Here is a 43415-nt window from a genome sequence, read left to right on the forward strand (position 1 = left end):
GCGGTTACGGTACCACTTAGCCAAAATCAGTTTGATGCGCTGGTATCACTTGCCTACAACATTGGGACCAATGCATTTAGCAAATCAACTTTGGTGAAAAAGCTGAATGCCAATGATAATCGTGCTGCTGCGGATCAGTTTGATGTGTGGGTGAATGCGGGTGGTAAGCGTATGCAGGGGCTTGTGAATCGTCGTGCTAAAGAAAAGGCTTTGTTTCTATCATGATCAAAGCATTCATGCTGTGCATCCTCTTATCAGGTTGCACAGCTCATTCAATTACGACGAATGTGAATGTGGGGATTTGTGTGAAGGCTCTTTGATGGGCCTTTATTTACACCTATATATAGTCATTAAAAAATGTAGACTGATTTGTAGACTGTTGAATTATATTTGTAGACTGCTAGTGGTTGTTAGTGCGAAGTGTTGCATATATACAATACATTTAAAAACAACGATCTACAGTTATTTACAGCTAATTAGATTAAACGCAAAACAATGTTCTTATAACTGGAAGTTCTAAAGCTACTCTTCTGCTAAATAAAGCCTACATCATGTAGGCTTTATTTTTAGGTGTTAAAAAAGCTTAATTCGCCATTTGATAAAAATTTTTATTTGGTAGATGAAGAAAACCTATGAATAACAGACACTAGATACTTAAAATCAATTAAACCATAATGAAAGTAGGTGTATAGTAAATGGACTTACTAAATTTAGAGTGATGATCCCTATGCCGATCAAATTTGTAATACGCTTTGCAGCGATTTTATTTTCAGTTTTAATTTTAGTGGCGCTTGCTATTCAGTTTTTCTTTGATCCGCACTATACCGTGGTCTTTTGGATCTTTGCTATGCCGTTCATTTTAGGTACTCCAATTCTAGCATCTGTAGTTTTAGCGAAAAATGAAGAACTTGATATTCACTCAGTCAATTAAAAAATGACCTGAAAATATAGCCTTTCAGCATACAAAAGTCCGTCAAATGATGGGCTTTTTATGCAATCTTAAATTTTGCAAAACTCGCACAATTTTTTTCAAACATATTTGCTATGTTGATATTTTATTTAAAGAAATATTTTTTATGAAAAAAATCGTAATGCTTGGATTAATGGTTGCAGCTATTTCGGGTTGTAGTACTGCGCAAAAAAATGAAACTGAAAAGCCAACTTTAGGTATGGCTAATCCTGCCAGTACATACTGTGTTGAACAGGGTGGTAAATTAGAGATTCGAAAAGAGGCCAATGGTGAAGTAGGCTATTGCCATTTGCCGAATGGTCAAGTCATTGATGAATGGACGCTTTTCCGTGCTAGTCAAAGCAAATGTGTTGCCGAGCAAGCAACAGCTTTGATTGGTCAGTCAAATTTAACTGAAGCACAGATTAAGCAAAAAACCAGTGCGAAGATGGTACGCTTAGTACAACCAGGGCAGCCTGTGACAATGGATTATCGCGAAGACCGTGTGACAGTAACAGTTGATCCGAAAACCAATAAAGTCGTTCAAGCAAGCTGCGGTTAATTTTTCTAAGTATAAAAGCCCAAATTTGGGCTTTTATACTATTTAAAGTGGGTAATGGTTCTTCATTTGAAAAAGTTTGATTATGATAGGGCGAATAGGAGAGTTGTAATGAAAAAGTTATTCGCTTTGGCTGCTGTGATTGCACTGGTGGGTTGTGCTGAAAAAAAACCGTTAACACCACAAGAGCAATGGCATGGCTATTGTAAAAGTATTGGTAATGCAGCACGTTCAATTATGTTAGATCGTCAAAATGCCATTGAAAAAGATAAAGCGATTGAGCATGCCAATAAAGTTGAAGATGAAATGACTAAGTCATTTGCATTAGAAATTATTGAAGATGTTTATGCTTTACCTGAGGCTGAAATTAAATCTGATATTGAAGGTGCACGTGAAAAAATTCGTGTGAAATATACTGAAAAATGTATCGCAACACCGCATACTGAAATGCCAAATTACAAACCGTTCTAAGGAACGGTTTTTTTATTTTTGGATGGAACTTTTTGTGACAAAACTCTAAATCATATATATAGCAAAGCATATAAAAATAAAGAATAATGAACATAAAATAAAAAACGAGAGGAGCAGAAAATGGAAGTTGTTGGCTATTTAAATCATGCAGATTTACTCTTGGAAGATGAAAATGGTGTGGCCGTAATTGGCGGTGGTCATTATGTCCTTAGCTTGGGTGACCATGTATACTTGAAACACGCGCTTGACCACGAATCTACGCGTATTTCAGTGCAAATTTCTTTTGCAAGCTCCGCACATCAAAATTTGCATGAGGATGAAATTCAGATGAAATTTGAAGGCTGTCGTGAAAGTTTCAAACAATATATCCAAGCGACAACAGTACACTAAGGTTGAATATTTATATTGAGTAAAAAGAGGCAACATAGGTTGCCTTTTTTGTTTTTAAATGGCAGTTCAAAGTTAATGTGAAATAATTCCAAAGGATCTGACTATATTGCTGTTTTTGTGTGCAATTGATATGAACATCATTTAGTTAGAAAATAATGGGCATCACGAAGAAACACTTGTAGCGCATTAACTTTTAACTGGAATTTTAGTAAAATTAAGCAGTCCATATTATTTACGTAGCTTTCTTTAAAGCAGGAATACGTAAATAATTTTTTAAAAAAGAGGAATAACACTGTGCTAGAAGCTTACCGCCAACACGTTGCAGAACGTGCCGCACTCGGAGTCCCACCGAAGCCACTTGACGATGCTCAAACAGCTGCATTAGTTGAATTATTAAAAAACCCACCAGCTGGCGAAGAAGCATTTTTAGTTGATTTACTAGAAAACCGTGTTCCAGCGGGTGTTGACCAAGCTGCATATGTTAAAGCTGCATTCTTAGCTGCTTTGGCTAAAGGCGAGGCGACTTCACCATTAGTTTCTAAAGAACGTGCGGTTTACTTACTAGGCACTATGCTTGGTGGTTATAACGTTGCTCCTTTAGTTGCTCTTCTTGATGACGCTGAATTAGGTGAACTTGCTGCTGAAGCGCTGAAGAAAACGCTTCTCGTATTTGACGCGTTCCATGACGTTGCAGACAAAGCAAAAGCGGGTAACGCGAATGCACAAGCGGTTATGCAGTCTTGGGCTGACGCTGAATGGTTCACCAGCCGCAAAGACGTTCCGACTGAAATTAAACTGACAGTTTTCAAAGTTACTGGTGAAACCAACACTGATGACTTGTCTCCAGCTCAAGACGCTTGGAGTCGTCCAGACATCCCATTACACGCAAATGCAATGTTGAAAAACGTGCGTGACGGTATTAACCCAGAAGTTCCTGGTGAAGTTGGTCCGTTAAACCAAATTAAAGAACTTGTTGCTAAAGGTAACCAAGTTGCTTACGTCGGTGACGTTGTAGGTACAGGCTCTTCTCGTAAATCTGCAACTAACTCTGTACTTTGGTTCTTCGGTGACGAAATTGCTCATATCCCGAACAAAAAAGAAGGCGGTTACTGCTTAGGTTCTAAAATTGCTCCGATTTTCTTCAACACTATGGAAGACGCTGGTGCGTTACCAGTTGAAATTGACGTAGCAAACATGAACATGGGTGATGAAATCACTCTTAAAATCGACAAGGCTACTGCTAAAGTAACTGCGTTCAAAGACGGCGCTCAAATCGCTGAAGCTGACCTTAAAACTCCAGTACTTCTAGACGAAGTTCGTGCGGGTGGTCGTATTAACCTGATCATTGGTCGTGGTTTGACAACTAAAGCACGTGAAGAGCTTGGTCTTGAGCCATCAACTCTGTTCCGTACTCCAGTACAACCTGCTGACACTGGCAAAGGCTTCACCCTTGCTCAGAAGATGGTTGGTCGCGCTTGTGGTCTTCCTGAAGGTCAGGGTATCCGTCCAGGTACTTACTGTGAACCACGTATGACCACTGTTGGTTCTCAAGATACAACTGGTCCTATGACTCGTGACGAACTGAAAGACTTGGCTTGCCTAGGCTTCTCTGCTGACTTGGTAATGCAATCTTTCTGTCACACAGCTGCGTATCCAAAACCAGTTGACGTTCAAATGCAACACACGCTTCCTGATTTCATCATGAACCGTGGCGGTGTGTCTTTACGTCCAGGTGACGGTATTATCCACTCTTGGTTAAACCGTATGCTTCTTCCAGATACTGTTGGTACTGGTGGTGACTCACATACTCGTTTCCCAATCGGTATTTCATTCCCAGCGGGTTCTGGTCTTGTAGCATTCGCTGCAGCAACTGGTGTTATGCCACTTGATATGCCAGAGTCTGTTCTTGTGAAGTTCAAAGGTAAAATGCAGCCTGGTATCACTCTACGTGACCTAGTACATGCAATTCCTTACGTAGCGATCCAAGAAGGTGACCTGACTGTAGAGAAGAAAGGTAAGAAAAACATCTTTTCTGGCCGTATCCTTGAGATCGACCTGACAGAAATGGAAACTGACCTGACTGTTGAGCAAGCATTCGAACTTTCTGATGCTTCTGCTGAACGTTCTGCTGCTGGTTGTGCGATCACTCTTTCTGAAGAGAAAGTTGCTGAATACCTACGTTCTAATATCACTATGCTGAAGTGGATGATTTCACAAGGCTATGGCGATGCTCGTACTATGGCGCGCCGTGTTGAGAACATGGAAAAATGGTTGGCTAACCCATCACTTCTTAAAGCTGATGCTGATGCTGAATACACGAAAGTGTATGAAATCGACCTTTCTACAATCACAGAACCAGTTCTTTGCTGCCCGAACGACCCAGATGATGCGAAACTTCTTTCTGACGTTCAAGGCGTAAAAATTGATGAAGTATTCATCGGTTCTTGTATGACTAACATCGGTCACTTCCGTGCAGCTGGTAAACTTCTAGACAAAGTACCTGGTGGTTCTTTATCTACTCGTCTATGGTTGGCTCCTCCAACTCGTATGGACGAACACCAATTGATGGAAGAAGGTTTCTACAATACTTATGGTAAAGCGGGCGCTCGTACAGAAATGCCAGGCTGTTCATTATGTATGGGTAACCAAGCACGTGTAGCTCCGAACACTACTTGTGTATCGACTTCTACTCGTAACTTCCCGAACCGTCTAGGTCAAGGTGCGAACGTTTACCTGGCATCTGCTGAGCTTGCTTCTGTTGCTGCTGTATTGGGTAAATTACCTTCTCCAGAAGAATACCAACAGTACGCTGCTCAAATCGACAGTATGTCTGCTGACATCTACCAATACTTGAACTTCGACAAGATGAGCGAGTATACAGATGCTGCTAAAGACATCGATACTAAGAAAATTGCTGCTGCTCAATTGGCTTAATTTGTTGAAAAATAAATTAAATTGAGTTAGAAATAAGGGCTGAGTAATCAGCCCTTATTTTTTATGCAAAATTATTACGAAAATAAATTTGAATTTCTTGTAGCAGAGTTTGGTTTTGAAGTAGCAAAAGAAAAAATTGTCCAAAACCTCTTATATAAAAGTTCACAACCCAAGCTTGGTACATTTAAAAATAAATTTGATATGTTTTGGCAATCAAGTTTTATTAAATTTTTGACAGTTGATGATGCACAAAGTGAAAATTATATTCTCGCACTAAGCCAATATGTTCGCTTTAATTTGGTTGATAAAAGTATTTGTCTAAATTATTTAAAACTTGATGTTCAAAGCTTTATTTTAGCTGTGCGTTATTCTGGCATAATCCTTAATGCGGAACATCATTCCTGGTCTGTACTAAATGAAGTTAAACAAGAAGTTAATATAGAAAAACTGTCTATATTTTTTCAGACTGAAGAGTATTTACAATCACAATATAAGCATCGATTAGACATTTATGAAGATATTAAGAATAGGCTGAATATTGGTCAAATTACGGCTATGGCTTTTGGAAGTTTATATGCATATGAATATTTGATTCCAAATCAGGATTACTTTAATTATTTGCCTTATCAGTTTGATGAAAATGAAAATAATTCAGCAGAAACAGTTTGGAAAGCTTTTGATGAAATAGTTAAATTTTCTAAAAAAAATACTAAAAAACTGACGGATCAATCAATAGGATTAGCACTGAAAAATAAATTAATGCCTTTCTTAATCGGGGAAGGAATGACTCCGCTTCTTCAAGAGCAGTATGAATTGTATAAAAAGCTTGTGGCTATCAAAATTGAGATTATAAATTATAAAAGAAATGTACTAGAGTCGTTTAGTTTTGATAAGCAGGTAAATTACGAGCTGAAAAATTCAGAATTGATTTATACTAATACAAAAGATAAAAAAGATAATTGGTCAGAGAAAAATTCATTACTCATAAGTTATTGGTTGGGTATTGGTACTAAAAAACTGTTAAATTCCGATGTTATATATAGCATTATAAATACTGGTCATAACTTAGAAGCTAATGCAGTTGCTTTATCTAAGGCTTTTGCTGTTAAAGAACAATTAGAACAAGTTTATGGGATTTTAGACTTCAGTATTAATCAACAAAAATTAGATGCTTATGAAATCATGATTACTATGACTTTATCACAAGCTCATTATTTAAAAGATCATATAGAAAAATTTATAGGTTTTTTACCTCATGCTGAAAGTAATTTGCATGCTTTAACAGAACTAACTATGCATGGTTTTGTAATAGGTGAAAATAGAATGCCTTTCACATTTGCAAGGCAAGAAGATAAGATTAAAAGAATGTCATCATGGGTAAAAGGCAGTTCAAATACTGTCAAAAAAAATAAAATGGAACAAATTTTGAATTTTTGGACTTGTGATTTGTATAGTGAAGATCATCATTCAACATTTCAACAAAAGCCATTTTACAAAATCGATAATTTCGTTTTTCAATTTCCATGGCTAACTGCATTTCAAAATGTAAATACGATGATGATTAATTATGTGCGTAAGCTGCATAAAAATCGTTTAGAACTTAAAAGTGAAACAGATAATATTGAATTAAATTTAGCTGAGAAGTTTAAGAATGCTGGGTTTAATGTATTTTGCCAATATCAACCTGCAGATAGAGAAGTTGGTGAAATTGATCTTATTGCTATATGTGAAAATCATGTTATCGTCGTAGAGGTTAAATCGACTTATATTAAAAGTAGTATTCAAGAAATTTATGAATATCGAAATTTCACTCTGAATAAGGCTGCTTATCAACTTTCCAAAAAAGTTGAATTTGTGAAAAATGGTTTTTTAAATCAATTTTTTGAAAATTTAGATGATGTAAAAATTCACTCTTGGATTATAGATACAACCTTAGAGTTTGATCATCACTATTTTGATAATCATTTAAAAATATCAATGGATGAAATAATTATATCTTTAAATGGAAAAGTTGATTTTATGGATTCGATTGTAAATAGTTCATTCGATGAAGAAAGTGATGTGAAAAATATTGACCCTCTTAATTTTATAAAAAATATTGAGAAAGATGAATTTTGGGAACATCAAATAGGTAATTATGATAATTTTATGAATCGTATGATGAGTAAATTGAATGCCTAAACAATCTCGATTCCTCTGTATTGGTGGTTTCCTCAACGGAACTCAAGTTAAAGATCAAGGCGATAGCTTTATTTGTGTGGAAAATGGAAAACAAGTGACCTACCGAAAAATAGAGATTTTCCATCAAGACTCGTGGGATCATGACTATTATGTTTGTGAAACTACGACAGACCAACAAGCACGAAATTGGGTGTATGACATTGAGTAAGTCATCAATGGATTTATGAGTTAAAAATAGACCAAAATATACTTGGTCTATTTTTTGTTCTCATATTTATAATTATAAAAAAATTAGAGCATTATAAATAGCGATTGTTTGTTCTTTGCTCAGTCTTCTGTGAAGAGGAACGTATATCGGCAATACAAATATCTTAAATCTAAATTAAAGATGTATTTGCTAATGATAATTAGTATCACTTGCGTTATTTTTTGTTTATAATTTTTCGAAATGGATTGATATGTAATGACTCAAACCACTGAGATGTTCGAAAAGGATTTTATAAATCTTAGTACTTGTGATACTACAAACGTGCTTGTTTTACTTAAGCATAGTAGGCATGCGTGCACTTTAAAATTATCAATTCATTGTCTTATTTTTTCTCATTAGCTGTGAATGTCCCGATATGTTTAAACGTCCTCTGTCTACACAAAAGCCACTCTATTTGGCGATGCAAATTATTTTCCTATCTTCAACTGCCATGCTGTCTATAACACACGCAAACACCGTGGAAGAGGAGGAGGCGAATGCAAGGTCTCAGCCAAATGCACACTTGGCGACCATCACCCTTACAGCCCAAGATAAAACAGCAGTCACCGAAAATACAGGCAGCTATACGACGAGCAGCACAAATACCGCAACCAAGTTAAATTTATCACTGCGTGAAACGCCACAAACAGTCAAAGTCTATACCCGAGAATATTTAGATGACCGTAATATTGAGTCTTTCCAAGATTTGATGAGTAATATTACAGGTGTATCTACTCCGCGTACGGACGAACGTCAGCGACCTTATGCACGCGGTTTTGATGTAGATTATTTCCTCATCGATGGCAAGCCAACAACTGCAAACTTAGTGGCAGCTGACCTAGATTTAAGCATTTATGATCGTGTTGAAGTCGTAAAAGGTGCTAATGGTTTAATGACTGGAGCTGGAAGCCCAGCAATGGGTATTAATTTAATCCGTAAGCATGCAAATTCAAGGGAATTTGCTGGATCAGTAAGTGCATCGGCAGGTTCATGGAATAGTTATTCAAGCTTGGCAGATTTATCTGCACCTTTAAATAATGATGGCTCACTTCGTGGACGCATCTTCGTAAAAGATTCTGATGAAGATTCATTTATGGATTTTTATGAGAAAGAGCGAAATATTGTTTATGGTGCAATTGATTATGATATTAGCGATAAAACATTATTATCTTTCGCTGCATCTTATCAAGAGTTGAATCGCGATGGTGTACGTTGGGGAGGCTTACCCGCATTTTATACCGATGGTACCAGACCAATTTTGATCGATCACTGACAGTCAGTTCTGACTGGACGTATTGGGATGCCAAAACGACAATGCTTTTTGCTGACTTAAAGCATACTTTGTTTAATGATGTAAGTTTAAACGTTTCATATTTATATAGACAAGAAGATTCATCTTCAAACTTGTTGTACACAACAGGGCAAGTGAATAAAGAAACAAATAAACTTCCTGTCTATAATAAGACTACCAAAAAATATAATGTTTCTGTTTATGCAGATGATGAACTTACCGATGAAAATAATGTCGATGTTTATATCGCAGCACCTTTCACACTTGCCGGCCGTGTGCAAGAGGTTGTTATTGGAGGGGCATGGAATAAATCTGAATTAAAGAAAAATAACTTTGGAGGTTCTTATTATACGGGAGGGAATGTATTAAATGTAGATACATTAAACTTTAACGATATGAATACCCAAATTGTTGTACCTATAGAAAAAAATCAAAAAGGTGTACTCAATAACACGGTTCAAACAGCAGGTTACATTTCAGGTAAATTCCATATTTTAGATCCATTAAAAGCAGTTGCAGGTGTTCGTGTTTCAAATTGGGAATACGAAGCAGCAGATGGTAAAGGGAATAGAGAGTTTAAAAATGAGATTACACCTTACTTTGGCCTTATTTATGACGTTGCGCGAGATTATTCAGCATACGTGAGCTATACCAGTATTTTTAAACCACAAAACAGAAAAGATGTAAGTGGCAATTACCTTGATCCTATTGACGGTAAAAGCTATGAAATGGGTTTAAAAGGTGAATATTTGGATGGAAAGCTAAATGCCGCCTTATCTATCTTCCGGATTGAACAGGCTTTGTTGCATAAATATGTAAGCATCTGATTTAAATAAATTTAATTTTGGATCAAAAAATAATCAAAACTTTTAAAATCATATAGTTATGAAATCTTTGTGCAACAAAGCCTCTTGCAAATGCAATGCTGGGTTATAAGTTTGATCCAAATTTTAGTACACAACTTAATGTAAATAATTTATTTGATAAAAAATATTATGATGGAATAGGCTCAGACTCAATGATTTGGGGTGAACCAAGAAATGCAACATTAAGCTTTCATTATAAATTTTAATTTTAAAGTTACGCTGCTATAAAAATAAAAAGACCCAATTGGGTCTTTTTATTTTTTAAGATTATGTATTTTTAAAATACTGAGCTCAGTTTTAAAACATCATGTAATCTAAAGCATAGAAATTGTACATTGAGAAACTTTAGCCTGTTCATCACTGACTTATCTGTTTTAGAATTAATGCAATAAGCATCATTGGATATCTCATGAACTATCAATTCGATGCATTTATGACCATTGTTGCAGCAGTTGCTGTGCTATTGGTCGGTTATGTATTTGTGAATAAAGTCAGTATTTTAAAAAAATATAACATTCCCGAACCAGTTGCGGGTGGGTTGGTTGCAGCTGTTATCACTTATAGCTTATTTAAAAGTTCAAACATAACTGTCAACTTTGATACCAATATTCAGCAAATTTTTATGCTGATGTTCTTCACCTCTGTGGGGTTAAGTGCAAGCTTAGTTAAGCTCAAAGAAGGTGGGAAGTCGCTGCTTATATTTTTAGTCTGCGTTATTGTATTTGTCCTGCTGCAAAATGTGGTCGGTATTAGTCTTGCCAAAGTTTTAGGTCTAGACCCGCTGATTGGTTTAATTACAGGCTCGGTCACACTCACAGGTGGTCATGGGACAGCAGGTGCATGGGGCACGATATTTGAACAAGAACATGGTGTGCATGGTGCGATTGTGCTGGGTATGGCAAGTGCAACATTTGGTTTAATCATTGGTGGGGTAATAGGTGGACCTATCGCTAAATTTCTGATACGTCGCTACCAGTTGGCTGAAGAAATTCCAGCTGCAACAGGGCGTAATGAAGCGCCACCTTCAGCACAAACGGCTCCATTTGAATTTCCTGAAAAAACGCGTCTAATTACGGCAGATGATGCGGTCAAAACCATGGGGATGTTTGCCATTTGTATCAGCTTTGCATACTTCATGACAGCGGTAGCTAAAGGGCAGTGGTTTGAGCTACCAGGTTTTGTTTGGGCTCTAATGTGTGGTGTGGTTTTACGTAATATTTTAGAGCATGGGTTGAGAGTTCAGGTTTTTGACCGCTGTATCGATGTATTTGGCAATGCTTCACTGGCACTGTTTTTAGCCATGGCATTGATGTCCTTACAGCTTTGGTTGTTGGCAGATTTGGCTGGCCCACTGGTGATTATCCTGATTGTTCAAACACTGTTCTTAGCACTTTATTTGTACTTTGTGACTTTCCGTGTGATGGGGAAGAACTACGATGCTGCGGTACTTTGTGCAGGCCAATGTGGCGTCAACTTAGGCGCGACACCTACAGCAATTGCCAATATTCAAGCGGTAACTAATACCTATGGGCCATCCCATAAAGCCTTTTTGATCATTCCGCTGACGGGTGCATTTTTTGTCGATATTGTGAATGCTTTTGTGATTCAGCTCTCAATTGGTATTTTGGGTTAATATTTTTAGAGATGATATCGTTAATAAAAAAGCACCTTGGGGTGCTTTTTTATTGGTTACGGTTTTGTATTGGAATGATGTGCACTATCTAAAATATCAGTATTTTAAAACTTATAGACATTAAAAAGCCCCATGGTTAGGGGCTAGTCGTATGCACATCTAAGGCACATACTGTAAGAGGCTCATCTCATACTGCGTGTATTAAACCACATTTACACAATATTTGCAGTAATCACTCAATCATAATGAGGTCTGATTTATTTTCGAGTTTCAAAGGGCGTAAGGCAAAAATTGAGCGTGTATGACGTACACCTTTCATTGAGTATAAGTTTTTACGCAAAAAGCGCTCATAGTGTTCTGCATTTTTCACTGCAACTTTGAGTAAGTAGTCATAATCGCCAGTTACTAAATGGGCTTCAACCACTTCAGGCATGTAAGCCAGTGCTTCACTAAACTGCTCTAAGATTTCATCATCATGGCGCTCAAGCGTAATTTCAATAAAAAACAGCTCATTAATCCCAATAGCTTTTGAATTAATCTTTGCTGTATAGCCTTCAATGATGTTGAGATTTTCTAGGCGTTTTACACGTGTCCAGCAAGGAGAAGAGGACAGCCCAACTTTCTCAGCCAACTGGGTAACGGTCAGACGGCCGTCTTGGCGAAGTTCAGACAAAATACGACGGTCAATTTTATCTAAAACGTAGTGAGCGTCATTCATAACGTATTCCTGCGTATAATTTTCTTTATAAACTATTTTATGTGAAAATATTTCTCAATAAATACTCAAAATAAGCAAATAAAAGAGAAACACTCTGCATCGGTCATGACTACAATAAAGTGATTCAATCAAAGTCATTTGGGAAATTGGCTTTGATTTGCAACCAGCGCCCTTAAAGGGAAGGGTGCCTTTTATTGGCGCTGTTTGCTGACTTATTTATTGTATTTTTTGCGTTTTTGATCTTTGTTTAAACCAGTAAGTTAGAGTTAAGCAGCCAATCCAAAGTGGAATCAGCATTACTGCAATTCGCATATCAAGTGTGAGCCACATCACCACTAAAATACCAAGCATAAATACAATACAGATATAGTTGCTGATAGGGTAAATCAAAGTTGGAAACAAGGTTGATTTTTGCAATGCCAGCATACGTTGCTTGAATTTTAAGTGGGTCAACGCCAACATCATCCAGTTAATCACAATGGCTGAAACTACAAGACTCATTAGTAGTTTAAAGGCTTTTTCTGGGAAGATATAATTCAATACGACACACAGTAAGGTCACCAACGCAGAGCATAAAATGGCTGCATAAGGGATGCCGCGTTGGTTAATTTTCTTTAAAAATTGTGGGGCATTGCCTTGTTCTGCCAGACCTAGCAGCATACGACTCGTGCCATAACTGGTGCCGTTATACACTGATATAGCTGCGGTTAAGACCACAAAATTCAGCACAGTTGCAACGCCTTGACTACCTAAGGAGTCAAAAATCAAAACAAAAGGACTACCGCCTTCTGCGATTTGATTCCATGGAAACAACGAGAGCAGAACAATGATCGTAAGCACGTAAAACAGCAACACACGATAGACAATCTGATTGACCGCTTTAGGAATAGTTGTGGTCGGATTTTTGGTTTCCGCAGCAGCAATACCAACGAGTTCAATTCCGCCAAAGGAAAACATAATGATGGCCATCGCCATGATTAAGCCGGAAATCCCGTTGGGAAAGAAACCGCCTAGAGCCCAGAGGTTTGAGATAGAAGCGTGTGCACCACCGTGACCACTTGCCAGTAACCACGCTCCATATCCAATCATGCCAATGATTGCGAGAATTTTAATCATGGAGAATAAAAATTCTGTTTCACCAAAGACTTTGACATGCAGCAGGTTGATGGCATTGATCAGTACAAAGAAACCAAGCGCTGAAATCCATGTGGGAATTTCAGGCCACCAATACTGGACATAGAGGCCGATGGCACTGAGTTCCGCCATGCAGACCAAGACATTGAGCACCCAATAGTTCCAGCCCGACATAAAGCCGGCAAAAGGGCTCCAAAATTTATAGGCAAAATAACTAAAAGAGCCACTCACTGGTTCTTCAACCACCATTTCACCCAACTGGCGCATCATGAAAAATGCAATTAAGCCCGCCAGTGCGTAGCCTAAAATAACGGAAGGGCCAGCCAGTTTAATGGTTTGCGAAATGCCTAAAAATAGGCCTGTACCAATAGAGCCGCCTAAAGCAATCAGCTGAATATGGCGGTTGCTCAGCCCATGCTTAAGCTGGGGTTGCTGTTGTGCAGACATGATTCATCCATCTCTAGCACATGCGATAGACATCACATGAACTATGACTTAATAAAAATTCGTGGTGGAAATATAATATTTATTTATCGATTAATGAAATTAAATTTATCAATAGCGTTGGTTTTTATCTGAAAGCTGCAATTTTGCGGTGAAAATAAAGCCAGTCAAGCAAGTGCTGCTTGAACTGGCGACAGGCTTGGCTTGATATGTGCCACCTTAAGATGAAAGCTGTGCTGCAATTTCAGGCCATAAGTTTTGATGGGAACGCTTAAACATTGCCATATGACCAATGGCTTTGTGGCCATATGCCTGTGGTTTGAGTTCAATTTGATCTGTTTGTGCATTTGGGTAAAGGCTGAGTAGGCCTTTAACATTCACTTGCGTGGCAATTTCATCATCCGAGGCCCAAATGGCTGTGATTGGACAGCGAATATCATGGTGGAAGTCATCTTGTACTGTTATGCCTAAGGCATTAATTACATAACCCGGTTTGCTGCAAAACTGTGCCCAATCACGCGCCACATCTTTGGGTAGGTTTTCGCCCATGCCAATGGCATTGGTCGGTCCATAGCCTAAGGTATAACGTGCAATAGGGAAGATTAGTTTAAACATCACAGGAGCCAGGAGTTTAGTACGACCTTTCAAATCTTTTACGTGTCCGGTTGAGCCTGCAACGGCAACGACTTTTGCGACTTTTTCATAGTTTGGGTTAATACCTAAAAGTTGCCCACCTGCACTATGACCGAGCAAGATCACTTGTGTCGCTTGGGTTTTATTCAATAACACCTCCATCGCTGCTGGGATATCCAATTGCCCCCATTGCACGATGCTGGCTTTCGACTTTTTCAGTGGTTCATGCAGAGACTCACCAATACCGCGAAAGTCAAAAACCAAAACGGCATAGCCTTGTTCTGCAAGCCATGATGCAAAATGGTGGTAAAACTGCTGGGTAATACCTGTGGCAGGGCAGATTAAAACAGGTAGGGCTTGTTGTGTACCTTGGGCTGCATAAAAGCGCCCACTGAGTGAATAATGGTCAGAGCAGGTAATAGCTAAAGTTTCGTAATTTTGCATAATCGGTTAAGCATTGAATTTTTTTCTACTCTACCTAAGTTCCAAAAAGAAACTTGTCTAATCTATGACTTTGAAGTCAAGTAGATCTGTATAGAATAGGGTGAAAATAAAAAAGGAAAACACATGCAGTTTGTTGAATTAGATATGTCGGTAAAATTTGCACTTTTATTTAGTGGGATTTTTCTGTTTGTTGGGATGCTGACAGGGGTATGGAAATATGCACAAATACGCCATTCACCGCAGTTTCGCGCGCACTATTATGTTGATATCGCCCACCGCAGCAGTTTGTTATATGCACCTGCAAGTTTAATTATTGCGGTAATGGCCGCAATTTCAGTCTGGCCTGAACCTGTGAACATGCTGTTTGTGGGAATCAATTTATTCTTTTTTAGCTTCTCTATACTGAGCTATATTGTGCATGGGGTATTGCAAGACACGAATAACCAATTTCGTAGTCCGCATGTTCTAGGCAAATGGATTTTACCCAAATCAATCATGTTGATGGCAATGATGGCATTGGTTGTGGGGGAAATTGTGGCGACGTTGGGTTTGTTGTGGGGAATGTTTTTAGGTTTGTTTTAAGTTGTTCTTATAGTTTTTTAATTTTTATACTTTTACAAAGGTGGATGACTAATCATCCACCTGTTTGCTAGTCAATTGACTGTGTGGTCTTTCGGAATTTTTGATCGACGACTGCCCATAAATAAAAGGCAAATGATACGACGATAGCGTAAGCAAAATATTCAGCTTTAAGGTTACCTTGAATTAAGCCATGCATGATCATAATGACCATCAGGGCAATGGTGGTACTTAAATACGTCACCATATTCTTGTTTGCCTTCAGAGCGTTAATGAAGACTTGCTTGTTGAAATGTAATGATAACATCTCCATCCCTCCTTGAGTTTTTGACTAAAAACCAATGTGTTTAGTCGGATTAGTTCTTAATGTTGTACTGCTAAAACTTGCGTTGATCAAGAGCAAAAACAACTATTTTTCAGAGAAATTATGCTATACCAATCAGAAAATATGTATGTAGCATTTTTTTAGTGAATAAATAGTATTTCGTTACGGTATAAGATGACAAATAAATGATGCATGTAAGCTTATACATAGATTGTATAAAGCAATATTGATGCCATGAATGGCTTGCTAGGACAGGCTTTAAAGAATTTTATATTTTCTAATATTAAATTTATAAGAGATATGAAGGTCTTGATATACGACTTTAGCGGTGTATATGAAATGTGTCAGTATGTACAAAAACTGATGTAGAAAGAAATGAAACAATATGTGTCCATTTGGATAAAATGTGACAAATATTGATCATGCTTAAAATCAGGTTTGGGTAAAACCAGACTTTAACAACATCAGCTTTTGCTTATTTTTTCACTTTGTCGATTACAACAGCAATTACAAAAACCACCAATGATGGGATAAGCCATGCAAGGTTTTGTTCTGCAAGAGGTAAGTGAGTCAGCGCATAAGGTAGTTCAAAATTCGCAACTTTTAAACCGTCTAGAAGACCAAAGACCAAAGACACTGCTGTAACAGGTGCAATCACTCGGCGAGGATGATTAAAGAATTTCCAGCCAAAGCTCAGCATAATCACCACAATTGCAGGTGGATAAATTGCACTTAAAACAGGCACAGAAAAGGCGATGAGTTTGGTTAAACCTAAGTTTGAAATAATGAAAGAGAAACCAATCAGAATGAAGACCCAAACTTTATAGCCAATTTTAGTGATTGAACTGAAATATTCAGCACACGCACAGGTCAGGCCAATCGCAGTGACCATACACGCAATAAAAATCATGGCAGAAAGGAAGATAGAACCTAAGTCACCAAATGCATGTTGAACATATGCATGCAGGATCACTGCACCATTGCTCGCATTTGCTGCGACTTCATGGCTTCCAAGGCCAAGTTTAAATAAGCTGAGGTAAACTACAGTTAAACCAATACCAGAAATGATACTCGCAATAACTGCATAACGCGTAATCAGTTTAGGGTTGCTGACACCACGTGAACGAATGGCTTGAATAATCACAATACCAAAAACCAAAGCACCTAAAGTGTCCATGGTTAAGTAACCATTTACAAAACCTTCAGAAACAGGGCTGTCAACATAATTATTGATGGCTGGCGGAACGAAACCCGTTGGAATCATCATCGCCGCAATGCCAAGGATGGCCAAAGATAAAATCTTTAGTGGCGAGAGTACATAGCCAACCGTGTCTAAAATCTTGTTTGGATACAGTGAAATGAGGGTGACTACACTAAAGTAGATTGCACTGTAGATCAGCAAGCTGCTGCTTGATGTTCCAATATAAGATGAAAAACCAATTTCATAAGAAACGGTTGCAGTACGTGGTGTTGCAAAGAGTGGCCCGACAGTTAGGTAACACGTAATGGTTAAAATGAGGCTGGCTATTTTACCCAAAGGTGAACTTAAAATTTGAATCGAACCTTCGACACGTGACAGCGCAATAATGGTGATTACAGGTAAGCCCACAGCAGTGATTAAGAAACCAAAAGCTGCTAGCCATACATGCTCACCCGCTTGTTGAGCCACAATCGGTGGAAAGATAATGTTGCCCGCACCAATGAAGAGTGCGAAAGTCATAAAACCCAAAGCAACAATATCCCGAGTACGCAGACTTGTCATAAAAGGGAGATCGAGTTGAACAAAGGGGACGATTTTAGTGCATAAGTGTTTTTTTGGCTAATTTATTTCATGGGTGGTATTAAATTTTTTTATAAGATGAAAAGTGAATATATCAACTTGTAAAAAATAGGTTGATATATGTGATTGATTATCCATTTTAAAATATAAAAATTATAAATATGAAAAGCTTGAGTCGCTATTTTTCCTAAATTAAAAGTTGTAGTGCAAATGCTTTAAAATTACACAAATTATTTAGAGGTCAGTTGTTGAAGGCTAGCCTAAGATTTAAGTTTGAACAAAAATATTGAGAAAAGGTCTATACTTGCGACTTCATAATTGAGGATATTTCAATGCGTGGCTTAAATGTGAGCATAAAAACTGAACAAGATGTAGAAAAACTTCGTATATCTGGTCGTTTGGCTGCCGAAGTTTTAGCGATGATTGGTGAACATGTAAAGCCGGGTGTTACGACTGAATATCTGGATGATATTTGTCATGACTTCATTGTAAATACCTTAAAAGTGACGCCTGCCAATATTGGTTATCATGGCTATACCAAAACCACCTGTATTTCTCCAAATGAAGTGGTCTGTCACGGTATTCCATCGCCGAATGTTGTACTTAAAGATGGCGATATTATTAATATTGATGTGGCGATTATTAAAGATGGCTACTTTGGTGATACCAGTCGTATGTACTATGTGGGTACAGTGAAACCGGAAGCCAAAAAGCTAGTCGATACGACTTATGAGGCGATGGTTGCAGGTATTCATGCTGTGAAGCAAGGTGCGACGCTTGGTGATATTGGTTATGCCATTCAAACTGTTGCGCACCGTGAAGGTTATAGTGTGGTACGCGAGTATTGTGGTCATGGTATCGGCAAGGTTTATCACGAACAGCCAAGCGTATTGCACTATGGTCAACCAGGTAAGGGGATGCAGCTTAAAGCGGGCATGGTGTTCACAATTGAACCGATGATTAATATGGGCAAAGCGCATGTCAAAGAACTTAAGGATGGTTGGACAGTCGTGACTGCCGATAAGTCTTTAACTGCGCAGTGGGAGCATATGGTACTCGTGACTGAAACCGGTTTTGAGTTACTATCACCTTGGCCTGAAGGTACGGGCAGTTATCCAGAAATTTAAGTTGATGTTTTGTAGGTGATTAAATTTTAGACTTTGGTCTAGCTTTGTGGCCTAAAAGCTAAATTAAGTCTTAAAAGCAATCACTGATATTTCTGAAACCCTTTATTTGTCGTGTTTTTGATATTTTTTGATTAAAACTTATACATGTAAGCTATTGGTCTAGACTTTATTTTGTCACTAAAATTGTTTACAAGATACTCGCTGTAGTTTCTTATTTTGAAAGTTTATGAGCTTATCCACCTCGGTTAAGCTCTTTTTTTTGTCTCATGGATTGGCTCAATGTGATTGAGCATGTGTAGGGTTTAAAGTGATTTATTTGCGCTGAGGTGTTCAATTAAATAGTCAATAAACACACGGACAGCAGGCAGTAAACCACGACGTGAAGGATAGACCGCATGAAAAATACCGTGTGGTGCTTTCCAGTCGGGTAGTACGCGAACCAGTTCACCACTTTTCACCATATCTTGTACGATGCTGTCTGGAAGTAAGGCAATACCGCAGTTTTTACGCACCAGTTGAGCCAACATACTCAAATCAGAGCCCATCACCACAGGGTTTACACGTATTTTCTTTTGTTGCTGCGCATCATTATGCACGATGATATGTTGATCTAAATGCTCATCAACCATGCTTAGAATATGATGTTGGCTTAAATCTTCAGGTTGTTTCAGTTCGCCAAATTCATTTAAGTAGGCTTGGCTGGCAAATAAATGCTGCTCGATGTTTTCAAACTTGCGGATCACCAAACTTGGATCATCGTCTAGATTGGAGCGAACCCGCAGAGCGATATCAAAACCTTCATTAATAATATCCACACGGCGATTGGTCACCATCATTTGCACTTTAATTTCGGGATAGGTTTTTAAGAAGCTCGGTAAAATACGTGCAATTTCGTTTTGTGCAATCGATACAGGCAAGCTGAGTTTAATGACACCACGCGGTTGTAAACTGAGATGATCGACCAAGTCGTGTGCGGCTTGTGCAGCATTCATCATCACTTGCGCATGACGGTAAATGTTCATGCCAATATCGGTCACTGCGAAGTGTCGAGAGCTGCGTTGAATTAGGCGTACACCCAATCGTTCTTCGAGGTTATACACGCGTCGACTGAGCTTGGATTTAGGAATATCTGTTGCGCGTTCGGCTGCGCTAAAACCACCATGTTCAACCACTTGAGCAAAACAATAAAAATCATCTAAATCGCTTAACATTCACCATGTCCATTTGTGCAACGATAGGCTTAATTAAAAAGTGATCGTTGCAGTTTGTCAATTTTGAAATTGTAGAGATTTAATTGAAAATACTCAGTTATTTTAAGGGTTTCACTGAGTTTTCGCTTGTTTGAGTATTTCAAGCACCTCTTTATATTCTTCAAGTCGTGCAAAGTCGCGTGCTGTTGGGTTGTTTATGCGCGAAAGGTTCATATTATCGAGTACATCGACATATTTTACTTGGGTTGCAAGAGGGTTTAATGTAGTGCGCTTAGCCGCTTCCAAACGTGATTCACCTGTTTGTTTGGTCAGTGCTTGTATGGATTTAATGATCTCGGCACTAAAGCCAAGCGCTTCTAAGTCTTCAGCAGTCGTTGCGGTGTCTTCCAAAATGTCATGCAACACCGCAATGATTTGTAGGGTAGGATTGGAAAATTGCAACATGAGGCGTAATGGATGCAAGATGTAAGGTTGTCCGCCCTTATCGAGTTGCCCCGCATGTTGGGTTGCAGCCAGTGCAATGGCTTTTTCTAAAGTCGACATGATTATTCTAGGTACTTTATCCTATGCTAAACTTCGCAGCATCTTTGTTTAAAAACTAAATTATGACTTATCAATTGATCCCACTAGACTGTGAAGCGACAGATCCTGTAGCGTGCCCACATTGCCAACAACAGGTAATTGATTGGTCTCAGGAACAATACGTTCAGCCTTGCGAGCATACCTTATTTATTGCGATGGACATTGGCTTTGAATATATCACAGATGAATTTGAAGCGACCATGCAGCGCAGTGTTGATGATCTCCATGCACATGATGATCAAGTCATTATGTTTGAAGAGTTAACCCAAGCCAGTTACCCAAATTTTATCATGTTAAAAGCACCACTTGGTGTTGAAGGCTATTCACGCTATTTAGGCTTTACGGCTTAATAAATAAAAGCGCCATTGTGGCGCTTTTATTTGAATCTGCCTTAGTTTTCTAAAGCTTCTTCTTCACTTTCATCATCTGCGGTATCCATACCTAGCTCTTTGAGTTTACGCGTAAGGGTGTTACGCCCCCAACCGAGTAACTCAGCAGCATGCCGTTTACGGCCACGGGTTTGTTGCAGCGCAGCAATGATCAATGTGCGTTCGAACATTGGGGTTGCGATATCGAGAATTTTCATCTCGCCGTTTTTCAGCTTTTGCACAGCCCATTGACCCAATAACTCGTCCCAATGGTGGACTGCAATCCGATCTAAGTTCTGCGCGGCTTGTGCATCTTCACCTGAGCGGGTAATTGGAATTTGCTTCAGCTCTGATGGTAAGTCTTCAGGATAAACTTCACGTCCTGTAATCATGACCGTTAACCAGCGGCAAGTGTTCTCGAGCTGACGTACGTTTCCTTGCCAAGGCAGCTGTTGCATATATTCTTGCGTTTCAGGACGAAGGATTTTAGGGCTTACACCTAATTCTTTGCCTGCACGTGCCAAGAAGTGTTGCGCTAACATTGGGATGTCTTCGCTACGATGCGCCAGTTTTGGAATGTGAATGCGAATCACGTTCAGACGGTGATATAAGTCTTCACGGAAGCGACCATCATGTACCAATTTTTCTAAGTCTTGGTGCGTTGCCGCGACAATACGTACATCTACTTTTACTGGGATATGCCCACCAACACGGTAAAACTCGCCATCAGCCAAGACACGCAGTAAACGCGTTTGTGTTTCAAAAGGCATATCGCCAATTTCATCTAAAAACAGCGTTCCACCATTGGCCTGTTCAAAGCGACCTTGGCGCTGGGTGTTGGCGCCAGTAAATGCACCTTTCTCATGACCAAAAAGCTCTGTTTCAATTAGGTCTTTGGGAATCGCGGCCATGTTGAGTGCAATAAAAGGTTTGCTGCTCCGTGGTGAGTGGCGGTGTAGCGCATGCGCAACTAACTCTTTACCTGTACCAGATTCACCATTAATTAACACTGTAATGTGTGATTGAGACAAACGACCAATCGCGCGGAAGACTTCCTGCATAGCAGGAGACTCGCCAATGATTTCGGTCGATTGAATCGGTGGTACCGTTTTTGCCGATTCTTGCTGCTGCATTTTGGTGATGTGCAAAATCGCACGATTCACTAAAGCTAAGGCTTCATCAATATCAAAAGGCTTGGGTAAATACTCAAATGCGCCTGTTTGATAACTTGAAACAGCAGACTCTAGGTCAGAGTGAGCCGTCATAATAATGACAGGTAGATCAGGATAGTTGGCTTTAACTTTCGCTAAAAAAGTTAAGCCATCTATGCCGGGCATACGAATATCGGTCAAGATCACATCGGGTGCATCTAAACTGAGTTGGTCTAAAGCAGATTGAGCTTCTTCAAAACTTGTGACGTCAAAACCTTCTTCTTTGAACGTTTTTTCCAGCACCCAGCGCATGGCGCGATCGTCATCAATTACCCATATTTTATTTCGCGACATGGTTTAACTCCCAAGGTATATATAAGCTAAAAGTTGTTTTTCCGGGAACAGATTGGCATTCAATCATTCCGTTATGTTGATGCATAATATTTTGCGCAATACTTAAACCTAGTCCTGTGCCTTTAGCACGACCCGTGACCAGCGGGTAAAACACAGATTCTAAAATTTCTTCTGGAACGCCTGGACCATTGTCTTCGATATCAATCCGCACTACGGAGCGTTGCAGTACACCATTAATAGTCACTAAACGTTGAATACGGGTACGTAACATCAGCTCAGGTTGGTGGTCGACAAAGAACTCTTTATTTTCAGTCATGGCTTGCACTGCATTAACGCTAATGTTCAACATGACTTGTATCAGCTGATCACGATCGGCCATCACTTCTGGTAATGACAAATCATAATCACGGGTGATCTTAATTTTCTTTTTGGTTTGGTTGGTAATGAGTGAGCGGACACGCTCTAAAGGTTCATGTACATTGACCAACTCATAACTTGGGAGCTGACGAGAACCAAGCATGGTGTCTGCTAAATTACGTAAGCGATCGACTTCACTAATAATAATGTCGGTGAACTCGCTATATTGTGGATCATTGAGGCTACGCGCTAACAGTTGTGTAGCGCCGCGAATTCCGCCTAGCGGATTTTTAATTTCATGTGCAACACCGCGAATGAGTTGGCGTGCGACTTGATGTTGTTGTAAGAAATTTTCTTCCTTAGAAATTTTGAGCATCCGATCAATCGGATTGATCTCAATTAAAAGCAAAGGATGATAGGGCTTATTTGAATTCAACTGTGACACTGTATAGTCAACATGAATATCTTTAAAGTTGACCTTAATGATGGCTTCACGGCGGGTGTAGTGTTGTCCCGAGTTTAAAGTATTGAGAAGAGCTTCTTCTGTATTGAACTCATCATTGGGTGCATGGAGTAAATTAAGCGCAGGTTGGCCAGAGGCACGTAAAAGACTGATATCAAATAATGCTTCGCAAGAGGAATTTAAGTAAAAAATATTTAATTTACTGTCGACCAATAAAATCGCAGTGGTCAAATTGTCCACTAAAAGGCGATAGTCGATAGAAATAGGGTGATCCATTAGCGAATGTATCCTGTATTAAAATAGCGCAATGGCATCTTGATAAAGCATTAACCGTTCCAAATAGCGGACTGAATTGATGCAAATAAAGCAAAATGCACGCCAACTTTGATTTTGTATAGTGAAATGAGCACACTTTTTTTGCGGAATGCGCTGTAAATGAACGATTAGCTAAAGATATAGCGGATTCTAAAAATCAAGTAAACTGAAAGTGACTTAAAATGGTGCGTTATACTGATTCTACTACAGTGTTGGTTTTATTTTGGTGCATTAAACAAAGAGTGTGGAATCGATCTGTTTTTATAAACAGAAAAGACATACAATACGCGCATTCTAGTGGAGCGCAGATTCATGAAATCCCCCAAAGTCGGTTTTGTTTCTTTAGGTTGTCCTAAGGCATTGGTTGATTCCGAACGAATTTTAACTCAGTTGAAGACTGAAGGTTATGATGTAGCATCAGATTATGATGGTGCGGATTTGGTTGTTGTAAATACCTGTGGTTTTATTGAATCTGCAGTGCAAGAGTCTTTAGATGCCATTGGCGAAGCCATGAGTGCGAACGGACGTGTAATCGTTACGGGCTGCCTAGGTAAAGACGAAGACAAAATTCGCCAAATGCACCCAAATGTCTTAAAAGTGACAGGGGCGGCTGCATATCAAGAAGTGATGGAAGCCGTGCACCAATACGTGCCTGAGCCACCAAAACACAACCCATTTATTGACCTTGTTCCAGAACAAGGGATTCGTTTAACGCCGAAGCATTATGCGTACTTAAAAATCTCAGAAGGGTGCAACCATCGTTGTACCTTCTGCATTATTCCAAGTATGCGTGGTGACTTAGTGTCTCGCCCAGTCGGTTCTGTTTTAGAAGAAGCGGCTGCGCTTAAACGTGCCGGTGTAAAAGAAGTACTCGTTATCTCCCAAGATACTTCTGCTTACGGCCTCGATACCAAATACAAATTAGACTTTTGGAATGGTCAACCTGTTAAGACAAAGTTCTATGACATGTGTGAGGCCTTAGGTCAACTGGGTATTTGGGTGCGTTTACACTATGTATATCCATATCCACATGTGGATGCAGTGATTGACTTGATGGCACAAGGCAAAATTTTGCCTTATTTGGATATTCCATTCCAACATGCCAGCCCAAAAGTTCTAAAACTGATGAAACGACCTGCGCATAGTGAAAATACACTTGAGCGTTTAAAGCTGTGGCGTGAAAAATGTCCTGACTTGGTGATTCGTTCAACCTTCGTTGTGGGTTTCCCTGGTGAAACTGAAGAAGATTTTGAAATCTTGCTTGAGTGGCTAAAAGAAGCACAACTTGATCGCGTAGGCTGCTTTACCTATTCACCTGTTGAAGGTGCGACAGCAAACGACTTACCAGATCACGTGCCAGAAGAGATTAAGCAACAGCGTTATGAGCGCTTTATGGAAGTGCAACAGGCGATTTCTGCTGCAAAACTTCAAAAGCGTGTTGGTCAGAAAATGACGGTGCTGGTCGATGAGCTTGATGAAGAATTCCCAGTTGCGATTGCACGTTCATACGCAGATGCTCCTGAAATTGATGGCAATGTCTTTGTGGAAGATATTGATAAAAGCCAGATTAAATCAGGCGATTTGTTAGAAGTCGAAATTACCGATGCAGATGAATATGATCTGTATGCACAATTGATTTCGATTAAATCGAATTAAGACACAAATAAAATTTTAAAATTTAGATATTGGAGTTATTGCGATGTTGGATTCTAAAAAACCACGTTTTGAACGCATCTTACTGAAACTTTCTGGCGAAGCATTGGCTGGAAATAAAGATATGGGTATTGATGCTCAAGTACTTGATCAAATGTCTTTGGCAATTGCGCACTTAGTGGGTTTGGGTGTGCAGGTCGGGATTGTTGTGGGTGGTGGTAACTTATATCGCGGTAGTCAATTACAAAAAGATGGTTTGGTTGGTCGTGTAACCGGTGACCAAATGGGTATGCTTGCAACCGTGATGAATGGTTTGGCATTACGTGATGCTTTGGTACGCCGTAATATCAAAACTCGTTTGATGTCAGCATTGCCAATTGGTGCTGTAGTTGAATCATACTCAAGCCGTGATGCCATTCGTCATCTAACACAAGGTGAAGTTTGTGTGTTTGTCGCAGGTACAGGTAATCCGTTCTTTACCACAGATACAGCAGCATGCTTACGTGGTATCGAGATTGAAGCCAACCTGATCCTAAAAGCAACGAAAGTTGATGGTGTCTACAACAAAGACCCAAGCAAATACGATGATGCCGTTAAATATGACACCTTAACTTTTGACCAAGTGTTAGATGAGAAATTGGGTGTGATGGATTTAACAGCGATTTGCTTGTGTCGTGACCACAATGTGCCGCTTCAAGTCTTTGACATGAATAAAGCAGGTTCATTGCTTTCAGTGGTTATGGGTGAAAAAGAGGGTACTCACGTAACGAACTAATGTACGTGACCTCGAAAGCTCTTTATACTACACGCTATTTTAGAATTTATATCTTTTCGAATTAAGTAAGGAAGATCACATGATTAACGATCTTAAAAAAGACGCAGAAGACCGTATGAACAAGTCACTTGACTCGTTAGAACATGGTTTTGCCAAGGTTCGTACTGGACGTGCGCATCCATCTATCTTAAACGGGGTAATGGTTCCTTACTATGGCTCAGATGTGCCATTAAACCAAGTGGCAAACGTGGGTGTTGAAGACTCGCGTACATTGTTGGTTCAGCCATTTGAGCGTACGATGGTTGCGGCAATTGATAAAGCGATTCGTGAGTCAGATTTGGGCTTAAACCCAATTACGGCTGATGCGATTCGAGTTCCAATGGCTGCATTGACGGAAGAAACACGTCGTGACATGCAAAAAGTTGCGCGTAACGAAGCTGAAAATGCAAAAGTTGCAGTACGTAATATTCGCCGTGATGTACTGGGCGACATCAAAGCATTGTTGAAAGAAAAAGAAATTTCTGAAGATGATGAGCGTCGTGCATCTGATGATATTCAAAAAATCACAGATAAGTTTGTTGCTGAAATCGACAAGCGTCTTGCGAATAAAGAAGCTGAGTTGTTGAAGGTCTAACTTGTATAATGACCGATTCAGAAGATAAGCTGACTCTTCCAAAACATGTTGCCATCATCATGGATGGCAACAATCGTTTTGCCAAAAAAAATGCAATGCAAAAGGGCGATGGTCACCGTGAAGGAAAAAATGTCCTTGACCCGATTGTAGAGCATTGTCGAAAAAAAAATATTCAAGCATTAACCGTTTTTGCTTTTTCGAGTGAAAATTGGAAGCGCCCTCAAGCTGAAGTTGATTTGCTCATGAAACTGTTGGAAGACACGATTCATGAACAGTTGCCTCGTATGCATCAATATCAAATGTCTTTACGTTTTATTGGTGATCGTTCTAAATTATCTCCGCAATTGCGTGACTTAATGTTGCATGCCGAACAAGACACTGCTAATTTCGACAAGATGACTTTGACCATCGCAATTAGTTACGGTGGGATGTGGGATATGGCGCATGCGGCTAAGCAGATTGCACTTGTTGTTCAATCTCAAGCGTTAGATCCTGAGCAAATTGATGAACATATTTTTGGCCAATACGTAAGTTTGAGTGATTTACCCGCTGTGGATCTATTGATTCGTACAGGTGGGGATTTTCGTTTATCGAACTTTATGTTGTGGCAAGCAGCTTATGCAGAGCTTTACTTCACTCCGACTCTTTGGCCAGAGTTCAGTGTAGAAGAGTTTGATGACGCCTTAGCTGTATTTGGTGGGCGTGAACGTCGTTTCGGGAAAACGACGGAACAAATTCTACAAGATAAAATTGAGAACTAATAAATGTTAGAGCGGATTATAACCGCATTGGTTTTGGTGGCCGTTGTACTGAGTTGTATGTTTGCAACCCAGTCACACTATCCAATGTTTGTGCTGATGATTATTGCGGCAGGGGTTGCAGGCTATGAGTGGTTTAAACTCATGCCCCGTACAACAAAAAATGTTCATAAACCTCTAGCGTGGGGTTTTGGTTTACTTAGTGCTGGCCTTGCTACACTTGCCTTATACTTTAATGATATAGCACTTCTACTTTGGGCTGCCTCTATTCTATGCTGGTTGCTCAGTCTGTATTGGGTTAAATCTTATCCAAATTATGATGCTTGGTATAATTCAACCCTTAAGGTGGTCGGGATTGTTCTGATATCTTCGGCTGTGACCGCTATTTTTGCACTCTGGAAGATGTCTCCATGGTGGCTGATGTACCTGTTTTTATTGGTATGGGGTGCTGACAGCGGGGCATACTTTGTTGGGCGTAAACTGGGTAAACGTAAACTTGCACCTGAAGTGAGTCCAAATAAATCTTTGGAAGGTCTCTATGGTGGTGTGATTACGGCCATGATCATTGTGGTCGCTGTTGAAATCCTCTATTTAGACCTAACGTACGCACAGCATTTATTATTTCTTATTTTATCTGTAGTGACTGTATTTAGCTCGGTGCTCGGTGATTTGTTTGAGTCTATGATTAAACGTCGTGCTGGAATTAAAGACTCAGGTCGTATTTTGCCAGGGCATGGTGGGGTATTGGATCGTATTGACTCGCTACTGGCTGCGGCACCTATCTTTGCTGCGGGTGTATATGTGTTAAAACTTATTGGCGTAGATTTGTAAATGTCTCAATCTGTTTGTATTTTGGGTGTTACTGGTTCGATTGGGCAGAGCACCTTAAAAATATTGCAACAACATGCTGAACACTACACTGTGTTTGCTGTTACGGCACATAGTCGGATGCAAGAACTTGTCGATATTTGTCAGCAGTTTCAACCTGAAATTGCAGTTGTACCTCAAGCCAAAGTAGATGAACTGCGCCAGCTTCTAGTCGCAGCCAATTTACAAAACATTGAAATTTTGGCGGATGAGGCAGGCCTCATCGCAGTTGCTGAACATCCAGAAGTGGATGTGGTAATGGCGGCGATTGTTGGTGCGGCAGGTTTAATGCCGACGCTAGCAGCGGTAAAAGCAGGAAAGCGTGTCCTTTTGGCAAATAAAGAAGCGCTGGTGATGTCGGGTGACATCATGATGCAAGCTGCTCATGACCATCAGGCTCTTTTACTTCCTGTAGATTCTGAACATAATGCAATCTTTCAATGCTTGCCCCAGACCTATTTACAAGCTGAGCGTCACGGAAAGCCGAAACTTGGAGTGTCTGGTATCCTTCTGACTGCATCCGGCGGGCCATTTCTAAAACATAGTTTAGATGAATTACACAATGTAACGCCTGCACAGGCGTGCAAACACCCGAATTGGTCCATGGGGCAGAAAATTTCGGTTGATTCGGCGACCCTCATGAACAAAGGGTTAGAGCTAATTGAAGCTTGTCATCTTTTTTCAATCGAAGAACATTTTGTTACAGTAGTTGTGCATCCGCAGAGTATTATTCATTCCATGGTGCAATATGTGGATGGTTCAACATTGGCGCAAATGGGAAATCCTGATATGTGTACGCCAATTGCACATGCATTGGCATGGCCTGAGCGTATTCAAACCCATGTTCCAGCTTTAGATTTATTTAAAAATCATCAGTTGGATTTTCAAGCGCCTGATACACATCGATTCCCAGCATTAAGCTTGGCACGTCAAGCGATGAAAACTGGGGGCACAGCCCCAGCGATTTTAAATGCAGCCAATGAAATTGCGGTTGCTGCATTTTTAAATCAACAGGTGGGGTTTATGGGTATTCCTGCTATTGTTGAACACACTTTGAATACCATCCCACATCAAGCAGCAACACAACTTGATGTTATTTTAGAAGCCGATCAAAACGCACGTCATGTTGCTCAGCAATATGTGGTGAATATAGGAATTTAAGCATGAGCGCCTTGTTTATGATTGTTGCGGCAATTTTGCTTTTAGGCCCACTTATTGCAATACATGAGTTTGGGCACTATTTTGTTGCGCGTAAATTGGGCGTAAAAGTTTTAGTTTATTCCATTGGTTTTGGACCAACGGTTTTAAAGTGGACGTCTAAAAAGTCTGGTATTCAATATCAGCTTTCAGCATTGCCCTTAGGGGGGTATGTCAAAATGCTGGATGAGCGTGAAGGCGATGTTGCTGAAGAGGATGTGCCCAAAGCATTTAATCGTCAATCACCTTGGAAGCGTATCGCAATTGTTGCGGCTGGCCCATTGATTAACTTGGCATTCGCCATTTTTCTGTTTTGGATTTTGTTTTTGCCTGCACAAGAGCAGTTGAATACACGTGTGGGTAAAGTGCTACCTAATACACCTGCAGCACAAGTTCAAATGCAAGTGGGCGATAAAATTACCGCTGTTGATGGCTTAACGACACCCACTTGGGAAAAGTTGAATTTTGCCTTGGTTGATCGTGTAGGTGAAACGGGATCAATCCAAATTCAGGCCGAACGTGCGGGACAAGTTAAGACATTTAGTTTGCCTATTCAAAACTTCTTGAAAGATCAAACACAGTCTCCGCTTGATGTTCTGGGTTTTACGCCTTATCGACCTAAAATTCCTGCGGTCGTGACTAAGTTGAGCGAAGATGGTGCAGCCATTCGTCAGGGTATGCAACAAGGTGACAAAATTGTCGCGATTGATGGCATTAAGATGAATGATTGGTTTGATGTGGTTCAAGTGGTTCAAGCTTCACCTGAGAAATTGTTAAAAATTGATGTGCTTCGCCAAAATCAATTGGTACAACTTGAAGTGATGCCACAAGGTAAACGCGACAATATGGGCAAGGTTTCTGGTGTCTTAGGTGTACAAAGTGACCCTGGGAAAATCAGTATTCCTACAGAATATAAACAAACGATACAATATAATCCTGCCGAAGCCTTCATGATGGCGGTAGATAAAACCGGTCAACTGTCGAGTATGATTTTGAACTCGATTGTAAAAATGGTGCGCGGTTTGATTGGTCTAGACAACCTATCAGGACCGATCACGATTGCCAAAGTCGCAGGACAAAGTGCGGAAATGGGTTGGCAAACTTTTATCTCATTTATGGCATTGATGAGTGTAAGTTTAGGGATATTAAATTTATTGCCTATTCCTATGCTTGATGGTGGACATTTGGTCTATTATTTTATAGAACTAATACGTGGTAAACCTGTTTCTGAACAAATACAATTGGTTGGTTTAAAAATTGGTATGGTATTGCTCGGAAGTATGATGCTTTTGGCACTATTCAATGATTTTATGCGTTTGTAAAAAAGCGTAGATACGGAATTAAATTTTACATCGGAAAAAACTGGCATGCAGCACACACATTTATTTATGCCTTTGGCGCTCATCAGTGCTATGGCAACAGTACAACAAGTATATGCAGCAGAAGATTATATAGTACGTGATATTAAGGTTGATGGACTTGTTCGTTTAACGCCAGCAAATGTCTATGGAATGATTCCGTTGAATAGTGGGGATCGTGTGAGCGATGCAGCACTTGCCAATGCCATTCGTAGTTTATATGCAACAGGTTTGTTTGATGACATTAAAACAGAAAAGCAGGGTGATACGCTGGTTTTCAAAGTTGTCGAACGCCCACTGATTTCTAAAGTTGAATTTAAAGGTAATAAACTCATTCCTAAAGAGGCCTTGGAAGAAGGCTTGAAGAAGATGGGGATTACCGAAGGTGAAGTGCTGAAAAAATCAGCGCTACAGACGGTTGAGTCTGAGCTTGAACAACAGTACATGCAGCAAGGTCGTTATGATGCTGATGTAAAAGTTGTGACAACAGCGAAGCCGAATAACCGTGTAGACCTCACTATCGAGTTTGTTGAAGGTAAGGCTGCAAAAGTTGTAGATATCAATATTATTGGTAATACCGTATTTAAAGAAAGCGAAATTGAACAAGCGTTTGCAGTAAAAGAGAGTGGTTGGACGTCCATTATTTCACGTAATGACCGTTATGCACGTGAAAAGATGGCTGCAAGTTTAGAGTCTTTACGTGCACTTTATTTAAACAAAGGCTATATCAACTTTAATATCAATCACTCAAGCTTAAATTTAAGTGAAGATAAAAAGAATATTTTTGTTGAAGTTTCAGTGGATGAAGGCGAACAGTTTAAATTTGGCGAAACCAAATTTTTGGGCGATGCTTTATACACCCCAGCAGAGCTGAAAGCTTTACAAATTTATAAAGATGGCGATATTTATTCACAAGAAAAAGTGAATGCGGTTAAACAGTTGCTTCTACGTAAATACGGTAATGCAGGTTATTACTATGCAGAAGTGAACGTCGTACCTCAAATCGATAAAGAAACTCATCTGGTGGATTTAAATTATTATGTGAATCCAGGTCAGCAAGTCACTGTGCGTCGTATTAACTTTACCGGCAACACGAAAACTGCGGATGAAGTATTACGTCGTGAAATGCGTCAAATGGAGGGTGCACTCGCAAGTAATGAGAAAATTGATTTATCTAAAGTTCGTTTAGAGCGTACAGGCTTCTTTAAGACTGTAGATATCAAGCCTGCACGTGTTCCGAACACAGCTGATCAGGTTGATTTAAACATTAATGTTGAAGAGCAACACTCAGGTACCAGTACTTTAGCAGTTGGTTTCTCGCAAAGTGGTGGTGTAACCTTCCAAGCGGGTCTAAGTCAAACTAATTTCATGGGTACAGGTAACTCTGTTGCCATTGATTTATCCCGCTCAGAAACACAAGATTACTACAACCTAAGTGTGACCGATCCGTACTTTACGATTGATGGTGTACGTCGTGGTTATAACATGTACTACCGTAAAACCAAGTTGGATGAAGACTATAACGTCAACAACTATGTGACGGATAGTTTTGGTGGTGGTATCAATTTCGGTTACCCAATTGATGAAAACCAAAGCATTAGTGCGGGTTTAAACATCGACCAAACTGAAGTCACCACAGGTCCGTATGTATCGACCTATGTACGTGATTATTTGTTGGCGCATGGCGGTAAGACAAAAAGTACATCGACTTATTGTTTAGATGAAAATATTGCAGTAGGAGAGACTTGTTCTAATCCATCGGCACCGTTTGGTTCTGAGTTTACCGGTGACTTCTTAACGTATAACTTAAACTTAGGTTGGTCATATAACACCTTAAACCGTCCGGTGTTCCCGACATCTGGTATGTCGCATCGTATTAATGGTGAAATTGCATTACCCGGTAGTGATGTTGAATATCAAAAGCTGACATATGATGCTCAGGCATACTTCCCATTAGGCAAAGACTTCGTACTTCGTGGCTATGGTAAGTTGGGTTATGGTAATGACTTACCATTCTATAAAAACTTCTATGCTGGTGGTTTTGGTTCGGTACGTGGTTATGATAACAGTACCTTAGGTCCGAAATATCCAGGTGTGACTTATAGCGAATCAAGATCTAAAGATAATGACTATGAGGAAGTGGGTGGTAATGCACTGATCCAATTTGGTACAGAGTTGGCTTTGCCTTTGCCATTTAAAGGGGATTGGACTCGTCAGGTTCGCCCAGTTATCTTTGCCGAAGGCGCGCAAGTATTTGATACGCAGTGTGATGTTCCATCTGGTCAGTTATATATGACTGGAAGTAAAACTGATGTAGGTGTAGATGCGAAACAATACTGTAAAGACAACTTTGGTTTTGATGTTTCTAACATGCGTTATAGCGTGGGTGTAGGCTTTACTTGGATTACGATGATTGGTCCATTGTCTCTCAGCTATGCATATCCATTGAATGATAAAGATGGCGATGAAACAAAGAACATTCAATTTGAAATCGGTCGTACCTTCTAAGGTCGACCTTTTCTCTACATGAAAGATATAAATATGAAAAAACTTCTTACAGCTTTAACACTTACAGCATTAACTTCTACAGTGGCGAATGCTGCTGGTTATGGTGTGGTGGATCTTGAGCGTGTTGTTGAAAATAGTACCTATTTAAAACAGCAAAATTCGAGTTTTCAACAGAAAATTCAACCTCAAAGTACGAAGCTTGATCAACTTAGTAAAGAGCTTCAAGACTTACAACAGCGTTTACAAACAGGTGATAAGCTAAGCGCTGCGGATAAGCAAAAAATGGTGACTCAGTATCAAACCAAAATGAACGAGTTCAATACTTTGCAGCAAACCATGCAAAGCAGTGTGCAAAGCTCTATTCAGCAAGTACGTAGTGTATTTGATGGTCGCGTGAAGCAAGTTGCTGAACAATTGCGTAAAGAAAATCAATTAGATGTTGTTTTGAATAAAAACTCAGCACTTGCCTATGACGCTAAGTATGATTTAACTGATAAAATGATTCAAAAGGTTAACGCAATTAAGTAATCAATGAATCCTCAACAGTATCGCTTAGAAGATCTTGCTCGTTTAGTCCAAGGTGAGTGTGTAGGTCAAGCTGATTTAATCCTTAAGGGATTAGCAAGTCTAGATTCGGCAGAATCTAGGCATCTTGCATTTGTAAATGGTGAAAAATACTTAGAGCAAGCACAGCAGTCTAAAGCTGGAGCATTCATTGTTACAGCTGATCTGAAGGATCTCTTGGTTGAACATCAAAACTTTATTGTTGTTGCCAATCCTTATTTGGCCTTTGCCATTTTAACCCATGCTTTTGAGGTTAAGCACACTGAACAGGGCATCGAAAGCACTGCACAGATACATCCTTCTGCAATCATCTCAGATACTGCTTATATTGGTCATTATGTGGTCATTGGAGCAAATTGCGTTGTTGGCGATGATACGATTATCCATTCACATGTCAGTATACATGATGGGGTTGAAATTGGCCGCGGTGGTTTAATTGAATCGCATGTAAATTTGATGTCATGCAAAATTGGCGATCGTGTTCGTATTCATGCCAATACTGTAATTGGTAGTGAAGGTTTTGGTTTTGCCCCTTATCAAGGGAAATGGCATCGAATTGCTCAATTGGGTTCGGTCATCATTGGAAATGATGTACGGATTGGTTCAAATTGTAGTGTTGATCGCGGTGCATTGGATGACACAATTTTGGAAGATGGCGTCATTATTGATAACCTTGTGCAAATCGCCCATAACGTTAAAATTGGTGCCAATTCAGCTTTTGCTGCCAACACTGCAATAGCGGGTAGCACAACCATTGGCAAAAATTGCATTGTGGGTGGTGGGTCTGCAATTGCAGGGCACCTAAATATTGTTGATAATGTCACTTTAACTGGAATGTCAATGGTCACAAATAATATTTCTGTGGCTGGAACGTATTCTTCAGGAATTGGACTGTTTGAAAATCAAAAGTGGAAACGCACTGTTGTTCGTTTAAGACAATTAGCAGATGTGCCATTGACCCAATTGGTAAAAAAACTTGATCATATGCAGGCTCAAATCGAGTCCCTTGAATCAACAATTAAATTGCGTAAATAGAAATATGATGACTGAGTCGAATTCTACTAGTTTCACGAAACCTGAATTGCCAATGACGATTCAAACCATTCGTGAGTACTTACCACACCGCTATCCTTTTTTATTGGTCGATCGTGTTGTTGATGTGACTGAAAATGGAATTGTGGCGTATAAAAATGTGTCTATTAATGAAGAGTTCCTTCAAGGCCATTTTCCTAATTATCCAATTATGCCTGGTGTTTTGATTGTCGAAGCATTAGCGCAAGTTTCAGGTATTCTTGGTTTCATCATGAACAATGAGAAACCAAGTGAAGGTTCTTTGTTCTTGTTCGCAGGTGCAGAGAAAGTTCGCTTTAAAAAGCAAGTCGTTGCAGGTGACCAATTGGTGTTAAAATCAGAATTGGTTATGCAGAAACGTGGTATTTACAAATATAATTGTATTGCCACCGTTGACGGTGTAGTAGCAGCATCTGCGGAAATTATGGTTTCGCATCAGAAAATAGAGCAATCATGAGCAATAACGAATTTATTCACCCAACAGCAATCATCGATGCATCTGCCGTGATTGCAGCAGATGCAAAGATTGGACCGTATTGTATTATTGGTCCAAATGTCACTATTGGTGCAGGTACGCAGTTACATTCGCACGTAGTGGTCGGTGGTTATACACGTATTGGAGAACACAATGAAATTTTCCAATTCGCAAGCGTGGGTGAGGTCTGCCAAGATCTAAAATATGCAGGTGAAGAAACCTGGTTAGAAATTGGTGACCATAATAAAATTCGTGAACATTGTAGTTTACACCGTGGCACGGTTCAGGATCACGGTATAACCAAGATTGGTAGCCATAATTTATTGATGGTAAATACGCATATTGCGCACGACTGTGTGGTCGGTGATCATAATATTTTTGCAAACAACGTCGGCGTGGCTGGCCATGTTCACGTCGGTGACTATGTGATTGTCGGCGGTAACTCGGGTATACACCAATTCTGTAAGATTGATTCTTATAGCATGATTGGTGGTGCATCATTGATTGTGAAAGATGTACCTGCTTATGTGATGGTTTCTGGTAATCCTGCACATGCTTTTGCGATGAATGTTGAAGGTATGCGTCGTAAAGGTTGGTCTAAAAATGTGATTCAAGGTTTACGTACAGCATTTAAACTAATCTATAAAGAAGGTTTGACGACAGAGCAGGCTTTAGAACGTATCCGTGCAGAAATTTTGCCTGAAGTCGCTGAGGTACAATTGCTCATTGACTCCTTAGAACAGTCAGAGCGTGGCATTGTGCGTTAAGTTTAATCCAAAGATAAAAAAAGACACTTCGCGTGTCTTTTTTTATATCTGTAGGAAAAATTATTTTTTAAAGAAAGAGGCTTCTTCAGACTTGGGATATTGCTTAAGAAGTTTGGCTTTGTATTGGTTGGCCTGAGTCGAGTTTTTATCCACTTCTTTGGCAATATTATAGAGTTGATAGACGGCTCGAGGTGCGCGCGAAGAGTTTGGGTATTGGTTTGCTACAATCCCGTAGTTCTTTTTCGCTTCTGCATAGTTGGTAGGTTCAATCGCTAAATTAAATTCCGCTAACCAGAAATATGCATTGCTGATGTAAACACTGTTGGGATTGTTTTTAATAAAATTTTGCATGGGTGCAATCGCTTTCTTCGCACCACCTTGCTTATAGGCATCCAATGCAACAGTATACGCGGCTTTTTCTAGCTCAGATGGCTCTGATGTGTTTTGCGTACTGACCACTACAGGTGCTTTGTTTACTGCTACCGTGGTTGTGCTACTGCTGGCGTTGGTGATTGCGGTGTTACTGGGAGGAGTATCCTGTTGGTTATCCTCCGTTGTATTGCTCGCTTCAGGGTCTACTTTTTGTTGAAGTAACTCTAAGCGTTGATCTAGGTCAGCGTAACGGTTTTCCAACTCATGTTTGAGTTGAGCGATTTCGTTGTCTTGTTCTTCAAGTTTGCCGCGTAAGCTACGCAAATCATTTTCTAATTGTTGGTTCTTTTGCATGATTTGCCAATTAATATTGGTTGCTGTTGCACTCGCACCTGTGTCTACTGCGACGCTGGTTGGATTGACACTATTGTTCGTTGCTTGGCTTAAGCCGCGAGATTCAATTGGAATATTGGCGAAAACAGGCGTTGTGCAAAGTAGGGTGAGGGCACATAGGCTATGCTTCTTTAGCATCATAAAATATCCGTGTTATAAGGCTTTGATGGGGAAAACATCAAACGAAATTCATTTACCCCATTAAAAACGGCAACGTTATGAATTGCAATAAGCTTTTACATTGTTGTCGTATATTTAGGTAAATGAATGTAGCCTAGTCGTTACCAATAATTGAGCGATTTTTCTTGAGTTTGTTTTATAAATAGTCAATTGAATGAAATGCTTATTGAAAAGTCGTTTATAGGCTTGCAACTTAGGGAAAAATCTCTATACTCTGTTCTTGCAATGGTAGCCCTGCCGGTTACTTCGCAATTGTACTCTACGAACCCCGCCAGGACCGGAAGGTAGCAACGGTAGTAGAAATATGATGTGCCGAAGGTTTGCTGGTAGGGTTGCCACCATATTCATTTATTAAAAATATAATAATCAATACACAAATACATTGTATGTAGACCAAATTTAAAAATATCTTGTCCATTGACTGTTATTACATTTGTCATATTTCCTATTATCTTTACCCTTAACTTTTATTTTAAAATTCATTTACTCTATTCCTCACCTCTTTTTGCTCTCTACCATGTGTATTTTTTCTTTTGGGCGTGATGTATTTTAATATCACGTTAAATACAGATCATTTAATTTATCGAAAATTATTTCAAGCATTAGAAATCATTGCATTATTTTTTATCTTACACGTCTTGTATATATTTAAGCTTTTCTGAGTTTGGTTTGATTTATACTTATTTAAGAGTGCTATAATTTTATAATTCATTAACGATTACATGTAGTTAATGTTGGGTGTGAATATAAGATCAATATTTATAAAGGTGATTTGGGTATAGCTTGGTCAAGAGCGAATGGTGATTAGTCATCAACCCTGCTAATCGCTTTCATAATCGCATCCATTTCAAAACCACGATACATTAAAAAACGGATTTGCTTGGCTTTTAGTTTTGGATCTGTTGCGACCTCAGTTCCATACTTTCTAACTTTGAGTTGATAGGCTTGTTCGACCCAATCCGTTTCTTTCAGTTCTTCTAAAATTAAACCAGTGTCGATTTTTTTAGTTTTTAACGCCAGTTTAATGCGATTAGGGCCTTTGCCTTTACGCTTTTGGCTCGATAAAGTGATCTCAGCCACACGTTGATCACTCTGATAGTTTTGTGCTGAAAGCTCTTCAACCAGTGTAATCACTTCTTCGCGGTGCATTGCCCATGCGGCCAATTTTTCAATCAATTCTGCTTTTGAATATTCCTTACGTGTTAATACTGCAAAGGCATAAGAACGTAGACGAGAACCTGTTAAACCTGTGGGTTTGGGTTGATTCTCTTCATCAAAATCTAAAGCATCAACAGTTTCTTGTGTTACTTGTGTGTGGCAGTATTGAGTAGCAGGGGATTCTTCCTCACCAAACTGTTGTTTGAGAGCGTCATAGTCAAGAAGTTTGGGGAATTTTGAATTAGGCATAATAGACGATGAAATAGATCTGAATAAACAAAACGCCCCGTAGGGCGTTTCTTAGTGTAAGCCTAAATGTCGTGTAATAACATTTAATCTTTTTAGATACTTTTAATTAAGCATCTAAAAAGTCTGGCTCTTCTTCATTCTCTTCTACTGGCGCAGCGTTTGCGGTCGTCAGTAGTTTTTCTCGAATGATTTTCTCAATGGTTTCAGCCAACTGAGGGTTTTCTTCAAGGTGACGGATCACATTATTTTTACCTTGACCAATTTTATCACCTTGGTATGAATACCAAGCACCTGCTTTTTGTACGATTTCTTGTTGAACAGCCAAGTCTACAAGTTCGCCCAAGTGGTTGACGCCTTTACCATATAGGATTTGGAAGAGCGCTTCGCGGAATGGAGGTGCCATTTTGTTTTTGACAACTTTCACTTTGGTTTCAGAACCAACGATTTCATCGCCTTCTTTGACCTGACCTACGCGACGAATGTCTAAACGCACAGACGCATAGAATTTCAACGCATTACCACCAGTCGTGGTTTCAGGGCTACCAAACATTACACCAATTTTCATACGAATTTGGTTAATGAAAATCACCATACAGTTTGAACGTTTTGCATTACCTGTAATTTTACGTAATGCTTGGCTCATTAAACGTGCTTGGAGGCCCATGTGCGAGTCGCCCATTTCACCTTCAATTTCCGCACGTGGTGTCAATGCTGCAACAGAGTCGACAACGATGAGGTCAATGGCACCAGAGCGAACCAGCATGTCTGCAATTTCAAGTGCTTGCTCACCATGGTCAGGCTGAGAAACCAGTAGATTGTCAATATCTACGCCAAGTTTACGCGCATACTGTGGGTCTAAAGCGTGTTCTGCATCGATAAATGCACATGTACCACCTGCTTTTTGACATTCAGCAATCGCTTGTAAAGTCATGGTTGTTTTACCTGAAGATTCAGGACCATAAATCTCAACGATACGACCCTTCGGTAAGCCGCCTATGCCTAGAGCAATATCAAGTGTCAAAGAACCCGTTGATACCGCTTCAACAGCTTGTACGGTGTTATCGCCAAGACGCATTACTGTGTTTTTACCAAACTGCTTTTCAATTTGGCTTAGCGCAGCATTGAGCGCCTTGCTTTTATTATCATCCATCTTACAACCTCAAAACGATGTCACGGATATTTACTGAATATGCTCAGTATAGTGACAGATTTAGTCTGTATCTTCTATAAAAGTCACATCGTGTGCGACACAATATGACGCATGTCATTCATCATCATTATAAGACCAATACTGGTCAAATTGTTGATCATTTTCTTGTCTAAACTTACTGATATCGCGTCGGTCTTTTTTACTTGGACGATGATCAGGTCGAGCTAGATTATGCAACTTTCTTTGGCTTGCAATCAATTCCCGTCGTGTAATACTGACTTCAGTTTCTTCATATAATTTTTGTGCAACAGGAGCGGGGCCACGCACGTCAGAGAGTTCTTTGATCACTACGGTTTTCTTGTCAATACCTTGTTGTATGGTGAGTTCCATTCCAACCCGAACTTCTCTTGACACTTTGACACGTTCGCCATTGTGGTGAACTTTGCCCCCCTCAATTGCATTTTTGGCAATGGAGCGCGTTTTAAAAAAACGTGCTGCCCATAACCATTTGTCAATGCGCATGCCTACAGCATCTTCCGCTAAAGTGGATTTACGCATATTTGGCCGTGACCTCAGCTTGCTCTAAATAAGGAATTAAATCGGTGAGCTGATTTAAGATCGGATAAGGGCTGGATGTCTTGCTTTGACCTAGTGATGAGGGTTGAGCAATGGTAAATAGGTTTTGAATACCATAACTTTCAGCACCTTTTAATACTTTTTCGGTGTCATCGATAAAGTAACACTGTGTGGCTGCAAAAGGATGGCGTTCATGGAGATGTTGCCAAAACTCAGTAAACTCTTTGGCATGACCGAGGGTTTCGCTGCTAATAATGACATCGAAATATGAAGCCAGTTTCGTGTGTTCAAGTTTGAACTTGAGTCCCTCACAGTCCGCATTAGTGGCAAGCCAGCAAGGGTAGCCGTTACTTTTTAAATAGTCGAGAAGTTCAAGGCAGCCTTCACGCAGGCCAACTTTATGCTTAAATTCCTGCTGCAAAGCGAGCGTATCTACGCCGACTTTAGCTGTCCAAAAGCGCGTAGAATACCAATTGAGTGTGTGATTATGAGTTTGATAAAACTGAAACAGCGCTTGAGTACTTTGTTCTAAAGAGCACTGGTGTTGTTCAGCATAACGGATAGGAAGCTGATGATTCCAAATAAAATCATCATAGGCAAGATCCAGTAATGTACCGTCCATATCAAAAATGATAATTGGCTTTTCCACTCAAAAAATCTCCAATGTTTCAAAGTTCAGCAATGGCTATAGAAAACAGTTAGCAGCCGATCTAGCAGTTTTGCTTTATGCAAATATGGCGTAATTATAGCGTATAGCTGTATAAGATTACGGGCTTGCATAGCCCATTGTCAAAAATTGAAGAATACGGGATCTCAATTTTTTAAGTAAGAGCATATAAGATGTGTTAATCGAACATTGATCCACAGCAATATTGAACTTCAGCATAAGGAATGATTCATCTTATGGAGAAGGAAGAGTTTTTGTAAACATCCGATGAGAACGCTTAGAGCTATCATTTGAATGTAAGGGCTGTAGAGCATGAGCTTTTTGATTTTGTATAAAAATAATACAAAATTACGGTTTAGCAGTGAATTTTTGCTATGTCCAGATGATTTTTAGCAAGTTGTGTTTATTACTTAATGTTAGATAAAGAGAATATTAAGAATTTGTTTTATAAGGTGTTCTTTTTTGTATTAAATTTTTTCTTACATTTAAAAGATCGACAAATAAAACGAAATATTGAAGTATTTGGCCAACTTTATAAGGAAAAGGATAGTGAATGTTTTCATGGCTTTTTGTAAGTTTGGTCATTACCATCCTTTTAACACCCGGACCAACAAATACCCTTTTAGCTTCATCAGGCATTGAAACGGGTGTTAAAAAATCCCTGAAATTGATTCCAGCAGAAGTGGTGGGTTATTTTATTGCCATCAGCGCTTGGGGGATTTTAATTGACTCGATTGCTGAATCTCTACCTATTCTGCCACCCATCTTGAAGCTTTTTAGTGCGGCTTATATTATTTACTTGGCCTTTAAATTATGGAAAACCTCTACTGTTGCTGCTGACCTAAATCAGCCATCTATTACAGCACAGGCGCTTTTTTGTGCGACCATGTTAAATCCTAAAGCGCTATTATTTGCTTCAGCCGTTTTTCCAGCTGTAGCGTGGTCAAGTTTGCAAGCCTATACAGTGCATATGGGGTTATTTTTATGTTTAATTGCACCGATTGCATTGTTTTGGGTTTTTATTGGCTCTGTTTTGGTGGCCAATAAAATCTCATGGTTGAATCAAAAAAATTTACAACGGACTGCATCATTAGTTTTGGTCAGCTTTTCAGTACCGCTTAGCTATTCGGCTCTCATGTCTATCTAATTCATCAAACTTTCATTTTACATCGATACCATAAAAACCACCTGAGGGTGGTTTTTATGTTTGAAGCTAAATTTGAACCACTTCAGCTGGTGTAGAAAGATCCGTTGTATCCAGCGCAATAATGCAATAAAAGTAAGTTTTCTGACAAAAATGAAAATAAACAATAAAGTGGTTTTGCTGGTTATTTACACAAAAATCGGTTAAAAAAGATGTGGCAAACGACAATAAAATAGAGAGGAATGGATGAGTGAATTAAATTTAGATTTTTTAGATGAAACCTTGGATCAATATGAAGCAAAAGGTAAGAAAAAGGCCATTAAAAAAATCCGTATTGGTTATATGCTCTATGCAAAATTTATGTCGAATAAAAAATTTGCAGAAAATGTAATGAGTTCATCTTTAGATCCGAATAAGCGGACTTATCGTAATATTAAGATTAAAATTACGCATGATGAATATGAGTTAACCTTTTTACGTAATGATGATTAAGAATTGAGTTGTGTTAAAAAGTCCTAGAGTTTCATTTATTTGAAATATTTGAGCTGTAGAGTGTGTGGCATAAAGAAATGAAAATATAATGATTAGATGAAGTTTGTGCAGTTAAGCCTGTTTATTTGGAGAGAGGTAAACAGGTTTTTTATTATAATAACTTTCTGGTCTGAGTGATTACAGACAAAAAGCCCGATTTGTTTTGATACTGATCGGGCTTTTATTTTGCTATTGAAATGAAAATAGTGAGAAAGATGATTTCTGACATCTTTTGATCATATTGTTCATGGATAATCTTTTTTATTTTGAGTTGCTTCGATATGTCAATTATTACTGCAAATGAACTAGACGATATTCTAAAAGAATTAGGGTCTGTTGACATTTACTGTTCATAATTAACCCTATAAAGGTAGCCATAAAAATATACAGGCTAAAGCAACAGAACTTTGATAATTTCTTTTGAGCTTGTCATATCGAGTAGCTATTCCTCTAAATTGCTTTAATCTACAAAACATATTTTCAACTAAATGCCTGATTTTATATAAATACCAGTCCATATGGTCATTGTTCGATTGGCTATTTGTTTTCTTTGGTATATTCGCTTTAGTCCCTGTTTTCCTGATCTGTTCACGCAGTGGTTCTGAATCATAGCCTTTATCTGCACATACCACTTTTGTCTCTTTTAAATCTAATGTTGATATTAAATCAGGTGCAACTTTAACATCATGTGTGGTTCCATCGGTAATCATGAAATCAATAGGATTGCCATGTGCATCAACAATCAAATGTATTTTTGAGGAATTTCCTCCTACACTTTTAGAAATAGATTGATTCGCTATGCCGGCAGAATGTTGATGAGCACGTACATGAGAGCCATCAATAAAAATCCACTCCATATCGG

Annotated in this window: 41 protein-coding genes, 1 other RNA gene and 1 pseudogene; 28 read left to right on the forward strand and 15 right to left on the reverse strand. The window is 39.3% G+C overall.

All coding sequences use genetic code 11. The features are described 5' to 3' along the window. From ACF8FD_RS07205 to gltS, 10 genes and pseudogenes are all read left to right on the forward strand, one after another. A partial coding sequence (locus ACF8FD_RS07205) for a lysozyme (protein ID WP_392453297.1) occupies positions 1-225 on the forward strand: 225 nt, incomplete at its 5' end. A 502-nt stretch (positions 226-727) separates the two neighbouring features. Further along, positions 728-931 carry a hypothetical protein gene (locus tag ACF8FD_RS07210; protein ID WP_058869843.1) on the forward strand — a complete coding sequence of 68 codons (204 nt, stop codon included), beginning with the start codon at positions 728-730 and terminating at the stop codon, positions 929-931. A gap of 145 nt (positions 932-1076) precedes the next feature. Further along, complete coding sequence (locus ACF8FD_RS07215) at positions 1077-1511, forward strand: I78 family peptidase inhibitor (RefSeq protein ID WP_178928214.1); 435 nt, start codon at positions 1077-1079, stop codon at positions 1509-1511. A gap of 108 nt (positions 1512-1619) precedes the next feature. Next, positions 1620-1979, forward strand: a complete 360-nt coding sequence (locus ACF8FD_RS07220; RefSeq protein WP_392453298.1) for a hypothetical protein — start codon at positions 1620-1622, stop codon at positions 1977-1979. A gap of 120 nt (positions 1980-2099) precedes the next feature. Then, complete coding sequence (locus ACF8FD_RS07225; RefSeq protein ID WP_058869840.1) at positions 2100-2369, forward strand: hypothetical protein; 270 nt, start codon at positions 2100-2102, stop codon at positions 2367-2369. 294 nt (positions 2370-2663) lie between these two features. After that, entirely contained in the window at positions 2664-5303 is a 2640-nt protein-coding gene (locus ACF8FD_RS07230) for a bifunctional aconitate hydratase 2/2-methylisocitrate dehydratase (protein ID WP_058869839.1), read from the forward strand. Between the two features lie 63 nt (positions 5304-5366). Next, entirely contained in the window at positions 5367-7484 is a 2118-nt protein-coding gene (locus ACF8FD_RS07235) for an NERD domain-containing protein (RefSeq protein ID WP_234304816.1), read from the forward strand. Then, positions 7477-7692, forward strand: a complete 216-nt coding sequence (locus ACF8FD_RS07240) for a hypothetical protein (RefSeq protein WP_234304817.1) — start codon at positions 7477-7479, stop codon at positions 7690-7692. Before ACF8FD_RS07235 ends, ACF8FD_RS07240 begins: the two co-directional genes overlap by 8 nt. Before the next feature lie 415 nt (positions 7693-8107). Next, positions 8108-10094: pseudogene (locus ACF8FD_RS07245) on the forward strand (TonB-dependent siderophore receptor). 203 nt (positions 10095-10297) lie between these two features. Further along, positions 10298-11521 (forward strand): sodium/glutamate symporter, encoded by a 1224-nt coding sequence (gltS, locus tag ACF8FD_RS07250; RefSeq protein ID WP_234304819.1) that lies wholly within the window; start codon positions 10298-10300, stop codon positions 11519-11521. Between the two features lie 232 nt (positions 11522-11753). On the opposite strand, the gene ACF8FD_RS07255 is transcribed toward gltS, so the two are convergent. The 3 genes from ACF8FD_RS07255 to ACF8FD_RS07265 form a co-directional block, all read right to left on the reverse strand. Beyond that, positions 11754-12239, reverse strand: a complete 486-nt coding sequence (locus ACF8FD_RS07255) for an Lrp/AsnC family transcriptional regulator (RefSeq protein ID WP_004696532.1) — start codon at positions 12237-12239, stop codon at positions 11754-11756. A gap of 216 nt (positions 12240-12455) precedes the next feature. Further along, positions 12456-13820 carry an amino acid permease gene (locus ACF8FD_RS07260; protein WP_234304820.1) on the reverse strand — a complete coding sequence of 455 codons (1365 nt, stop codon included), beginning with the start codon at positions 13818-13820 and terminating at the stop codon, positions 12456-12458. 216 nt (positions 13821-14036) lie between these two features. Continuing rightward, entirely contained in the window at positions 14037-14894 is an 858-nt protein-coding gene (locus ACF8FD_RS07265) for an alpha/beta fold hydrolase (protein WP_234304821.1), read from the reverse strand. Between the two features lie 123 nt (positions 14895-15017). On the opposite strand from ACF8FD_RS07265, the gene ACF8FD_RS07270 reads away from it, so the two are divergent. Continuing rightward, positions 15018-15476 carry a hypothetical protein gene (locus tag ACF8FD_RS07270; RefSeq protein ID WP_234304822.1) on the forward strand — a complete coding sequence of 153 codons (459 nt, stop codon included), beginning with the start codon at positions 15018-15020 and terminating at the stop codon, positions 15474-15476. Positions 15477-15543: 67 nt separating this feature from the next. Here the strand turns inward: ACF8FD_RS07270 and ACF8FD_RS07275 are convergent, their stop codons facing one another. Next, positions 15544-15780, reverse strand: coding sequence for a hypothetical protein (locus tag ACF8FD_RS07275; RefSeq protein WP_114837233.1), 237 nt, complete (start codon positions 15778-15780; stop codon positions 15544-15546). Between the two features lie 493 nt (positions 15781-16273). Next, positions 16274-17560 carry a branched-chain amino acid transport system II carrier protein gene (brnQ, locus tag ACF8FD_RS07280; RefSeq protein ID WP_392453299.1) on the reverse strand — a complete coding sequence of 429 codons (1287 nt, stop codon included), beginning with the start codon at positions 17558-17560 and terminating at the stop codon, positions 16274-16276. A 350-nt stretch (positions 17561-17910) separates the two neighbouring features. Between brnQ and map the strand changes: the two genes are divergently transcribed. Then, on the forward strand, positions 17911-18705 hold the full coding sequence (gene map, locus ACF8FD_RS07285; protein WP_005400725.1) for a type I methionyl aminopeptidase: 795 nt from the start codon (positions 17911-17913) through the stop codon (positions 18703-18705). Positions 18706-19007: 302 nt separating this feature from the next. On the opposite strand, the gene ACF8FD_RS07290 is transcribed toward map, so the two are convergent. Continuing rightward, a complete protein-coding gene (locus ACF8FD_RS07290) occupies positions 19008-19916 on the reverse strand; it encodes a LysR family transcriptional regulator (protein WP_010326995.1) in 909 nt (302 codons plus the stop codon). A 111-nt stretch (positions 19917-20027) separates the two neighbouring features. Continuing rightward, positions 20028-20459, reverse strand: coding sequence for an HD domain-containing protein (locus ACF8FD_RS07295; protein ID WP_094148173.1), 432 nt, complete (start codon positions 20457-20459; stop codon positions 20028-20030). A gap of 62 nt (positions 20460-20521) precedes the next feature. Between ACF8FD_RS07295 and ACF8FD_RS07300 the strand changes: the two genes are divergently transcribed. Beyond that, the gene (locus ACF8FD_RS07300) at positions 20522-20848 is read left to right on the forward strand and encodes a hypothetical protein (RefSeq protein ID WP_058869829.1); all 327 of its coding nucleotides are present in this window, start codon (positions 20522-20524) and stop codon (positions 20846-20848) included. 41 nt (positions 20849-20889) lie between these two features. On the opposite strand, the gene glnG is transcribed toward ACF8FD_RS07300, so the two are convergent. Both glnG and glnL read right to left on the reverse strand, forming a co-directional pair. Further along, on the reverse strand, positions 20890-22371 hold the full coding sequence (glnG, locus tag ACF8FD_RS07305; protein WP_004696552.1) for a nitrogen regulation protein NR(I): 1482 nt from the start codon (positions 22369-22371) through the stop codon (positions 20890-20892). Beyond that, complete coding sequence (gene glnL / locus ACF8FD_RS07310; protein WP_004696555.1) at positions 22358-23467, reverse strand: nitrogen regulation protein NR(II); 1110 nt, start codon at positions 23465-23467, stop codon at positions 22358-22360. The genes glnG and glnL overlap by 14 nt, the downstream gene beginning before the upstream one ends. Positions 23468-23818: 351 nt before the next feature. On the opposite strand from glnL, the gene rimO reads away from it, so the two are divergent. From rimO to lpxA, 12 genes are all read left to right on the forward strand, one after another. After that, complete coding sequence (rimO, locus tag ACF8FD_RS07315; protein ID WP_004696556.1) at positions 23819-25162, forward strand: 30S ribosomal protein S12 methylthiotransferase RimO; 1344 nt, start codon at positions 23819-23821, stop codon at positions 25160-25162. Positions 25163-25205: 43 nt separating this feature from the next. Continuing rightward, positions 25206-25934 carry a UMP kinase gene (gene pyrH / locus ACF8FD_RS07320; protein ID WP_004696558.1) on the forward strand — a complete coding sequence of 243 codons (729 nt, stop codon included), beginning with the start codon at positions 25206-25208 and terminating at the stop codon, positions 25932-25934. 79 nt (positions 25935-26013) lie between these two features. After that, on the forward strand, positions 26014-26568 hold the full coding sequence (gene frr / locus ACF8FD_RS07325; RefSeq protein WP_010326990.1) for a ribosome recycling factor: 555 nt from the start codon (positions 26014-26016) through the stop codon (positions 26566-26568). An 8-nt stretch (positions 26569-26576) separates the two neighbouring features. After that, positions 26577-27329 carry a polyprenyl diphosphate synthase gene (uppS, locus tag ACF8FD_RS07330; protein WP_062033094.1) on the forward strand — a complete coding sequence of 251 codons (753 nt, stop codon included), beginning with the start codon at positions 26577-26579 and terminating at the stop codon, positions 27327-27329. A 3-nt stretch (positions 27330-27332) separates the two neighbouring features. Next, positions 27333-28157 (forward strand): phosphatidate cytidylyltransferase, encoded by an 825-nt coding sequence (locus ACF8FD_RS07335; RefSeq protein WP_392453300.1) that lies wholly within the window; start codon positions 27333-27335, stop codon positions 28155-28157. Then, on the forward strand, positions 28158-29354 hold the full coding sequence (gene ispC, locus ACF8FD_RS07340) for a 1-deoxy-D-xylulose-5-phosphate reductoisomerase (protein ID WP_094148175.1): 1197 nt from the start codon (positions 28158-28160) through the stop codon (positions 29352-29354). A gap of 2 nt (positions 29355-29356) precedes the next feature. Further along, the gene (gene rseP, locus ACF8FD_RS07345; protein WP_183175523.1) at positions 29357-30712 is read left to right on the forward strand and encodes an RIP metalloprotease RseP; all 1356 of its coding nucleotides are present in this window, start codon (positions 29357-29359) and stop codon (positions 30710-30712) included. A gap of 45 nt (positions 30713-30757) precedes the next feature. Further along, positions 30758-33256, forward strand: coding sequence for an outer membrane protein assembly factor BamA (gene bamA, locus ACF8FD_RS07350; RefSeq protein ID WP_234304824.1), 2499 nt, complete (start codon positions 30758-30760; stop codon positions 33254-33256). Positions 33257-33289: 33 nt separating this feature from the next. Further along, positions 33290-33784 carry an OmpH family outer membrane protein gene (locus ACF8FD_RS07355; protein WP_195728068.1) on the forward strand — a complete coding sequence of 165 codons (495 nt, stop codon included), beginning with the start codon at positions 33290-33292 and terminating at the stop codon, positions 33782-33784. A gap of 3 nt (positions 33785-33787) precedes the next feature. Beyond that, positions 33788-34855 carry a UDP-3-O-(3-hydroxymyristoyl)glucosamine N-acyltransferase gene (lpxD, locus tag ACF8FD_RS07360; protein WP_234304825.1) on the forward strand — a complete coding sequence of 356 codons (1068 nt, stop codon included), beginning with the start codon at positions 33788-33790 and terminating at the stop codon, positions 34853-34855. A 7-nt stretch (positions 34856-34862) separates the two neighbouring features. Continuing rightward, the gene (gene fabZ, locus ACF8FD_RS07365; RefSeq protein ID WP_010326983.1) at positions 34863-35348 is read left to right on the forward strand and encodes a 3-hydroxyacyl-ACP dehydratase FabZ; all 486 of its coding nucleotides are present in this window, start codon (positions 34863-34865) and stop codon (positions 35346-35348) included. Next, positions 35345-36133, forward strand: a complete 789-nt coding sequence (gene lpxA / locus ACF8FD_RS07370; RefSeq protein WP_010326982.1) for an acyl-ACP--UDP-N-acetylglucosamine O-acyltransferase — start codon at positions 35345-35347, stop codon at positions 36131-36133. The genes fabZ and lpxA overlap by 4 nt, the downstream gene beginning before the upstream one ends. 60 nt (positions 36134-36193) lie before the next feature. Here lpxA and ACF8FD_RS07375 read toward each other — a convergent pair whose 3' ends face one another. Beyond that, complete coding sequence (locus tag ACF8FD_RS07375) at positions 36194-37039, reverse strand: YbgF trimerization domain-containing protein (RefSeq protein WP_234304826.1); 846 nt, start codon at positions 37037-37039, stop codon at positions 36194-36196. Between the two features lie 274 nt (positions 37040-37313). Between ACF8FD_RS07375 and ffs the strand changes: the two genes are divergently transcribed. Further along, an RNA gene (ffs, locus tag ACF8FD_RS07380) (signal recognition particle sRNA small type) lies at positions 37314-37410 on the forward strand. A 472-nt stretch (positions 37411-37882) separates the two neighbouring features. On the opposite strand, the gene ACF8FD_RS07385 is transcribed toward ffs, so the two are convergent. The 4 genes from ACF8FD_RS07385 to ACF8FD_RS07400 form a co-directional block, all read right to left on the reverse strand. Continuing rightward, positions 37883-38485: a regulatory protein RecX gene (locus ACF8FD_RS07385; protein WP_234304827.1), complete on the reverse strand. Its 603-nt coding sequence runs from the start codon at positions 38483-38485 to the stop codon at positions 37883-37885. A gap of 106 nt (positions 38486-38591) precedes the next feature. Beyond that, a complete protein-coding gene (gene recA / locus ACF8FD_RS07390) occupies positions 38592-39635 on the reverse strand; it encodes a recombinase RecA (protein ID WP_005401034.1) in 1044 nt (347 codons plus the stop codon). A gap of 114 nt (positions 39636-39749) precedes the next feature. Beyond that, positions 39750-40193 carry an RNA-binding S4 domain-containing protein gene (locus ACF8FD_RS07395; protein WP_004696588.1) on the reverse strand — a complete coding sequence of 148 codons (444 nt, stop codon included), beginning with the start codon at positions 40191-40193 and terminating at the stop codon, positions 39750-39752. After that, positions 40186-40860 (reverse strand): HAD-IA family hydrolase, encoded by a 675-nt coding sequence (locus tag ACF8FD_RS07400; RefSeq protein WP_234304828.1) that lies wholly within the window; start codon positions 40858-40860, stop codon positions 40186-40188. Before ACF8FD_RS07400 ends, ACF8FD_RS07395 begins: the two co-directional genes overlap by 8 nt. 571 nt (positions 40861-41431) lie before the next feature. On the opposite strand from ACF8FD_RS07400, the gene ACF8FD_RS07405 reads away from it, so the two are divergent. Further along, positions 41432-42025 carry a LysE family translocator gene (locus ACF8FD_RS07405; RefSeq protein WP_234304829.1) on the forward strand — a complete coding sequence of 198 codons (594 nt, stop codon included), beginning with the start codon at positions 41432-41434 and terminating at the stop codon, positions 42023-42025. Between the two features lie 243 nt (positions 42026-42268). Then, the gene (locus ACF8FD_RS07410; RefSeq protein WP_234304830.1) at positions 42269-42514 is read left to right on the forward strand and encodes a hypothetical protein; all 246 of its coding nucleotides are present in this window, start codon (positions 42269-42271) and stop codon (positions 42512-42514) included. 401 nt (positions 42515-42915) lie between these two features. On the opposite strand, the gene ACF8FD_RS07415 is transcribed toward ACF8FD_RS07410, so the two are convergent. Further along, the coding region (locus ACF8FD_RS07415) for an IS5-like element ISAba31 family transposase (protein WP_306700906.1) at positions 42916-43415 on the reverse strand (500 nt) is incomplete at its 5' end.

The sequence above is a fragment of the Acinetobacter sp. TYF_19 genome (genome assembly GCF_043105125.1).
Taxonomy (GTDB): Bacteria; Pseudomonadota; Gammaproteobacteria; order Pseudomonadales; family Moraxellaceae; genus Acinetobacter; species Acinetobacter johnsonii.

Coding starts and splice junctions, on each gene's coding strand:
- ACF8FD_RS07210 (WP_058869843.1), top strand. CDS start 728: ATGCCGATCAAATTTGTAATACGCTTTGCAGCGATTTTATTTTCAGTT.
- ACF8FD_RS07215 (WP_178928214.1), top strand. CDS start 1,077: ATGAAAAAAATCGTAATGCTTGGATTAATGGTTGCAGCTATTTCGGGT.
- ACF8FD_RS07220 (WP_392453298.1), top strand. CDS start 1,620: ATGAAAAAGTTATTCGCTTTGGCTGCTGTGATTGCACTGGTGGGTTGT.
- ACF8FD_RS07225 (WP_058869840.1), top strand. CDS start 2,100: ATGGAAGTTGTTGGCTATTTAAATCATGCAGATTTACTCTTGGAAGAT.
- ACF8FD_RS07235 (WP_234304816.1), top strand. CDS start 5,367: ATGCAAAATTATTACGAAAATAAATTTGAATTTCTTGTAGCAGAGTTT.
- ACF8FD_RS07240 (WP_234304817.1), top strand. CDS start 7,477: ATGCCTAAACAATCTCGATTCCTCTGTATTGGTGGTTTCCTCAACGGA.
- gltS (WP_234304819.1), top strand. CDS start 10,298: ATGAACTATCAATTCGATGCATTTATGACCATTGTTGCAGCAGTTGCT.
- ACF8FD_RS07255 (WP_004696532.1), bottom strand. CDS start 12,239: ATGAATGACGCTCACTACGTTTTAGATAAAATTGACCGTCGTATTTTG.
- ACF8FD_RS07260 (WP_234304820.1), bottom strand. CDS start 13,820: ATGTCTGCACAACAGCAACCCCAGCTTAAGCATGGGCTGAGCAACCGC.
- ACF8FD_RS07265 (WP_234304821.1), bottom strand. CDS start 14,894: ATGCAAAATTACGAAACTTTAGCTATTACCTGCTCTGACCATTATTCA.
- ACF8FD_RS07270 (WP_234304822.1), top strand. CDS start 15,018: ATGCAGTTTGTTGAATTAGATATGTCGGTAAAATTTGCACTTTTATTT.
- ACF8FD_RS07275 (WP_114837233.1), bottom strand. CDS start 15,780: ATGTTATCATTACATTTCAACAAGCAAGTCTTCATTAACGCTCTGAAG.
- brnQ (WP_392453299.1), bottom strand. CDS start 17,560: ATGACAAGTCTGCGTACTCGGGATATTGTTGCTTTGGGTTTTATGACT.
- map (WP_005400725.1), top strand. CDS start 17,911: ATGCGTGGCTTAAATGTGAGCATAAAAACTGAACAAGATGTAGAAAAA.
- ACF8FD_RS07290 (WP_010326995.1), bottom strand. CDS start 19,916: ATGTTAAGCGATTTAGATGATTTTTATTGTTTTGCTCAAGTGGTTGAA.
- ACF8FD_RS07295 (WP_094148173.1), bottom strand. CDS start 20,459: ATGTCGACTTTAGAAAAAGCCATTGCACTGGCTGCAACCCAACATGCG.
- ACF8FD_RS07300 (WP_058869829.1), top strand. CDS start 20,522: ATGACTTATCAATTGATCCCACTAGACTGTGAAGCGACAGATCCTGTA.
- glnG (WP_004696552.1), bottom strand. CDS start 22,371: ATGTCGCGAAATAAAATATGGGTAATTGATGACGATCGCGCCATGCGC.
- glnL (WP_004696555.1), bottom strand. CDS start 23,467: ATGGATCACCCTATTTCTATCGACTATCGCCTTTTAGTGGACAATTTG.
- rimO (WP_004696556.1), top strand. CDS start 23,819: ATGAAATCCCCCAAAGTCGGTTTTGTTTCTTTAGGTTGTCCTAAGGCA.
- pyrH (WP_004696558.1), top strand. CDS start 25,206: ATGTTGGATTCTAAAAAACCACGTTTTGAACGCATCTTACTGAAACTT.
- frr (WP_010326990.1), top strand. CDS start 26,014: ATGATTAACGATCTTAAAAAAGACGCAGAAGACCGTATGAACAAGTCA.
- uppS (WP_062033094.1), top strand. CDS start 26,577: ATGACCGATTCAGAAGATAAGCTGACTCTTCCAAAACATGTTGCCATC.
- ACF8FD_RS07335 (WP_392453300.1), top strand. CDS start 27,333: ATGTTAGAGCGGATTATAACCGCATTGGTTTTGGTGGCCGTTGTACTG.
- ispC (WP_094148175.1), top strand. CDS start 28,158: ATGTCTCAATCTGTTTGTATTTTGGGTGTTACTGGTTCGATTGGGCAG.
- rseP (WP_183175523.1), top strand. CDS start 29,357: ATGAGCGCCTTGTTTATGATTGTTGCGGCAATTTTGCTTTTAGGCCCA.
- bamA (WP_234304824.1), top strand. CDS start 30,758: ATGCAGCACACACATTTATTTATGCCTTTGGCGCTCATCAGTGCTATG.
- ACF8FD_RS07355 (WP_195728068.1), top strand. CDS start 33,290: ATGAAAAAACTTCTTACAGCTTTAACACTTACAGCATTAACTTCTACA.
- lpxD (WP_234304825.1), top strand. CDS start 33,788: ATGAATCCTCAACAGTATCGCTTAGAAGATCTTGCTCGTTTAGTCCAA.
- fabZ (WP_010326983.1), top strand. CDS start 34,863: ATGACTGAGTCGAATTCTACTAGTTTCACGAAACCTGAATTGCCAATG.
- lpxA (WP_010326982.1), top strand. CDS start 35,345: ATGAGCAATAACGAATTTATTCACCCAACAGCAATCATCGATGCATCT.
- ACF8FD_RS07375 (WP_234304826.1), bottom strand. CDS start 37,039: ATGATGCTAAAGAAGCATAGCCTATGTGCCCTCACCCTACTTTGCACA.
- ACF8FD_RS07385 (WP_234304827.1), bottom strand. CDS start 38,485: ATGCCTAATTCAAAATTCCCCAAACTTCTTGACTATGACGCTCTCAAA.
- recA (WP_005401034.1), bottom strand. CDS start 39,635: ATGGATGATAATAAAAGCAAGGCGCTCAATGCTGCGCTAAGCCAAATT.
- ACF8FD_RS07395 (WP_004696588.1), bottom strand. CDS start 40,193: ATGCGTAAATCCACTTTAGCGGAAGATGCTGTAGGCATGCGCATTGAC.
- ACF8FD_RS07405 (WP_234304829.1), top strand. CDS start 41,432: ATGTTTTCATGGCTTTTTGTAAGTTTGGTCATTACCATCCTTTTAACA.
- ACF8FD_RS07410 (WP_234304830.1), top strand. CDS start 42,269: ATGAGTGAATTAAATTTAGATTTTTTAGATGAAACCTTGGATCAATAT.